The sequence below is a fragment of the Streptomyces sp. TRM68367 genome (genome assembly GCF_014495685.1).
Taxonomy (GTDB): Bacteria; Actinomycetota; Actinomycetes; order Streptomycetales; family Streptomycetaceae; genus Streptomyces.
The window spans coordinates 1-57671 of sequence record NZ_JACTVI010000041.1; the positions used below are offsets into that span (position 1 = coordinate 1).

Genomic DNA, 57671 nt, shown 5'->3' on the forward strand with positions numbered 1-57671 from the left:
TTCGGTGTTTCCGACTCTATCAGATCTTTTCTCGACCCGATCCCCAGTCAGCGGGGGTTGTCTTCGCGGCCGTTGGGCCGTTCCGACGTCTCAAACCTTAGCGGATCCTCTCGGCGTTTCCCAAATCGGGCCGTCGAGCCCCTATACGAATTGAATTCGGGCACGCCGAAATCAACCCCGTCGGGATATCGTACTGGTGGTTTGAGTGCCGCTTGTGCGGCGGGAGGTGTTGTCGAAGAACCGTTACGGCTCCGCGGCAACCCGAAGAACTTTACGTATCCGGCGACGGGCTGTCAAGCGGCCCTGTCAAGATCTTTTGTGCTCGGCATCAGTCCAGGTCGATGAGGCGTCCGCCCGCGTCCGGCTGGGCGTGCTCCACCCTGCGCAGGAGGCGGGTGAGGACCTCGCCGAGTGCCGTCCGCTCCTCTGGGGAGAGGTCCTGGAGCAGGTCCTCCTCGAAGACCGATGCCAGTCGCATCGCCTCCAGCCACTTCTCACGCCCCTCGGGTGTCAACTCCACGATGACCCGTACGCGATTGGTCTCATCGCGTTCCCGGGTAACCAGCCCTTCGGCGACCATGCGGTCGATCCGGTGAGTCATCGCGGCCGGCGTGAGACCGAGACGCTTGGCGAGGTCGCTGGGGCCAAGCTGATAGGGGGCGCCGGAGAGGACGAGGGCCTTGAGGACCTCCCACTCGGCGTTGCTGATGCCGAGCTCGGCGGTCTGGCGGCCGTAGGCGACGTTCATCCGGCGGTTCAGCCGGGACAGCGCCGAGACGATCTTCTCGACCTGGGGGTCGAGGTCCTGGAACTCGCGCTGATATGCGGCGATCTGCTCTTCGAGTGTCGGCTCGCCCAGGCCGGTCGTGTCGCCCATGGCGGCAGTATCGCACGCCCCCACTTTGCCTTGAAGTCCTTCGCTATGTACTCTTTATCTTTGAACTTTATCTTCGAAGTCTTCAGGACTAACCACTGAGGCTCCCTAGCTAACCGAGAGAGGTGAACGTGACCAGGCCGATGGGCGCAGCGACGCGCCGGATCCACGTGGGCAACGCACTCAGCGCATTCGGGCTCGGCTTCACCGTCCCCTACCTGTACGTCTATGTGGCGCAGGTGCGGGGGCTTGGTGCCGTGACGGCGGGGCTCGTGCTCGCGGCCTTCGCCGTGGCCGCGCTGGTCGTGCTGCCGTTCGCCGGGCGGGCCATCGTCCGGCGGGGCCCGCTGCCGGTGCTGCTCGCCGCCCTGGTCGCCGCCGCTGCCGGTGCGCTGGGTCTGGGGCTGTCGGGCAGTGCGGCGGCCGTGCTGCTGTCGGCGGCCGTCCTGGGAGCCGGGCAGGCCGTGATGCAGCCGGCGCTGGCGACGATGATCGTCCACTGCTCGTCGGCCGGGACGCGCTCGCGCGCCTTCGCCCTGCAGTTCTTCCTGCAGAACCTCGGGCTCGGGGTCGGCGGCCTCATCGGCGGCCATCTGGTGGACACGACCAGCGCGAGCTCGTTCACGCTGCTGTTCGCGATCGAGGCGGCGGTGTTCCTGCTGCTGGTCGTGGTGATGTCGACGGTGCGGATGCCGCACTCGCCGCGGGTCGAGGGTGCGCCGGGGCGGTCGGGCCCGGGCGGCTGGCGGCAGCTGCTGGGCAACCGGGCGATGGTGCAGCTGTGCGTGTTGGGCTTCGTGCTGTTCTTCGCCTGCTACGGGCAGTTCGAGTCGGGGCTCAGTGCCTACGGCGTGGAGGCAGCCGGGATATCGACGTCCGCGCTCGGTACGGCGCTGGCCGCGAACACGGCGGTGATCGTGGTCGCGCAGTTCGCCGTGCTCCGGTTCGTCGAGCGGCGCAGGAGGTCGCGGGTCATCGCCGCCGTGGGGCTGATCTGGGCCGTGGCGTGGGCGGTGGCCGGGTACGCGGGGCTTGGGCACGGGAGCCAGGCCATGGCGACGGCCGCGTTCGTCTCGACGTACGCGCTGTTCGGGCTGGGTGAGTCGATGCTGTCGCCGACGGTGGCTCCGCTGGTGGCCGATCTGGCGCCGACGGGGCTTGCCGGGCAGTACAACTCCGCCTTCGCCCTGGTGAAGCAGCTCGCGCTGGCGGTTGGGCCGGCGGTGGGCGGGCCGCTGGGGGCGTCGCTGCATGCCCCGTACATCGTGATGTTCCTGCTGTTCTCGCTGGCGATCAGTGTGCTGGCGGTGCGGTTGGGGCGGCAGCTCACGGAGGTGCAGGACCGGCCGTGGCTGGCGAATAGCCGGGTCGTTGCGCGGGGTGGGGCGCCTACGGAGTCGGTGTCCGCGGGGGCGTGAGGTACCTGCGGCTGGCCGGGGGTGGGTGCGCCGGGCGCGTGGTGGGGTGCCTCCCAGGCCCTTAAGGCACCGGGAGAGGCACGACTGCCCGCAGGTACGACGACTGCGCGGGCCCGCGGCTAAGCACCTACGTACGCGGTAGTGCGAACTCGCACCACACTGCCTTGCCGCTCCCCGGTGTCCGTCGGCTCCCCCAGTTGGACGCGATCGTGGCCACGATCGCGATGCCTCTTCCCGACTCGTCCGCCGGTTCCGCGCGGCGGCGCCGCGGCAGATGGTCGTCGCCGTCGGTGACCTCGACGATCAGGCGGCGGTCGGTGCGGCGCAGGCGCAGGCGCATCGGCGGAGTGCCGTGCTGGAGGGAGTTGGCGACCAGTTCGCTGGCGGCCAGGACACCCAGGTCGTGCAGGTCCGAGGGGAACCGCCAGCTGGTGAGCACGCCGGAGGCGAAGGCACGCGCGCGTGGGGCCGCTTCCACGCCGCCCAGCAACTCCAGCGCCGCGTTGCGGAAGAGTTCGGCCTCGGGGCCGGTGCGGGCAGGGTGCTGGAGGACCAGGACGGCCACGTCGTCGTCGTGGTCGGCGGTCACGCCCGCCGAGCGGACCAGGCGGTCGCAGACGACCTGGGGGGTGCCGGTGGCGCCGGCCAGGGCGCTTTCCAGGGCCGCGATGCCCTCGTCCAGGTCCTTGTCACGGCGCTCGACCAGGCCGTCCGTGTACAGGACGGCCGTGGAGCCGGGGCCCAGGGGGATGGAGCCCGAGGCGTGCATCCAGCCGCCCGTGCCGAGCGGCGGGCCGGTGGGTTCGTCGGCGCGCAGCACGTCGCCGTTCTCGTCTCGGACGAGGACCGGCAGGTGGCCCGCGGACGCGTACACCAGCTTGCCCTCGTTGGGGTCGTGGACGGCGTACACGCACGTGGCGATCTGGTTGGCGTCGATCTCGGCGGCCAGGCCGTCGAGGAGTTGCAGCACCTCGTGCGGCGGGAGGTCCAGGCGGGCGTACGCCCTGACCGCCGTACGGAGCTGGCCCATGACCGCTGCCGCGCGGACGCCTCTGCCCATGACGTCGCCGATGACCAGGGCCGTGCGGCCGCCGCCGAGGGTGATCACGTCGTACCAGTCGCCGCCGACCGCGGTCTCCGTGCCGCCGGGGTGGTAGGTGGCGGCGATGCGCAGGTCGTCGGGCTCCTCCAGTTCCTGCGGGAGGAGGGAGCGCTGGAGGGTGACGGCCGTTTCGCGCTGGCGGCGTTCGCTGGCGCGCAGCCGCTCGGCGGCCTCGGCGTGGTCGGTGACGTCGGTGGCGAATACGAGCACACCGGGGCCGGCCCGGCAGGCCTTGTCGTCCTCGGTGGCCGGGGTGCAGGTGAAGGTGTAGGAGCGGCCGTCGGGGGCCTTGCGGGACTTGACCGTGCGGGGCTTGCCGCTGCGCAGGACCTGGTCGAGGAGGGGCAGCAGCCCCAGTTCGTCGAGTTCCGGGAGGGCTTCGCGCGCGGGTGCGCCGATCGGGCGTACGCCGAAGGCCGTCGTGTAGGCGTCGTTGACGTAGGCGAGGCGGTGGTCGGGGCCGTGGACGAGGGCGACCAGGGACGGGACGCGGTCGAGGACCTCGCGCACCGACAGGTCGTCGACGGCGGGTACGGCGGGTGGGTCGTCGGTCAGTTGTTCGGCACGGGCGGCGGGCACGGAGCCGTCTCCCCGCCGGTCCGGGGAGACCGTGTGCTCGGTCCGCGCTGCGGCGCGGCGCTGTGTTCCGGGGAGCCGGGCGCTCCAGCGCGTGAAGTTCACGAATCCTTGCCTCGTGTAGTCGTCGGCGGCCGGTACCGGAACCGGCCGGGACCCGGGGGCCGCGCGGGCGAGCGGCGGCATGCCCGGTGGTGGACCAGTCTGGCAGTGTGCCGACCGAGCCGACATCCGTCAGACGCCGGGCCGACCGGTGGAGTTCCTGGGTCCGGTCAGGACGACCCCTTCGGGTTGTCCGGGGGGTCTTGAGAAGGCTTTCCACCGGCAGCGAGTTCGAACTCCGCTCGGGGATGTTCGAGTGAACCCAGGGAGACGATCTCGCGTTTGAAGAGCCCGGACAGGGTCCATTCGGCGAGCACGCGCGCCTTGCGGTTGAAGGTCGGCACGCGGCTGAGGTGGTAGGCGCGGTGCATGAACCAGGCCGGGTAGCCCTTCAGCTTGCGGCCGTAGACGTGGGCGACGCCCTTGTGCAGGCCGAGGGAGGCGACGGAGCCGGCGTACTTGTGTGCGTACGTCTCAATGGGTTCGTCGCGCAGGGCGTGCGCGATGTTGTCGCCGAGGAGCCTCGCCTGGCGGAGCGCGTGCTGGGCGTTGGGGGCGCATTCCGCGCCGGGTTCTTCGGCGGTGACGTCGGGGATCGCGGCGGCGTCTCCGGCCGCCCACGCGTGTGTGGTGCCCTCGACGGTCAGCTGCGGGGTGCAGGTCAGCCGGCCCCGGCCGTTGCGGGGGAGGTCGGTGGCGGCGAGGACGGGGTGGGGTTTGACGCCGGCGGTCCACACGACCGTACGGGTGGGGAAGCGGGCGCCGTCGCTGAGCACGGCGACGCGGTCCGCGCAGGATTCGAGGCGGGTCTGAAGACGTACGTCGATGTTGCGGCGGCGCAGTTCGGTGACGGTGTAGCGGCCGAGTTCCTCGCCGACCTCGGGCAGGATGCGGCCGGTGGCCTCGACGAGGATCCACTTCATGTCCTCGGGCCGGATGTTGTGGTAGTAGCGCGCGGCGTAGCGGGCCATGTCCTCCAGTTCGCCGAGCGCCTCGACTCCGGCGTAGCCGCCGCCGACGAAGACGAAGGTGAGGGCGGCGTCGCGGATCCCCGGGTCGCGGGTGGAGGAGGCGATGTCCATCTGCTCGATGACGTGGTTGCGCAGGCCGATGGCCTCCTCGACGGTCTTGAAGCCGATGCCGTGGTCGGCGAGGCCGGGGATGGGCAGGGTGCGGGAGACGGATCCGGGTGCGAGGACGAGCTCGTCGTACGTCAGTTGCCGTGCGCCGGTGCCCTCCTCCTCGGTGGCGAGGGTGCGGACGGTGGCGGTGCGCTTGGCGTGGTCGACGGACTCGGCCTCGCCGATGACGACGTGGCAGTGGTCGAGGACGCGGCGCAGCGGTACGACGACGTGCCGGGGCGAGATGGAGCCGGCCGCCGCCTCGGGGAGGAACGGCTGGTACGTCATGTACGGGTCGGGGGTGACGACCGTGATCTCGGCCTCGCCCCGTTTCAGTTCCTGTTTGAGCTTCTTCTGGAGGCGCAGGGCCGTGTACATCCCGACGTAGCCGCCGCCGACAACGAGAATGCGCGCACGTTCCTTCACCATCCCATGACGCACCCGGCGCCTGCGTTTGTCCACAGGCTCGGCAATTTGTGTGACCGGGGGCCCGGTGGCCGAAGAGTTGGCCGAATTGTCGGAGTGTGCGGAAGGATCGCAGGTCAGCGGGCATGATCCAGGGGCGTGAGGGGGCACATTCGGGGCGTATGCGCCCCGTACTCCGATCGGGGGGCGCTCTGTGCGGAACCTGCCCCTTCTGAATTGACCCTCGCTCAACTATGTTGTGTCGACGGGGTGTGGGGGATGCGCTCATCGGGTCCGCAAGGTCCTGACTCAGGGCCTTTGAGCGGGTTCGTGATCCGGGCTTGTTCCGCCGGCTCCGGCTTCCACATGGCGGGGAGAGTCTCCGGGGGGAGACGTCATTACCGGGGGAATACGTATGCATGTTCAGGACTCTCATTGGTCGTCCGCGTCAGCTGTCGCTTCCGGCGGCGCGACGATGAGCGCGGCGGCGGGAAACGGACGCGGGGACAGTGCGCGGACGACGCCGCTGCGGGTGGACGCACAGCGCAATCTGGAGCACGTGCTGCGTGCGGCGCGCGAGGTCTTCGGCGAGCTGGGGTACGGCGCGCCGATGGAGGACGTGGCGCGCCGCGCGCGGGTCGGTGTGGGCACGGTGTACCGGCGCTTCCCGAGCAAGGACGTCCTGGTGCGGCGGATAGCCGAGGAGGAGACCTCCCGGCTGACCGACCAGGCGCGGGCGGCGCTCGGCCAGGAGGACGAGCCGTGGTCGGCGCTGTCGCGCTTCCTGCGGACGTCGGTGGCCTCCGGTGCCGGGCGGCTGCTGCCGCCGCAGGTGCTGAGGGTCGGCGTCGCGGAGGACGGGACCGACGGCGCCGGTGAGGCGCGGGTGCCGCAGCAGCGGGTGCAGCCGGGCTCGGGTGGGCTGCGGCTGGTGCCGGAGCAGTCGACGGTGTCCGCGGTGGATGATGCCGGGGCGGCGGCGCTGCTGGAGGTCGTGGGGCAGCTTGTGGAGCGGGCGCGGGCGGCGGGTGAGCTGCGGCCGGATGTGTCCGTGTCGGACGTGCTGCTGGTGATCGCCACGGCGGCGCCCTCGCTGCCGGATGCGGAGCAGCAGGCGGCGGCGTCGGAGCGGTTGCTGGACATCCTGCTGGAGGGGTTGCGGTCGCGGCCGGCGGGGTGACTGCGTCGGCTGGGCCACGTTTTGCCGGTTGCCCGGCGTTGCGGCTGGCCGGGGGCTGGGTGCGCAGCCCGGCGTGAGCGGGGTGCCGCCGCGCCCACCCGTGCCGCCCTGGGGGTACCTCCCAGGCCCTTAGGGGTCCTTGCTCTGTGCCCGCGGTTACGGACGGGGGTGCCCGCCGACGTCGGGTTCGGGTGTTTTGGGCGACTGCCGTTCGGGGGAGGAGCGTTGAGCCTTCCCTGAACGGGTGATGGGTAGTACTGGCGTGCGGTAAAACCCCACGGATGAGTGGATGTCCGTCCCAGGGGGTCCTGAACAAGAGCCAATATGGCACTCTGACCCGTGTTCGGGACTGGTGGGGCGGCTGGCGGGGGCTTTCCGCGATGAGTGTGGACGGGCGGGACGGGTCACACGGTGACGGTGACGCCGATGCGGGGGGCACGCCCCAGGTGCCGGGTCAGGACGGACGCGCGGGCACCCCGCCGGGCAGCGGCGCCGCGGACGGCGGCGTACCGGCACAGCGCGGCCGGCACGAGGACAGCGTCCCGCCGCTACCGGAGCTGCTGCCCTCCGACGCCGATCTGATCGGCTGGATGCGCGCGGGCCACGACACGGCGTACGAGGAGCTGCACCGGCGCCACGCCGAGGCGGTACGCCGGTACGCCCGTACCTGCTGCCGGGACGCCCACACCGCGGACGACCTGACCGCCGAGGTCTTCGCCCGCATGCTCCAGGCGGTGCGCGGCGGCTCCGGCCCCGAGCACGCCGTACGCGTGTATCTGCTCACTTCCGTCCGGCGGGTGGCCGCCGGCTGGACGCAGTCGGCGAGGCGGGAGGTGCTCGTCGACGACTTCGCGGTGTTCGCCACGCAGGCCACGCGGGCCTCGGAGGTGTCCGACGACACTGCATCCGTCAGCTCCTACGGAGCGGGCCTCGACCTGAACGCCGGCGTACGGGCGATGCACGAGGCCGAACAGTCCATGGCGATGCGGGCCTTCCGGTCCCTGCCGGAGCGCTGGCAGGCGGTGCTGTGGCACACCGAGGTCGAGGACGAGTCGCCCAGCGAGGTGGCCACGTTCTTCGGCCTGGACGCCAACGGCACGCGCGTGCTCGCCGGCCGCGCCCGCGAGGGCCTGAAGCAGGCCTACCTCCAGGCCCATGTCAGCGCCACCCTCGCCAGCGACCAGGAGTGCGCCCGCTACGCCGACCGGCTCGGCGCCTGTGCCCGCGGCAGCCTGCGCACCCGCGCCGCACGGGGCCTGCGCAGGCACCTGGAGGAGTGCGCCAAGTGCCGGCTGGCCGCCGGCCAGATCGAGGAAGTCGCCAGCGGTATCCCCGCGGTCGTGCCGGTCGCGGTCATCGGCTGGTTCGGTGCCGCCGGGTACGCCAAGGCAGCCGGGCTCATCGCCGGGGGCGCCGGAGCGGCCGCGGCCGGGACCGCGGGCGCGGCCGCGGCGGCGGGCGGCTCGTCCGGCGGGGCGGGCACCGGTGGCGGCAGGGCTGCCTCCGAGGGGCTGGGCATACCGGCGAAGGCGGGCGCGGCGGCCGGTGTGGTCGCCGTGGCCGTCGCCGCGGCGCTGGCGCTCGCGCTGGCCGGCAACGACACCGAGGACAAGAAGCCGCCCGAGGCACAGCCGCCCGCGTCCTCGCCGGTGGGCCTGCCCGCGGAGAACACCCCGGCGCCGCCGGCCGAGCGGGAACCCGCGCCGCAGGTCCCGGTCGCCGTCTCCCGGCCCACCCCGCCCCCGATGCCCACGCCGTCCGCCACGCCCAGCCCGGCCCCCACGCCCAGCCCGACGCCGACGCCCACACCCACACCGACCTCGAAACCGACCCCGCCGCGCACGCCGCCACCGACGCGCACTCCGCCGCCACCGCCGCCCGCCCCGGCCGTCTACCAGTGGAGCCGGCTGCCGTACAACGTCACCGGCGACGGCACCGGGCCCGAGATGCGGCTCGGTGAGAGCAGTTGGGTCTGGCAGCGCTCCAGCGTGTCGATCGCGGACCGGACGTACGCGCACGGAGTGACCGTGCACGGCCGGTCCTCCGTCACCATCGACCTGAACCGGAGCTGCTCCGCCTACGACGCGCTGGTAGGCGTCGACGACCTGACGCTGAAGCTCGGCAACGTCTCCTTCTCCGTCCGCGCCGACGGCGTCCAGCTGTGGAGGTCCGGGGTGATCAAGGGCGGTGACCCGGCGGTGCCGGTCCATGTGAACCTCACGGGTCGCAGGACCGTGCAGCTGGTGGTCGAGCCGCACAGCACCTTCGACACCGTGGCGCTGGCGGACTGGGCCGAGGCGAAGTTCACCTGTTCCTAGGACTCCCGGAAGTGGCCGCGCCGGGTCCGGCTCACGGCGCCGTCCGCCCCGTCAGGCGGTCGCGCGAGGCGTCGTCGAGATCGTGTGCGACGTCGTCGGCGGTCAGGGCCGTACCCCTGGCGTGCTCCGCGGCGTACCGCTCGGCGCCCAGGGCGGCGCGGGCGGCGGCCTCGGCCCGCTCGGGCTGAGCACGCTCCGGCATGGGGCGCGGATGGCCGCCGCGCGCCCGGTCGCCCGCGGCGAGCAGGCGTGCCGCGCGCGGGTAGTCGCCGAGGTCGGCCAGCAGCCCTGCCGCGCTGTCCACGAGCGTCGCCCTGACCAGGTCGGAGCACCGGGTCTCCACGGCCATGCAGAGCGTGCCGGCCAGCTTCGGCAGCGCGGGCCCCGGGCCCGACTCGTCCGCCGACAGCAGGGCGTCGAGCAGGTTCAGCATCGCCAGGAACTGAGGCGGCGGCGTGCCCCGCGCGGTCTCGGCGCGGGCCGCCTCCCACAGCTCGCGCGCCCGGCCGGTGTCCTCGTCCTCCAGGGCGATCTGGGCCCGCAGCAGCAGGACGAACGCCTTTGAGTCCACCACGCCGTGCCGGTCGGCGGCGGCGCCCGCCTCGTCCAGCGCGGCCAGCGCGGCCGAGCGGTCCCCCGCCCGGCGACTCGGTGTACGCGCCCACCTCGAAGGCGAGCCGCAGCGCCTCCTCGTACTCGCCCTTGGCCTCCTCGAATCGGCAGCGCGCCATGGCGACCTCGCCCGCCGCGCTGCACACCTGGGCCCGCACCCAGCGGTCGCCGACGCGGCGGCTGAGCACCCGCAGCTCGGCCAGGTCGTCGTCGATGCCCTCCATGCCACCCGGGGAGTCGACGACCATGTGCGTACGGAACATCAAGGTGACGGCGAGCTCCCAGTCCCCGCCGTGGACACGGCAGTTGGCGACGGCGGCGTCCAGGCCGGCCCGGGCTTCGCCCCGGTCACCGAGGAAGAAGGAGGTCAGCGGCCAGACCATCCCCGGCAGCCGGGCCGATTCCGGGCCGCCCCGCTCGAAGAAGGCCCCCACCCGGTCGGCATACGGCCGCAGCCGGTCGTCCAGCGGCTCGGCCTCGGACCTGAGGAAGAGGTGCAGTATCCGGAGGTCCATCCACAGGGTGTGCAGCGGATGCCCCGCCTCCGCGTCCGGGGCAGCGAGGAAGGTGTCGACCGGGTCGGGGAGGGTGGCCGGGTCGGAGGCCGGGACGCGCCTGCCGGCGTCCAGGGCCGCGCCGAGGCGCAGGACGCGGTCGAGCCACTCGATACCCTCGTGGCGGTAGTTGCGCAGCCACCAGAACCAGCCCATGGCCAGGGCGAGCGCGCCGGCCTCGCCCGGTATCGCACCGGGTCATTGTGTCGGGGGTGACTTCGGCCGGCACGGGATTTGGAGTGCCGTTGGCCGGGGCTGTGTGGTCCGGCGTTTGCGGCTCGCCCCGCGTTGGTGTGGTCCGGGGTGGGTTTCGCTCGCCCGCGCTGACGGGGTGCCGCTGCGCCCACCCGTGCCGCCCTGGGGGTACCTCCCAGGCCCTTGAGGCACTGGGGGAGGCACGACTGCCCGCAGCTACGGGGACATCGCCGGAGCGAGGACGGACACCCCCAAGCGCGGCCCCGACCCAAACCCCACCACAGGCGCTACGCGCACCCCCACCCCACCCGCACAGGCCGCCGCAGGCATACAACACAAACCCGCACCCGCCCACCGGCTGCCCCGAGAAGCTCAGCCCCGCGTCAACCCAGCCGCCCCCGCCCCCAGCGCCCCCCTCTGCGGTGCGATCCCCGCAGGGACCGCGCGTTGGCGGGCGGGGGTGCCGGTCCAGCAGGTGCCTCGGCGGGACAGGAGGCGGCGGAGCCAGAGTTCGAGGGAGATGAGGTCCGCGAGGCCGTCCAGGGGGAGCGGTTCGCCGGCGGCCGCTTCGCGCAGGGCCTTGCGGACCACGCGGGCCTCGACCAGGCCCGCCTCGGCGAGCAGCGGTGTGTCGAAGAGGGTCACCAGGGTGTCGGCGGCCACTCGGAGGCCGGTTCGCGCGGCTGCCGCCGCCGATGCCGTGGTCGGTTCACCCCAGCCCGACGGCAGGTCCCGCACACCGGCCCCCTCCAGCACCGTCCGCAGTATCGCCGCCCGCGCCCCCGGCCGCACCCGCAACGCCTCCGGCAACGCCCGGCACGCCCGCACCACCTGGTTGTCCAGGAACGGCGCATGCAGCCGCTGCGAGCGGATCTCCGCCGCCTGCTCCAGCACCCGCAGATCCGCCGCCTGCCGCGCCAGCGCCGCACGCGCGCGGAAGGCCCCCGGCCGCTGCCCCGGCCCCACATCCGACCGATGCGTCGACGCCTGCAGACGAACCGATACCTCAGCCAGCGCCTCGCCGGTCAGCCAGCGCGCCGCCGGCCCGGGTCTGCCCCAGGTCAGCGCGGCGAGCGAGGCCTCCACCGCACCCCCGTCCCCGTCCGGTCCGTCGAACCGGTGGTGCAGCAGCTGCTCGGCCAGCGTCTGCAGCCCCGTCCGGTACGGCGTCCGCGCCAGCCGCCGCGCCGCCGCGTACACGCGCGCGGGGACCATCACCGAACCGTCCGCCTTCGCCAGCGCCGCGACGGGACGCACGAGATGCCTGCGCTTGCGGTCCATCAGCAGGTCCGCCAGGCGCGCGGGGTGCGCGTCCAGGACCTGGCGTGCGCCGTACCCGGTGAAGTGGTCGGCGCTGCCGGACGCCAGTCGCGCCCGGTGCCGGGCCGCCACCACCAGGGTCGATCCCGGTTCGTCCGTCAGCGGGCCGTCCAGGTCGGCGTACGGCAGGGTCTCCTCGCCGCCTGCCACCACTACGTGGTGCAGGCGGGGATTCGCCGCCAGCGCCCCCGCCCGCTCCAGTTCCGCCTCCCGCCCGCCGACCGCCAGGTCGTTGAACGTCACGGCCAGCAGCCGCTCCCCCGCACCCGTGCCGTGCCCCAGCACCGTGCCCGGCATCCCCGGCAGCCCCGCCGCCAGCAGCGCCAGCGTCCCGGAGGCCGGCCCGCCGGACAGGTCGGCCCCGATCCCCGGCACCGGCATCCCGCGCGCGGCACGCCGTTCGGCGGGCCCCATGCCGGGCACGGGACCGGGGTCGATGCCGTCGCCGGGGACGTGCCGCGGCGCGGCCAGCCGGGTCCGTACCGCCTCCACGAGCGCGTCACGCACGGCGTCGACCGAGCTGTCCGGGTCGGCCGTGGGTGCCGCCACGGCGAGCGAGGCCACGGGCTCGTACGCGGCAATCTCGCGTGCCCCGGCGCGCAGGATCAGCGCATGCCCCGGCGGAACGCGTTTCACGCCGTCGTACGGCGTGGACTCGTGCAGCGCGGCCGGCACGTCGGGGGCGGCGAGCAGCGCGGCGAGGTGACCGAAGTCGAGGTTGGCCCCGATGAGGTCGGCCAGTGGCAGCGCGGCGGTCGCGTACGCCGTACCGCCGGCCCACGGGGTGTGGAACACCGGCCGGGCGCCCGCGAGATCGCCGCAGACCGTGATCCTCCGGCCGACCTGGACGACCGCCGTGTAACTGCCCGGCCAGGCCGTCAGATGCCGAAGTGCCCCGCCGCGCGCGGCGAACAGCCCGACCCGCAACTGCTCGTCGGACGCGCCGCAGAGGCCGAGGACCGCGACCCGGGTCTGCGCGTCGGCCGACACGACCCGCACCTCGTCGGGCCGCCAGTCGCCGACCGCCCACAGCGGATCGGGGTCGCCCCACAGGAGTTGGGAGCCCACGGGGTGCACGGTCTCCCCGTCGGGTCCGGTGGCCCCCGCCTGGCCCGCCCCGGCCGGTCCCGCGGCGGTGCTGCTCCATCCCACCAACCACCGCATCGACGCCTCCACAGGCTGTGGACAACCAGTGCACCGTACGAACGGTTCACCATGCTGCCACGAAGGAGGCGCTACGGAGGGCCGGTGGAGCCGCTTGTGCTCCGTCAAATGCGCCCCCGGCGCACACACCGGCACCGGCAGCGGCCCCGATCAGCGCCGTCCCGACAGGGCCGCGCGCCGCCCCGGACGCGACACACGACCACGCCGACACCGGTCCATGGAAAGCAGATTGCGTACCCTGCACGGCCAGGCCACGGCACCGCAGCGACGAGAAACGCGCCCCAAAACGCGCCCCTGAAAACGCCCAACGCGCCCTCAAGTTCCATGGTCGGAGCGCTGATACGCCGCCCACAGTGGGGGCGATTTTCAGCCAAATCGGCGCGGCGAGGGCGAAGCCGCACACGCTCCGTACAGGCTCTGCGCACCGCTCGGCGGTCGCGCCGGTCCGGGAGACGCAGCACGCCTCCCGGACCGTTCCGCCACCCGCGGGGATGGAGGTGACGGTGTCCCCCAGCCCACTGGATCCAGTACAGCGGGCCGACCCACGCAGGCCCCATGGAACCGCTCCCCCGGTGGCCGGAGAAGAGCGCACACACGGGCGCACGGCCACACACCGGGGGCACGCCGCAACAGACCGTACATAGGCCGCACTTGAGTACGGACCACAATCCCGCCATCCGGAACAATGCCTCTTAACGCTTGGGATGCGGCGAACTACGCTGGGTTTACGAATGCCGAATGGTTATGCCAGCGCGGCAGCCGTCTGTGTCGAGGGGTGGCGCATGTCCAGGGAGCAACGCGGGCCGAACGAAAAACTCGGCACCGTTCTCGCCCTCGCGGGAATCTCCAACGCAGGCCTCGCGCGGCGCGTCAACGATCTTGGCGCCCAGCGCGGGTTGACACTTCGCTACGACAAGACCTCGGTGGCGCGCTGGGTGTCGAAGGGGATGGTGCCGCAGGGTGCGGCGCCGCATCTCATCGCGGCCGCCATCGGGCAGAAGCTCGGCCGCCCGGTGCCGCTCCACGAGATCGGCCTGGCGGACGCGGACCCCGCGCCGGAGGTGGGCCTCGCCTTCCCCCGGGACGTCGGACAGGCGGTGCGCTCCGCGACGGAGCTGTACCGGCTCGACCTCGCCGGCCGGCGCGCCGGCACCGGCGGCATCTGGCAGTCGCTGGCCGGATCGTTCGCAGTGAGCGCATACGCAACGCCTGCCTCGCGGTGGCTGATAACCCCGGCCGACAGCTCGGTGGCGCGCGAGGCGAGCCCGTCAGACGGCTCCGGCGCACCGCTCAAAGTCGGCCACAGCGATGTGCAGAAACTCCGGGAGGCCGCCGAGGACGCGCGGCGCTGGGATTCCAAGTACGGCGGCGGCGACTGGCGTTCGTCGATGGTTCCCGAGTGCTTAAGGGTCGAGGCGGCACCGCTGCTGCTCGGCTCGTACTCCGACGAGGTCGGCCGGGCCCTGTTCGGCGCGGCGGCCGAACTCACCCGCCTCGCGGGCTGGATGGCCTTCGACACGGGCCAGCAGGAAGCGGCCCAGCGCTACTACATCCAGGCCCTGCGCCTCGCGCGCGCGGCGGCGGACGTCCCCCTCGGGGGCTACGTACTGGCCTCGATGTCCCTCCAGGCCACCTACCGCGGCTTCGGTGACGAGGGCGTCGACCTCGCCCAGGCGGCCCTGGAACGCAACCGCGGTCTGGCGACGGCCCGCACCATGAGCTTCTTCCGCCTCGTCGAGGCCCGCGCCCACGCGCGCGCGGGTGACGCCCAGGCGGCGGGCGCGGCCCTGAAGGCGGCCGAGGGCTGGCTGGAGCGCTCCCGCCCCGGCGACCACGACCCGACCTGGCTCGGCTTCTACTCCTACGACCGCTTCGCCGCCGACGCCGCCGAGTGCTACCGCGATCTGAAGGCACCCCGCCAGGTCCGCCGCTTCACCGAACAGGCGCTCTCGAAGCCGACGGAGGAGTTCGTCCGCTCCCACGGCCTGCGCCTGGTCGTCTCGGCGGTCGCCGAACTGGAGTCGGGCAACCTGGACGCGGCGTGCGAGCAGGGCGTACGGGCGGTCGAAGTGGCCGGCCGCATCTCCTCGGTCCGCACCACCGAGTACGTCAAGGACCTCCTCCACAGGCTGGAGCCGTACGGCGACGAACCGCGCGTGGTGGAGCTGCGGGAGCGCGCACGGCCCCTGCTGATGACTCCGGCCTGATCCGGTCACCGGACCGACACCTTCCGTGTTTGAGCGCATTGTCAGTGGCGCAGTGCACTATCGAAGGCGGGAGGTGGAGCGAGTGCGGCCGGAGATCGCAAACGACTGTGACGTGCTGGTGATCGGCGGCGGGATCGTCGGCCTGTCGACGGCGTACGCGATCACACGCGCCGCACCAGGCACACACGTCACCGTGCTGGAGAAGGAAACGGGCCCGGCCCGGCACCAGACCGGGCGCAACAGCGGCGTCATCCACAGCGGCATCTACTACCGCCCCGGCTCCCTCAAGGCCCGCTTCGCGGTGCGGGGCGCGGCCGAGATGGTCAAGTTCTGCGCGGAGTACGGCATCGCGCACGCGGTCACCGGCAAGCTGATCGTGGCCACGGACCGGGCGGAGCTGCCGCGGCTGCACGCGCTGGTGCAGCGGGGCCGGGAGAACGGGATTCCGGTACGGGAGCTGGGCGTCGCGCAGATCGCCGAGTACGAGCCGGAGGTGCGGGGCCTGGCCGCGATACACGTCGGCACGACCGGGGTGTGCGACTTCGCGGACGTCGCGCGCCAGCTGGCGGAGGCGTCCGGGGCGGAGATCCGGTACGGCGCGCAGGTCGTCCGCGTCGACCGGCGGCCCGGTGTGGGGGTCGCCGTGCTCACCGGGGCCGGGGATGTCGTACGGGGGCGGGTGCTGGTGAACTGTGCCGGCCTGCACTGCGACGAGATAGCCCACCTGACCGGAGACGCCCCGGACGTCCGTATCGTCCCCTTCCGTGGCGAGTACTACGAGCTGGCCCGCCCCTCCCTGGTCCGAGGCCTGGTCTACCCGGTACCGGATCCGGCGTTCCCCTTCCTCGGCGTGCACCTGACCCGTGGCATCGACGGCGGCGTCCACATCGGGCCCAATGCGGTGCCGGCGCTGGCCAGGGAGGGGTACGACTGGGGCACGATCCGCCCGCGCGAGCTGGGGGCGACGCTGGCCTGGCCGGGTTCGTGGCGGATAGCCCGTCGCCACTGGCGCTACGGCGCGGGCGAGCTGCGGCGGTCCCTGTCCAAGGCCGCGTTCGCCGAGGCCGTACGGCGTCTGCTCCCCCCGGTGACGGAGGAGGACCTGATCCCGACGGCAGCGGGAGTACGAGCCCAGGCCGTCCTACGCGACGGAACCCTCGCCGACGACTTCCTGATCAAGGAGGGCCCCCGCGCGGTCCACGTCCTGAACGCGCCGTCCCCCGCGGCGACCGCGTCCCTGCCGATCGGAAGGGAGATCGCGAGGCGAGCCTTGACTGCGCTGGAGGATTGACGCCGGGGGAGGTTGGCCGGTGGGTGACTGTCGGTTGGTGCGGGCCGGGGGTGGGTACGCTCATCGCGCCGGCGGGGTGCCTCACCCACGCTCGAACGGGCACCCATGCCCGCAGCGGCACAAACCCACACCCGACGGCCCACCGCACCCGGCCCCGTAAAATCGACGTACTGTGACTGACTCCGTGAACACGCCCGACGTTTCTCAGCCCGCCGACGGTGAGCGGCGGCGGCATGGTCCTGGTGTGCCGGTTCGGTATACGCGGGCCAAGGGGGAGCCTCGGTTTCCGGATGGGCCGAAGGCTGATCCCGCCGGGTCGCACTTCGAGAGGCGGATTCGGAGCTTCCAGCCTCGGCGGAGCCGGGTGACCGCTGGGCAGGCGGACGCGTTGCAGCGGCTGTGGCCCAAGTGGGGGTTCGATATTGACGGGGGGCGGCGGCTCGATCTCGCTGAGCTGTTCGGGAATGACAATCCCGTCGTGCTGGAGATCGGGTTCGGGATGGGTGAGGCCACCGCGCAGATGGCCGCCGAGGACCCCGCCACCAACATCCTCGCCGTCGACGTACACACCCCTGGCCAGGGCAACCTGCTCAACCTCGCCGACCGGAGCGGGCTCTCCAACGTCCGTGTCGGCAACGGCGACGCCATCATCCTGCTGCGCGAGATGCTCGGCCCCGACTCCCTGGACGGCCTGCGCGTCTACTTCCCCGACCCCTGGCCCAAGAAGCGGCACCACAAGCGCCGGCTGATCCAGCCCGGCTTCCTGACCCTTGCCGCGACCCGCCTCAGGCCGGGCGCGATCGTGCACTGCGCGACCGACTGGGAGCCGTACGCCGAGCAGATGCTCGAGGTCCTCACGGCGCACCCCGCCTTCGAGAACACCCGCGCCGACGGCGGTTTCGCGTCACACCCGTCCTTCCGCCCGCGCACCCGTTTCGAGGGCCAGGGACTGGACAAGGGTCATGTCGTGAACGACCTGCTCTACCGCCGCGTACAGCACGACGTAGAGCACAACCCAGAGCACGACGCAGAGCTGCATCAGGACCAACCCCCCACCGAGCGCCCCTCCGACGCCTGACGCACGAGGCACAGTCGCGGGGCGGCTCCCTCCCTCGTTAGGGTCAATGCCGTGGCCACCTGTCCCCCGTACCCGACGCACCCCAACGGGCCCACCGGTGGCGCCGAGCGGCACGCGCACTGGTGGCAGCGCAGGTGGGTGCGTTACGGCGCGCTGATCACGCTGCTCACCCTCTCCGGCCTCGTCATCCTCGCCCTGGTCCGGGAGCAGACCGGCACCGAGGGTTTCCTGGTCGGGCTCGGCCTCTCCGTCCTGCCCGTGCCGCTGCTGATCGCCGCCTTCCGGTGGCTGGACCGGGTCGAGCCGGGCCCCTGGCGGAACCTGCTGTTCTCCTTCGCCTGGGGCGCCTGCGCGGCGGCGCTGATAGCGATCGTCGCCAACAGCTTCGCCACCAAGTGGATAGCCACCGCGACGGCGGATCCCTCCAGCGCCGACACCCTCGGCGCGACCGTCATCGCGCCGGTCGTCGAGGAGTTGGCGAAGGCCGCCGCCGTGCTGCTGGTCTTCCTCTTCCGCAGACGGGACTTCACCGGGATCGTCGACGGCGTGGTGATAGCCGGGGTCACCGCCACCGGCTTCGCGTTCACCGAGAACGTCCTCTACCTCGGCACCGCCTTCGGCACCGACCAGCTCAGCGGTGGCCGCGGCATCGCCTCCGTCACCGCGGCGACGTTCTTCGTCCGCGTCATCATGTCGCCGTTCGCGCATCCGCTGTTCACCGTGCTCACCGGCATCGGCTTCGGCATCGCCGCGCTGTCCGGGGAACGCCAGCGCCTGCGCCGCGTCCTGCTGCCCCTGTCCGGGCTGCTGCTCGCGATGGGCATGCACGCGATCTGGAACGGCTCGTCGAACTTCGGCGAGTACGCCTTCTTCGCCGTGTACGCGGCGTTCATGCTGCCGGCGTTCGGGTTGCTGACCTGGCTGGTGATCTGGACGCGGCAGCGCGAGCTGCGGACCGTGCGGGCGGAGCTGCCCGCGTACGCCGGGGCGGGGTGGCTGACGCCGGCCGAGCCGTTCGTGCTCGGTTCGATGCGGGCGCGGCGGATCGCCCGGCAGTACGCCCTCCGGCACGCCGGGCGGGGCGCCGCGCGGGCGGTGGCGCAGTACGAGGCGTACGCGACGTCGCTGGCGTTCCTGCGGCATCGGGGGCGGCTGGGGCGGGCGGGCGCCGACTTCACCGTACGGGAGCGGGAGCTGTTGCAGGAGCTGTGGAGCCGACGGGAGTGGGCGCGGCCGGCGCTGGATCATGCGGCGCGGGTTACAGCGCCCCCCGTGCCGCTGGCTGCGCCTCCGTGGACGACGTACGGAGGGTACGGGTACTCGGCGGTGCCGTATCCCGCGTACAACCCGTACCGGTCGTAGGGGTTGCGGAGGGTTCGGCGCCGCCGGATCAGTACCGGAAGCCCAGCCCGACGTCGGGCTCAGGTGCTCAGGTGCTCAGGCCGACGCCTGCGTCAATCGCGCCAGTAAGAGACGTCATGTTTCGCGTCAACGGCCGTACTGGGAGGGCGAATTCCTCACCAGCAGCAAAGACCCCGTAAATCGCAGCACCCACTCCCGCACTCCCGGGCGCACGCCCTCGCATCTCGCACACCACGAACCGGCAGCCCTGACGTCGGGGGTCGCCGCCAGGACCGCCGGGGTTCAGGAGGTCTCAGGGAGAAGGCGCGTCAGGGGTTCAGTCCCTTGCCCTGGAGCCACGCCAGCGGGTCGATGCCGTTGGTGGAGCCGCCCGGGTGAACCTCCAAGTGGAGGTGGGCCCCCGTGACGTTGCCGGTGGCGCCCACGCGGCCGATGACGTCCCCGGTGCTGACCTTCTGGCCGACGCTCACGCCGATCGACGACTGGTGGGCGTACCAGATCTCCGTACCGTCATCGAGGGTGAGCACGGTCTTGTAGCCGTACGAGCCGCTCCAGCCCGCCTCGGTGATCGTGCCGCTGTGCACCGCCTTGATCGGGGTACCCGTGGGCGCGGCGAAGTCGAGGCCGGTGTGGTAGCCGGAGGACCAGTAGGCGCCGGCCTGGCCGAAGGAGGAGGTCAGGGTGTACGAGGAGGTCGGCAGCGTGAACTGCTTGGCCAGCTTGGCGAGCCGCTCGGCCTCGGCCTTCTTGCGGGCCTCCTCCTCCGCCTTCTTCTTCGCGGCGGCGGCCTTGTCCTCGGCCTCCTCCGCCGCGTTCTTGGCGGCCTCGGCGGCCTGCTTCTCGGCGGCCTCCGCGACGGCCGCCTCGTTCTTGGCCTCGATCTGGGCCTGCTGCCGCTCGGCCTGGGCCAGGATCCGGCTGCGCAGCGCCTCGCCCGCGCCGGAGGACGTGTCCTGCTCGGTGGTGGCGGCGGAGGCCACGGCGATGTCGCTGAGCGGGGTGGACGAACCCTGGGAGGCCTCGTCGTCCGAGATGAGCGAACCGACGGAGGGCAGGTCCGGTATGGAGATGGGCACCGGCGACTTGCCGGTCTGCGCGCTGGCCATGCCGCCCGCGCCGACGGCGGCGATGACACCCACGCCGAGGACCGTGGAGCTGCGGGCGAATCCACCGCGCTGCTTGCTGACGCGATGCCGGCCGCGTACCGGGCGGATGGACTCCGCGGTGGGGTTCCAATCCTCGAAGGGGCCCTCGTCGGTGCGGCTGCCGTGGCCGAAGACTTCGGGGTCGTGTTGGCTCGGCACGAACGGGGCCTCGGGGGCAGGCCGGTTGGACGCCACGTAGGCGTACTCCTTTCCTTCCTTCTCGCCTACCGGGTTAGCTGACGGGTTCGGAGCAGGAAGGTCTCCTACGCGCGTATACCGACCGTGCCTTCTCGGCGGTATACGCCCGATTCACCCCAGAGTGGTGGTTCCCCGGTTCCCTTGCGGGATTCGGCGCGTGAGCACGGAGCCGCCTCCTGTGACGGCTGGGACGACCGTGCTGCGTTATCGAACGTTAATGGAGGCGAGGTGAGGATTCCAAGCGGTTCCGCTTGATCGTTAATGTTTTTCGCCAGGACTTACCCGCTACCACCGGTGCAAATCGGGCGAGTTGACCACGCCCTGAACGGCTGGTGAGTTTTGACGGAGTGTCAGTTGTTATGCGGAGCGGTGCGGTTCACTCACTCCGGTTGGCGGCGATCAAGGGCGGCGCACGGCGAGCGGGCAGTGCCATGACGTCGTGGCACTGCCCGACGGTGTGACACGGATTGTCCTCCGGGAGGACGGCGGCGGTGAACCGTTCCTCAGCAGCGCGCGGGGGTGACGAACTCCGTGACCGCGTCGGCGTGGAAGACGATGCCCAACCTGATGTGGACGGCGAGTACGACGGTGACGGCCGCTGCGCCGGTGAGCACGGTGGCCCGCCGGGAGTAGAGCGGGGCGGCGACGAGGGCGGCGGCCGTGAAGAACGGGGCGGCAGTGTAGTCGGACGGGGTGCAGTAGTCGTGGACACCGCCGGTGACGATCAGCAGGGCGGGGAGCAGGCGCAGGAAGGTGCGGGCGTACGAGATGCGGGGGCCTTCGCCGCCGGCGGACGGCGGGGCGGGCTCGTCGCCGAGGCCCGGGCCGGGCAGGGGGCGCCGGGCAGCCGCTCGCCGGCCCGGGCGTACGGCTCCTCGGCCTCGCCGGTCATGTCACGAGGCCGCACCCTGTCTCCCACCACATACGTCCGCGCCGGTCGCCGTCCCGTTCGTCCAGGTTTCCGGCTGTGGGGGCGGGGATCGAGCGGTGTGGGCCGACCGGATGGCCACGGGGCCTACGGGGTCCGCGGGGGCGCGGGGGCGGTACACACGCGCCGAGGGCCGGAACCCTTTCGGATTCCGGCCCTCGGCGTTCAGTAGCGGGGACAGGATTTGAACCTGCGACCTCTGGGTTATGAGCCCAGCGAGCTACCGAGCTGCTCCACCCCGCGGCGATGACTCCACTGTACGCCATGCGCGGGACACAACGCACACGGGTTCTCAGTCGGCCGGGTTGCCCGCGCTGGGGCGGTGCTGGTGTGGGCCGGGGGTTGAGGGTCCCGCTGCGCGGGCCCGCGGCTACGTCAGTAGGTGGTGGTTCGGGGTTTTGGCCTGGGGCTCGTATTCCGGGAGTACGAGCACCGTCGTGCCGGCGGTCTCCAGGAGGCTCGTGCCGTTGGCGTCCGGGACGAAGGTGTCGGGTTCTTGCCAGGCCGTCACTACTCGGTGGATGCCTGCGTCGAGGATGAGGCGGGCGCAGGGGGTGGGGCGGGAGGCTCGGTGGGCGCAGGGTTCGAGGCTGGTGTAGATCGTGGCCGAGGGGAGCCTCGGGTCCGTTGGGGCGAGTTTCGCCAGGGCCGCCTCCTCGGCGTGGACGACCGGGTCGTCGCCCTCCCGTGAGTACCCGCGGGCTAGTTCCGTGCCGTCGGCGGCGACCACCACCGCGCCCACGCTGAACGCGGTGCGCGAGGGCGGGCAGTGGGCGGCCAGCTCGCAGGTGAGGGCCAGCCAGTGCCGGTCGGCGGCCGAGGGGACGCGGCCGGTGCCGGGGGCGGTGGGTTCGTAGCGCATGAGGACGACGTCCTCGATGCGGCGGGTTTCCATCAGGCGCAGGCGGCCGGACTGGTAAGCGCCGGGTCCGAAGAGGCGGGGTGCGTCCGGGTCGCCGACGAACAGCGGGGCGAGGACGAGATGGAGTTCGTCGGCCAGGCCCTGGGTGAGGAGCTGGGTGTGGACGGTGCCGCCACCCTCGACCATGAGGCGCCGTACGCCGCGTACGTCGTGCAGGTGCTCGAGGAGTGTGCGCCAGTCGAGGTCGGGGCCCAGGGGGACGACGTCGGCGGCGATGCCCAGGGCCCGTGCGCGCTCGGCGCCCTCGTCGGTCGTATAGACGATCTTCTCGCCGCCGGTGTGCCAGAAGTTCGCCGTGGGGTCGAGGTCGCCGGAGCCGCTGACGGTGACCTTGACGGGGTACTCGGGCCGGCTGTCGGCGACCCGGGCGGCGCGGCGCTCGGGCGCGTTGACCAGCAGGCGGGGGTTGTCGGCGCGGATGGTGCCGGCGCCGATGAGGATGGCGTCGACGGAGGCCCGTACCTCGTCGACCCGCTCGAAGTCGGCGGGGCTGGACAGCAGGAGGCGCTCGGGGCCGGTGTCGTCCAGGTAGCCGTCGAGGGAGACGGCGGCGGACAGGAGGACGTACGGGAGGGGCATCGGCGCACTCCATGGTGGAGACGAGGTGAGACCAGGGCTTGGTTCAAGTTTTAAGCAAACCTACACTGGCGACATGACGACCCGCTGGCTCACCCCCGAGGAGCAACGCGCCTGGCGCGCGTACATCGCCGCCACCCTGCTGCTGGAGGACGCGCTCGACCGGCAGCTACAGCAGGAGGCCGGCATGCCGCACATGTACTACTCCATCCTGGCCGCCCTCTCCGAGGCACCGGAACGCAGGCTGCGCATGACCGACCTAGCGGAGCGACTGAAGATCACCCGCAGCCGGCTGACGTACGCCGTCGCGCGGCTGGAGAAGGACGGGCTGGTGGGGCGCGAGAACTGCCGCTGGGACAAGCGGGGCAGCCTCGCGGTGCTCACCGACGAGGGGGTTAAGGTCCTGGAGCGGGCGGCTCCGGGCCATGTCGAGGCCGTCCGGACGACGCTCTTCGACCGGCTGACGCCTGAGCAGGTGGGGCAGCTGGAGGAGATCTTCACGGGGGTCGCGCGGGGGTTCCAGGAGGAGGCGACGCAGACCGCTTCCGACGCCGTGCCCTGGCTGCGCCGCTCGTCCAAGCCCTGCCAGTGAGCCGGACCGGCCCTCCGCGTGACTCTCGCTACAAAACAGTTGCTTCAAAATTCAAGCATGGGGTAGTGTTCCGGCCGAGGAATCTGCTTCAAATCTGAAGCAGAGGCCAACGGAACGGAAACCGGAGACCCGCATGCCCGACTTCCCCGCCGCCACGCAGCGCGCCCGCGTCCGGGTACCGCTGCGCTTCCACGACGGCTACAGCGTCGACGCCGACGTCGTCACCTTCCACGGCCTGGCCGACGGCGAGGAGCACGTGGCCGTCGTCCTCGGCGACCCAGGCCCCCGCCCCCTGGTCCGGTTGCACTCGGAGTGCCTGACCGGCGACGTCTTCGGCTCGGCCCGCTGCGACTGCGGACCGCAGCTGCGGGAGGCGGTGGAGCGCATCGCCGACCGCGGCGGCGTCCTGCTGTACCTGCGCCAGGAGGGCCGCGGCATCGGCCTCTACAACAAGCTCGACGCGTACGCCCTCCAGGACCAGGGCCTGGACACCTACGAGGCCAACGCCGCCCTGGGACTCCCGGAGGACGCCCGCGACTACACGGCCGCCGCCCAGATGCTGCGCGCCCTGGGCATCCGGCAGCTCGACCTGCTGTCCAACAACCCCGACAAGGCCGGCCAGCTCCGGACCCTGGGCATCGACGTCCACGACCGTGTACCGACGGGCGTGTTCACCACCGCCCACAACGTCCGCTATCTGCGCGCGAAGGTCCTGCAGACCCACCACACCCTGCCGCTCACCGCGCTGACGGAGCGGACCGCGGGTTGAGGGCCGAGCTCCTTTCTGCCCGGCCAGGCTGCGCAGCAGGCGGGTGGTGATCTGCGGGCTGATCCACCACAGCCCGCTCCACCCCGAGCCGGCCAAGCAGTTCCGCGAGGTCCCGCGCGAAGTCCGGCAGCAGCCTCGTACGGGTACGACCGTGCTCTCGCCGTACCCTCGCAGGGCCGGGCGATCACCCGGTACCGCGCGTCCACGAGCGCCGCCACCTGAGCCCCGAGGCCAACGAGCCCCAGGCCCCCGAGAACGTCATGAGCCCCAGCCCAGATCGCTCTGAACTGGGGCTGCTGCGTAGGCCGTGTGGGACTCGAACCCACAACCAATGGATTAAAAGGCCATTCACGATCGTCCCGCTCGGTGCCGGGTCGTGCACCCAAGTCCCGTTGCAGCAGATCAGAGCCCCGAGCGGTCGATCCACGTGCCCCCAAGTCCAACCTGTCCCGTGCCATCCGCTCACGCATCACTCACGCATCCGCCACCCGCCAAGTCCTGCTGTCGCTAGACGGGTGCCGTGGCGCATTGGTGCCCGCTCGCGCGGCGCCCGGACGCCAGTGAGTTGGCCGCCAAACCCCTGACGACATGCCTCAGGTGCGTCCAGGTGGGACCGGAATGACGGAGCTGCCGGTCCCTGAGTGGATCGGCGGGTTCAGAAGGAGGCGGCGCTGTCCCCGGTGCCCTCGAACGCGGGGGCAGCGCCGCTCTCTGCCACTCGGAGCTGTCAAGCGGGTCGCGCACCGCGTGAGGCCGAGGAGCCCTGTCCGGATGTTCCGCGTGCCGCAGGGGCCTCAGGACCAACCGTGACACCGTCGGCCCGGTATTGCGCCGGCACGACCGAACCGGGCAGCTCAGCTGAGGCGCCGGACTGCCGTGAATCGAGGGCCGATCGCCCGGTGCGCCCCCAGAGACCTGCCAGGAAGGTGAAGAAGCCGTCGGAGAGAAAGACCGCATCGGCGACGATCATCGCGCCCGAGAAGAACGGCAGCCCCAGCAGTACGGCGATCATCAGGTGCATGCCGAGCAGCATCGGCAGAACGACGTACTTGGCTTTGCTGAACAGGACGAATGGAAAGCCCACTTGGATCAGCACGGCCATGTATCCGGCGCTCGCGATGAACATCGTCTGCTGGTCCATCATGTGCGACAGCGCGGGCCAGGGCCGGAACAGGTCGAGGTTGAGCACGTAGTGCAGGGCGGTCCCGTCGTTCCAGAAGCTGCCCTGCACCTTGTACAGCCCCGCTGATCCGTAGAGGAAAGCGACCTGAACCGCGATGACGAACATCGCACAGTTGTGCAGCACTGTCGTCGCCTGCCTGCGGACGATGCCGAGTTGAGCGGGCACACGGAGTGGCTTCGTCCTGACTGAGTCGGCTCGGAGCCGGGTCCTGCGCGCGTCGAGTGACCAGCGCCGCCCACAGGCGGTGAAACACAGGTAGAGGGCCATCAGCAGGAGGAGGTTGTCTCCGCCGTCAGTCATGAAGATGGCCCGTGAGTGGAACGACGCGACGATCACGGCGAAGGCGACGGACGTGGCCCTGGTCCGCCAACCGAGCATGAAGAGCACAGTGACGACGACGGCCAGCCCGTAGCAGGCCTCGAAGTACAAGGGACTGTCGGACACGGCGAGGATGCTGCGAAAGCCCGTCTCGTCTGACAGCTCGGCGGAAAGGGCCGGCGTCCACGCCGAGCCCGGACCCCACATCTCGTCGCGATGCGGGAACTCCCGCAGCAGCAGGGCCAGAAAGAGGAACCCATATCCCCCGCGCAGTACCGCCGCGGCGTACAGCGAGACCGGTGACTCCGTCACGGCGGCACGCATGGAGCCCACGCCGTCGAGTAGGCGCTGCCTACCTGCACGCAGTCTGGACGCAGCAGCGCCCTGGCGTGACTGGTACGGCACGCGCGATCTCTGTTCACCGGGCATGAGAAGCCACCTTCCACCACGGCAGGTACCTGGTCTCGTGGGAAACGCGACCAGTGGGCCGAGAGTCACTGCCCTTTGGCGCCTGCGGGGGGATCCGCTTTGTGACCACGCGCAATTGAATGGTGTCGAAGGTGCCGGGCCGCTCGGCGGCGATCCGATTCACCGCGATGTTGCGGAGATACTCCTTCATCATTCGAGCCCGCTCCGAGCGAGACCGGTCGTCGCCGCCGTGCTCCTGCACGTAGGAGGTCCAAGCCCTGCGCAGCATGTTCTGAGCGGTATGACTCGGGAAGACACTGTGGCGAACGGCTGAGGTGTCCATGGCGGACAGATCGACCCAGCGGCTCACCTCGGACGTACCATCCTTCGAAGTCCGCCCGGTCCTCGCCGAGATCTGCTGATTCACCGACTCGGGGTTCGGGGCGAAGAGTTGCCAATTCTGTTCGAACAAGGGAAGAACCCACGCGTCGATTTTCTCTGTGTAACGCTTCGAAATGCTGTTGGGAGGCGCCACATGCATGAACACAAGAAGTACGTGGGCGAGAGATGCAGCGATACACAGGACCGCTACCCAGCCAACCAAGGTCCGCCAGGGGGCGCTGAGTGCTGAACCCTCCAGGGGAGCCTCGAGTTCTGTACCCGGGATCCGCTCAGCCGATCCAGCACAGGTGGCCGCTTCATCAACCACTCCGCTTTTCAATTTCTCTCACATCCAGTTGTTCATTGCCGGGTCTGCCCTCTCCCCGGCCGCTCTCGGGCTGCAGTTCGCGACGGACCCTCCCTGAATCAGCCGCGTGCTTCCCTTCTTTGCAGATGAACCGCCACCCGGCGGTCGGGGAACACATGTCCCGTCCGCCGGGTGGCTCGGTGCATCAGTTGGGATTGGGCCGACTCGCCTCAGTGGCAGTGCGGCGGCCTACCGTCCCCCTCCGGGGGCCCGTCACCCTTGTGGCCCTCGGGCGGACCGTCACTCTTGTGGCCCTCGGGCGGACCGTCACCCTTGTGGGCCTTGGGCGGACCGTCACTCTTGTGGGCCTTGGGCGGACCGTCCTTGTGGCCGTGGGGACCTTCGCCCTCGTGGCCCTCGGGCGGGGCTTCACCCTTGTGGCACTCTCCCCCGTGGTCACCCTTGTCCCCGTGGTGCTTGTGTGGGGCCTTGCCGCCACCGGTAGTGGTGGCGCCTGTCGAGCCACCGGTGTTGGCACCGGTTGTGCCGCCGGTCGTAGTCGTGGCACCGGTGGTGTTGCCGCCAGTGATGATGCCGCCTGTGGTGACGCCGCTTACGAGGCCACCTGAGGTGGTGGTCCCGCCGGTGGTCGTCCCGCCGTCGGTCGTCCCACCGACTGTCGTGCCACCATTGGTGGCCGCAGCGCAGTTGCGGGCGTTGACGTCGTTGGTGTCCATCGTCACGGAACCGTTCCGCGCAAGCGCCCGCCCGTTGATGTCCGCGCCGGTGTTAAGCGTGATCGAAGTCAGGGCCATGATCGTGCCGACGAAATCGGTGTCGGTGCCGAGAGTGGCGGAGCTTCCGACCTGCCAAAAGACGTTGCACGGTGAAGCACCGTTGATGAGGTTGACGTTGCTGGCGGATGCCGTCGTCAGTGTCGAACCGATCTGGAACACCCACACAGCATTGGGGTCGCCCTCGGCGTCCAGCGTGAGGTCGCCCGTGAGTTGGGCGGAGCTGTCGAAGCAGTAGACCCCAGGAACCAGCGTGAGACCACCGAGGTCCTGCCCGGTGAGGTTATCGTCGCAGGCCTGGCCCGCAGCATTGTTGTACGCAGTTGTCAGATCAGCCTGTGCTCCGGCGGCGTGGGCGTCATTTTGATGGATCGTGCCCAGCACCGTACCGGGCGGGAACCCGCTGATAGCCGAACCGGGACTGACTCCCAGCTCTCCCGAGACCACAGACGGCCCGGTGTTGGTGACCGACTGCCCTCCCAGTACGCCGTAGCTGTCAGCGGTACCGAGGTTAACTGCAGCAACGGCGTTCGCGCTCGACGGCGTCAACGCCACGGCACCGACGGCAATCAGCAGGACCGCCACGCACCAGCTGACAATAGCGTGCCACTGCAGCACGCCATGGACTCTGAGTCTCATGGAGAATGCCCATTCCTGTGGGGTTTCCGTGGCCCCTTTTTCTTTGCGATCTCTCGGCAGAGCGAAATGACCGCCGACCACCGACCCTGCAAGTTTTGCACTTGAGATAGGCGAATACACCTGCCATACGAGTGATCGACCCATGAATAGCGGGTAAGAGAGAAGAGATACTCATTAAAGAGTACACACCCGGGCCCCCGATACGACATCCCGACACAGCAATAGGCATATTATCGAGAAATTACCCCGATCATGAACCATCGAAGCTAGCAAGAGATCGCGCTTAGGATTCCTGTGACGCCATAGCCCAGCGCTGCAGACGGGAATCGCGAACCGGTAACGTCCTTCGGCTCACTGCTGTGGCCCCGCAGGTTCCTTGTTCGAGGCTTGAGCTGTGGGAGGAGTGATATGGGTGATGCTCACCTCCTGCCCCCGGTTGGCTTCACCTAATGCATGTCACTCCGGTCCCTCGGGCAGAGGGCGAGAGCGAACTGGTGGCTCTGGCTGTCGCCCATCACTGTCTTCGGCCTGTTCGTCGTTGCATTCGCGGTCCCCTTTGCACCGCACGGTTGAGGAGAGTTCACCGTGGTCGACATTGTCGAGATCTACGTGCACTGGTACGCGGGCCGGTCCAAGAGCCAGGTGTCCGCCTCGTTGGGGGTGGACCGCAAGACAATCAGGAAGTACCTGGCGCCGGCGGAGGCGGCCGGGATCACCCCGGGCGGGCCGCCCATGAGCGAGGCGGACTGGGCCAAGCTACTCAAGAGCTGGTTCCCGGAGCTGGCCGGCCGGAGGCTGAACCAGGTGTGATGGGCAAAGATCGAGCCGCACCGCGACTACGTCAAGAGCCTGCTGGAGACCACGACGGTCACCACGATCCACCAACGGCTGCGGGACGAGGGCAACTTGGCACGAGAACCTCCCCGACGAAGCGGCCCGTTCCAAGGTCACGGTGCTGCGGGAGAACGTCGAGCCCGGCTCGCAGGCCCAGATCGACTACGGCTTCCTGGGACAGTGGATCAACCCGGCCACCGGGAAAAGGCACCGGATCTGGGCGTTCGTGATGGTGCTGCCCGCCTCGCGGCACATGTTCGTCCGCCCAGTGGCGCACATGGACCAGCACGCCTGGACGCTCGCGCACGCGGAAGCGTTCCGCTTCTTCGGCGGTGTCCCACGGCGTCTGGTGCCGGACAACCTGAAGACCTGGGTGGACAAGCCGGACCTCTACGACCCGCAGATCAACAAGTCGTACGCCGAACTCGCCACCCACTAACACACCTGTCGTCCTCGTCGGCGACACCCCCGAGACGTCGAGGCAGCGCTCGCCTCCGATGCCCACGTCATCGCTGTCGCCACCGGCGTCCACGGGCAGCCTGAACTAACCGCGGCTGGCGCCGCCACCGTCCTTCCCGACCTGACGGACAGCATCGGTCTGCTCAACCTTCTGGAGGACCTCACCTGCCGCTGAAGCGTCCCGGGACGTCCTGCGTCCGTCCGCGTACGCGGTGACGCGGTCCGTACAGGGCCAGCACGATCAGGGCTCCCATCAGGCAACTGCCCAGGAGGTCCATGTGATCGGCGAAGTGACCGGGATCCACAGGATCCGGATGCTGTATCTGCAGCTGCTGTACCGCTGCAACTTCGAGTGCCCGCACTGTTTCCACGGCGAACGGCTGCAGCACGCCGACGCGTTCACACTGGACGAGGCGATCAGCCTCATGACCCTCATGCGAGACGACTACGGCACCGAGGCCGTCACCCTGCTCGGCGGCGAGCCGTTCGTCTACAAGCACCTCGGCGAGGTCGTCCGTTACGCCAAGCAGGCCAGCAGGTCGAGATCTGCACCAACGGCTACCGAATCGAGCGGCGGCTGTCCGCGTCTCAGGCGGGGGTGTTCGCGCGGGGGCGCAGGCGGATCTCGGCATCTCCCGCAGTGACGGTGTGAAGGTCATCGCCGACTTTGCACCACTCGCTGCTGGTGCCGAACCCTTCCGCGGTGGAAAACCGGAGTTCTTCCAAGTCGCCGCCGTGAGCGTGGAGGAGTTCGCTCGACATCAGCCGCGCCTCCTTCGCCGAGCCAGGCGCCTCGCCGTCGGTCACCTGCCGGATCTACCGCACCCCGGGCGGGCTGGCCGGTGCCCCCGAGGTCGATCAGATCCGGCAGACCCAGCGGGCAGCAGCCGACACGGACTACGAGCGTCAGGCCACAGGATGGCGCTCTGGCGTCGCTGCACGCTTCTTCCTACGGGGGACGCTGATCGTTTGATCAAGCCCCTTGCCGCTGGGCGGCTCGGGGTGCCTGGGCGGGTACCCAAGTGCGGACCTGGGAGGGGTGAACGTAGAGCACGTTGGGATTGTGGCTGTGTGGCCCATAGCCACTGGTGGCGGAGACCAGTAGGTACGCACCCTGCGGGACATGCCACTCCCAGAACCATGCGTCTTGTCGCAGCCCGGTGTCGCACCAGGTGATCACGGCCTTCGAGCCTCGGCGGGCCCGTTGGTAGACCTGGATTACCTGGAGGAGGTGTCCGTTGCCGGCCGCGCGTTGCTGCTGGAGGCTGTTCCACTGGGCAGCCAGGCGGGCGTCACGCTTGCGACGCGAGCGCAGGCGGACCGCGACGATAGCCGCAATCGCGACAGCAGCGGCGAGCAGGAGGCCGGGGCTCGTGTGCATGGCACCCATTTTGCCTCCGCACCTGTGGGTGGTGGCGGTCAGTCCATGTGCAAGAGGATGTCCGCCACCGAGTCAGCGGCGTGGTCGTACTTGCTGCCGACGGACTCGTACTGCTCGACTCGCCGGAGGAGGACCTGCCGCTCCGCCGGTGCCGCGGAGATAGCGGTCAAAGTGTCGTGCAGACACGCTTCGGCGAGGCTGGCGGCCTCGTCCGGGATGAAGGACGGTGTCAGCCGGGTCTTGACCCGGCTGACGACGGGTGCCTTGACGTGGACCAGCAGTGTGGTCACAGGACCTGGGCTGTCTCCGTTCAGCGGCGTTGGTCGCATGCGGCGAACAGACGGCGTGACATGCCCAGGTACAATTCGGTGCCGGGGATGCGGTAGGTGAGGAAGTCGTCCAGGCCGGCCGCGCGGGTGATGTTACGGCGGGCCTGTTCGTCGTCCGATGGGTATTCGGTGCGAACGGCTGCGCGCATGGCACGGGTTATCGAGTCGCGTTCCAGCGGGGTCGTCAGCCCGTCAGCAGACCGGCGGCGGGAGGAGCGGTCCGCGGTCAGGGCGACAGTCCGCAGCCGGGAAGGAGGCGCGGAGCGCAGGGGCGAGGTAGAGCAACATCTGTGCGCGAGCAGTCGCCAAAAGCGCGTCGTCGCTCTCATCGAGGTGGTCCTCTGGGCTGCTGGGCGCCGGAGCGGACTTCCCATTGACCAGGAGAGCCGACTGTCCGGGGTGGTGGTCGTGATCGATAGTCACGAACAGGTCGCCCTGGGGCTGGACGGAGGCACCGCACAGGACGCGGCGGTGAGCATACGCGTGGAGGACCTTGGTCCCTTCCTCGAGCTGCTCCCACCCTTCGGTGAGCCGGTTCTTGCGGACGTTTCCGCCCTTGGCTTCGATCAGCCAGTACGTGTTCTCCGCCTCGTGCAGTCCCCACAGGTCCGGAAGTGCGCGGACAGGGTCCTTGAAGTCGTTCTCCAGGGAGGGTACGGGACCGCCGTCCTCGATGTGCCAGGTCTGGCCCAGCCCCATCAACGAGCGGCATGCCCACTCTGCCATCGTCATGCCCAGCCGGTAGCCGAGCATGCTCTTGGCGGAGCGCTCGGTGTCGTGCTTCGTAGACGGCGTTGACCGTCAGGCGCCGACCCGACGTGTGCGGGAGCGGATGCTTGGGGGTGACGTCGTGGATGCCGAGAAAGGCATACAGCGGGGAGACGCGGGCGACCAGCTCGCCCCGCGCCAGCTGCGGGGCTTGGTGCAGCCAGGGCGTGACGTCTCGGCCTACCTCGGTGGCGGCCTTGACGATCTCCCGCCACGTCGTCGTCGGCGCGTACCAGCCGTCCTTGTGGCCATCCGTGCGCCCCCAACTTGAGTCGCCTCGTATCAATCCTGCGCGTCCCTGAACGCTGGGGACGTCAGTCGCGCCGGGTAGGACAAGTGCCCGGCACTCGGAGGGCGCCTCGCGATCGGCTACGACGAACAGGGCGGGCTGCATCCCCTGGCCTGGGTTCGCACGGACATCCTCAATGGGCTGCGGGCGGACTTGTGGGGGTACTGCGCCGCCCTGTCCGCCAGCCTCGACCGCGTGGACGCCGAGCCCGACGAGAACGGGATCTTCTACGTGGGAAGGAACGCTCGCCGGTGAGCGGCCCGGGTGTGGCACTGCTCGCGGCAGTGATCGTGCAGCGGCTGGGCCGACGCCCCGAGGACTGCGCTTTCCCCCTCCTCGAGCCCTATGCCCAGGCGGAGGAAACGCCACTGTTGGCTGCATGACCGCGAAGCACGCCACCGGATAGCCGGAGAGCCAGTCGCCTGAGTCCAGGCAGCCGTCTCTCCCGCCAGACACCAAAGCCCCCTGGATCCGGTCCCAATGACCGGGTACAGGGGGCCCACCTGTAGGCCGCGTGGGACTCGAACCCACAACCAACAGATTAAAAGTCTGCTGCTCTGACCAATTGAGCTAGCGGCCCGCGCGGCCCCCAGCATAGCTGTACGGTCGGGCCCCTCTCACAGCGATATCCACGATGCCGCGAGCGGAGTCCCGCTCCCCGCCCCGATCGGCTGTTGTCGGGGCTCCACAACGGAGACGTGGACGGACAATTCGAGCGGCTGCCGGAGGTGATGGCACTCGGTCGATCTGGCCGCGCGCCCCTTCTGCACGATCCCTGTCCGAATGCGCTCCCCTGGCGTTCGGGCGCTTGGAGCAGTGATCGGACAGCGACCGGAAGTTCCTGCTAAGCGGCAGGTCAGAGAGGGTTTCTGTGCAACTCGGCGACATCTCGACGGTACGGCCACCCGATCCACCCAATGGATCAAAAGTCCTGGTGGGGGTGTGATGGGTGGTACCGGGCGGTGCCTGGGGTCCGGTAGCACCTGGTCAGGGCACATGCAGGAGGGCATCTGGTCTTCTCCGTGATGACCTGTGTGATTCCGTCCGCTCATGCATCGCTCACGCACGCTGGTCGGGTCACTGGCGTGTGACCAGCGGGTCTGCGTCAAACACCTGTGCGAGTGAACCTCTCCGTACCTGATGCTCGGTGCCTGGGTGCTGCGCCGGTCCGGCAGCCACACCGAGGTGAGCCGGCCGAGCGCGTCCAAGGCCAGGGCGGTGCGCTTGCCGTTGGGGTCCGTCTGGCCGGTGGACTGGCCACGCAGCCGGTCGTAGGACGTGGTGGCGACGTGGCCCAGGTCGCTGGTGACCCTCGTCGACGAGGGTCAGGCGATCGGCGTCCGTGTACTCCGTCTTCGTCGACGCACCGGCCATGCCCTCCTGTCCGCCTCGGCGCGCCGGCCCCGCGGTCGGCCTTCGCGGGCAGCAGCACACCCGTCCGCGACTTCCCCTCACCTCGGCTCCGTGCGGGCAACCCGCCATGCCCGGGACCGCGCGGTCAACACCATCAGGCCTGGTCGGAACCGACCTCGGCCGCACGACCCCGAGCGCAGCAGGGACCGGGATCTGATTCTGCTCAAGTCATTGACTCTCACCCACCTGCGCTATTAGCGTCCGCAAGCGCTTACTACTCACCGCTCACCGGTTGCATGTCCCGTTCATCGGTATGACAGGGGATGGAAATGAGCGAGAAGTACCACCAGCTGGGAACCGATGTGATTGACCGCCGCGCCGGGACACTCGAACGCGGGCTCGCGATCCTGGAACTGCTCGCCACTGAGCGGCGGTTGAGTGCTGTTCAGGTTGCCGACCGGCTGGACCTCTCACGCAGCGCCACGTACCGCATCCTCGGCACGCTCCGGCAGCGAGGCTATGTGGACTGGAACAGCAACGCGGACGACATCGTGCTGGGGCAGCGCACGGTCACGCTCGGGATGGCCGCGCTGAGCGGCTACGACCCGTTCCTCGCGGCACAGGCGCATCTGCGGGATCTGTCCCGGGAACTGTCCGAGGCCGCGCTGATGGCGGTGCGCGACGGCGACCAGATGGTCTACATCGCACACGAGGACGTCACGGAGCACTCCATCGCGGTCCGCCGACTGCTCGGCTTACACCGCCCGCTGCACAGCACGTCCCTGGGCAAGGCCTATCTGGCGGCCCTGCCGGTCGACGAGTCGGACGCCCTCGTCGACCGTCTTGAGCTGCGGGCGTTCACCCCCACCACCATCACCGACCCGGCCCGGCTGCGTGCGGAACTGGACGAGACCCGCGCGCGCGGCTACTCGATCGACGACAGCGAGAACGAGCCCGACGTGCTGTGCTTCGGCGCGCCGATCCGGGACGAGCGCGGGATGCCGCTCTGCGCCATCAGTCTCGCGGGGCCGCGCGAGCGGATGCTCGGCAAGAAGGACGCGGCAGCCCGGCGTATCTCCGAGGTGGCGCTTGCGATCTCCCGCAGGCTCGGCTTCCTGGGGCCCGTCAGTGATGTGAAATTCGAAAGGTAGTACGTAATGAGAGCTGTCCGTGAGTTCCTTGTGGCCGCCGCGGCGATAGCGCTGGTCGCGTCCTGCGCGCCCGGCAGCGGTTCGGACGACGAAGGGAAGCAGCAGACCGACGTCAAGAAGCTGACGTATCTGTACTTCACCGACGGCCCCGACGAGCAGGCGACCCGCAACCTGCTGGCCGAGTACAAGAAGAAGACCGGCGTCACGGTCGACCTTCAGATCGTTCCCTTCGACAATCTTGAGCAGCGCCTGCAGGCCCGGCTCTCCGGCGGCAACGCGCCGGACGTGGCCCGGCTGACCGACATCGAGCCGTTCCGCACCGATCTGCTGGATCTCAACAAGTTCCAGAAGTCCGCCCTGGACGGGAAGTTCATCAAGGGCGCCGATGACTATGTCTCGGGCAAAGGCGGCGAATTGCTCGCCGTGCCCAGCGATCTGACCATGAACGGACCGCTGATCAACGTGGACCAGTTCAAGAAGGCCAAGGTGCCGCTGCCCGATCCGAAGCACCCCTGGACCTGGGACGAGATGGTCACGGCCGCCAAGAAGGTGCAGGCCGTCAACAAGACGCAGAACGCGATCGCGATGGACGTCTCGGGGCACCGGTTCTCCACCATGCTCAGCCAGTACGGGACCAGCTTCTTCGACGCGAGCGGCAAGAAGGTCGCCTTCGACGAGGCGAAGGCCACCGCCGCCGTGAAGCGGTTCGCTGAGCTGAACGCCTCCGGTGTCATGCCGAAGGACCTGTGGCTGCAGGCGGGCACCAAGTACAAGGGCGCCAACGAGATCTTCCTCGCCCAGCAGGCGCCGGTCTACATCAGCGGAAACTGGCAGGTCAGCGCATTCGCCAAGGAGGCGAAGTTCAACTGGGCCGCGGCGCCCAACCCGTGTCAGGAGAAGTGCGGCGGCTTCCCGGGCGGCAAGTTCATGGTGTCGTTCAAGGAGAGCAAGCGGCAGAAGCAGGCCGCCGACTTCATCGCCTTCATGAACTCCAAGGAATCCCAGGAGCAGATGGCCAAGGAGGCCAACTTCCTGCCCACCCGGCAGGACCTGATCTCCTCCGGACTCACGTATCCGAAGCGCAACGCCGACATGCAGGTGTATCTCGCCGACGTGGCGCGCACCCCGGAGGCGGCCTACGGCACCGCCTACAGCCCCGCGTTCCAGGCCACCGCCGACGCGACCGTCAAGGAGCTGGCCAAGGTGCTGGCGGGCCAGGCCACGCCGGAGCAGGCCGTCGCGGCCATCAAGGCGGCGGCGCAGAAGGCGCTCGGAGACATCGCGTGACCGCTTTGACCGGCGCGCCGGCCCAGCGGACGGCCGACCGGGCCCCCAAGCGGCCCGGTCGCCGCCGCTCGGTCAAGCCGTGGAACCAGCGGATCGCGCCGTATCTGTTCATCCTGCCCAACATGCTGATCTTCGGTGTGTTCGTCATCTATCCGGCGATCAACAACTTCAACATCAGCCTGTACGACAGCAGCAACGGCCGCGACTTCACGTATGCGGGCGGCAAGAACTACCAGGAGCTGTTCAGCTCGGACGAGTTCTGGGCGGCGGCGCGGCACACCGTGGTGTTCGCCGTCTGCTTCGTGGCGCTCACCACGGTCGTCTCGATCGGTCTGGCGCTGCTGCTCAACCAGAAGATCAAGGGCCGGGCCTTCTTCCGCACGGTGTTCTTCCTGCCCGTGGTGCTTTCTCCCGTGGTCGTGGGGCTGGTCTGGGGCTGGATCTTCGAGCGGAACAACGGGCTGCTCAACACGCTGCTCGACGCGGCCGGACTGGGCAAACCGGGCTGGCTGGTGGACGACACCCTGGCCATGGGCGTGGTGATCTTCGTCGGGCTGTGGATGCACGTCGGCTTCTACATCCTGATCATCCTGGCCGGGCTGCAGGGCATCGATCCCAACTACTACGAGGCCGCGCGGATGGACGGCGCCTCCTCCTGGCAGCAGCTGCGGCACATCACCCTGCCGCTGCTGCGGCCGACCACCATGGTCGTGGTCATCCTCAGCATGATCGCCGGGTTCCAGGCGTTCGACTACATCTGGACGCTCACCGGCGGCGGCCCCGTCGGCGGCACCACCCTGATGATCCAGTACATCTACCAGAACGCCTTCCAGTCCCCGATCCAGTACGGCCTGGCCTCGGCGGCCGCGGTGGTGCTCTTCTGCTCGGTCTTCGCGCTGACCGTACTCAACTACCTGTACAACCAACGGAAGGAGTCGGCATGAGCCTGACGGCCGTACGCGACTCCAAGGGGTCACGGCAGTGGACCTCGATCAGCGGGGCCGCCACTCCGACCGTGGGGCGGATCCTCACCTACGCGGTGCTGATCGGCCTGTCCATCGTGGTCCTCGCGCCCGTGGTGTGGGCGGTGCTCAGCTCGTTCAAGTCGCAGACCGAACTGGCACAGGTCCCGCCCTCGCCCCTGCCCGGCGCGCTGCGCACGGAGAACTACAGCGAGGCGCTGGGTTCGTTCGACTTCGCCACCTATCTGAAGAACAGCACCATCGTGACGGTAGGGGCGACGCTCCTCACCGTGGTCATCAACACGATGTGCGCCTACGGCCTGGCCAAGTACAACTTCCGCGGCCGCAACGTGTTGTTCCTCATTGTGCTCGGGACCATCATGATCCCGCTGCAGCTGATCTTCATTCCGGTCTACCAGATGGCAGCCCAGCTCGGCTTGGTGAACTCCTTGTGGGGGCTGATCATCCCGCCCGCCGCGACCCCGACCGGGGTGTTCCTGCTGCGGCAGTACATGCTGACCATTCCCGACGATCTGATCGACGCGGCCCGGATCGACGGGGCGGGCGAGTTCCGGATCTTCGCCCGGATCGTGGTGCCGCTGTGCGGCGCCGCCATCGCCGTGGTGACGATCTTCTCGGTGATGTGGCGGTGGAACGACTTCCTGTGGCCGCTGATCATCAGCCAGGACCAGTCGAAGTACACGCTGCCGGTGGCTCTGGCGCAGTTCAACAGCCAGCTGGTGGCCCCGTTCAACTACATCCTGGCCATGTCCGTGGTCAGCATGATCCCGGTCGTGGTGATCTTCCTGGTGCTGCAGCGCCATATCGTCCGCGGCGTCGCCAACACCGGCCTGAAGTGAGGAGCACAGTGGAGAGCAGCGTGGAGAGCGGCAAGGGCCGCACCGTGCATGCCCTGGACGAGCGTGGGACCGTACGGGACTGGCTGATCAGCCCGGCCTGGAGCGAACCCGCCGACGATCTGGGCAAGCATCTCGCCGCGGAAGGAGATCCCTGGGGCGAGCGGGGCCGGTGGCGGCTGACCAACGGGCCCGATGTCACCCCGCTCAAGGAGGAGCTCCACCGGAACCGGCCGCTGCGCCGCGATCCGGTACCGGGCCCCGTCGTCGAGGGCGGCGACATCCGGTACACCGGCCCCGGCGGCACCCGGCACTCCGGGCGGTGGCAGCGGGTGCACACCGCGGCCGACGGTCTGGTCGACTGGAGCGAGTTCTGCTTCACCCCCGAGTACCGGGTCGCCCTCGCGACCTGCGTGCTGGAGGTCGACCAGGCGGAGTGGCGAACCCTGCGGCTGGCCACCACCGGCCCGTTCCTGCTGTTCGTGGGCGGTGAACTGCGCGGCGAGTCCGGCACGGTCACCTACATGGAACCCGCCGAGCACGAGATCCGTCTCTGGCTGCCGTCCGGCACCACGACCGTCGTGGTCGCCTCCTGGCAGGTGGCGTTCCGCGAGGTCCGGCAGATCGTACGGCTGCGCGTCGACGGACTGCCGGTCCGGGTGGTGGTGCCCAGCGAGGGCGCCTGCGAGTACACCTCCGCCGTCGCCGAGCACGTACTCGACGCGGTGGGCACCACCCGCTGGGGCACGACCGACGGCGAGATCCCGCTCACCGGACCCGACGGCGCCGCGCTGCGGGTTCAGTGGGCGGGCCGGACCCGGCGGATCCGGCTCACCGGCGGCCGGGCGGTGCTACGGCTGGACGAGGCGGTGGAGGGGGACGAGACGGAGGAGGCGGAAGCCGGGAACGACGTGGGCAGCGCCTCGATGCTGTCCACCGGCGCCTCCATGCTGCGCGTCTCGGTGGACGACGACCGGGCCCCGGTGTTCCGGGAGTTCCCGGTCGCCGTACTGCCCGGCGCGTACCGGGCGGCCCCCGAAGGCGATCTGTCCGACCGGCGCGCCGAGTTCCTGCGGCACGCCGCGCGGGCCGACGGAACCGGGGGCGAGCTCGTGCGCGCCCTCACCGACCCGCACCACACGGTCAGCGGGTCCGCGCTGACCCGCGCCCTGTGGATGATCGACAACCGCGCCGACTGCGCCGACTTCGAAGCCGTCGGCCTGTTCCATCTGTGGCGGCGGATACCCGCCGACCGCTGGGAACCCGGCCTGCGCGACCGGGTGCGCACCGCGCTCCTCGGCTTCAAGTACTGGATCGACCAGCCCGGCCTCGACGCCATGTGCTACTTCACCGAGAACCACCAGTTCGTCTGGCACACCGCCGAACTGCTGTGGGGCACCGAACTGGCCGACGGCACCTTCGGCAACACCGGCTGGACCGGCGCCACGCACGCCACGCACGCCCGCGGCCTGGCGATCGAGTGGATGCGCCGCAAACTGGCCGGCGGGTTCAGCGAGTTCGACTCCAACGCCTACCTCGCCATCGACCTGCTCGCACTCGTGTCGCTGGTGGAGTTCACCGAGGACCGCGAGGTGGCAGAGCTGGCGGCCGGCGTCGCCGACCGGGTGCTGTTCAGCCTGGCGGCCAACTCCTGGCGCGGCATCCACGGCTGCGCCCACGGCCGCAGTTACGTGTCGACACTGCGCTCGTCCCGGCTCGAGGAGACCGCCCCGATCATGTGGGTGTGCTTCGGTACCGGCGCCCTCAACGACGCGGTGCTGCCGGCCGCGGTGGTCGCCACGGCGGACCGCTACCGGATGCCGGAGGTCGTCCGCGAGGCCGCGCAGGACCTGCCGGAGCGCTGGTGGGGCCGGCAGAACTACCGCGGCGACTACCGCCTCGCCCATGACCTCCTGTCCCGTCCGTACGGATCCGACCTCACCGTCTACAAGACCCCCGACGCGATGCTCTCCTGCGTGAACGACTACCGCCCGGGCCTGCCGGGCCTTCAGGAGCACATCTGGGGCGCCACCCTGGGCCCCGAGACACAGGTCTTCGTCACCCACGCGCCCAACGCCTCCGTCTCCCCGTCGGCGCGGCCCAACTCCTGGGCGGGCAACCGGATCCTGCCCCGGGCCCGGCAGCACGAGGGCACGGTCCTGGCGCTGTACCGGATCCCCGCCGACGACGTCATGACGTACACGCACGCCTGGTTCCCGCTGGCCGAGTTCGACGAGTGGCTGCGGCACGGCGTGTGGATCGCCGGGCGCAAGGGGGACGGCTATGTCGCCCTGGCGACCGAAGGCGGTGCCGAGCCGGTGACCGCGGGCCCGGACGCGTGGCAGGAGCTGCGGCCGGCCGGACCCGGTACCGCCTGGGTGTGCACAGTGGGGCGACGCACCGTGCACGGGGAGCTCGGCGACTTCGTCCGTACGCTCGACGCCCCCGACTTCGGACCGGACCGCGTCGCGTTCCGTACGGCCGAAGGCACCGAGCTGTCCCTGGACTGGGCCGGGCCGTTCACCGTCGACGGGCGGCCCGCCGATCTCGCCGCCGACGGCAGCGTCGCGACCCCGCCGCAGCTCGCCAACCCGTACGCGCAGCTGGAGTCCGGAGCGACCTCGCTGGCGATCGGCCCGCATGTCATCGACCTCCGGAAGGGGCGCCCCCTCTAACCAGCGGAACAACCGGTATAAACGGCGGAATGAAAGGTGGACGCGGTCTCGACGTGAGCCAGGCGGCCCTGGCCGAACCGCCCTTGATGCCTGCCTACCGGTCCGACCTGACGCCCGGCCTGCTCGCGGCGACCGCCGAGCGGATCGCCGCGCGGGCGGTGGGAATGGGGCTGCGCCAGTGGTTCTGGGGCGAGGGCGTGGTGCTCCAGGGCATGCTGCGCCTCGCCGAGGCCATCGGCCGGCCGCCGCATCCCTTCGCGGCCGAGTTCATCGACGGCCATCTGCAGGGCGGCATCGAGCTCGGCCACGTCAACGATCTGGCGCCGGGCGCGGCCTGCGCCGATCTGTACGCGATGACGGGCGAGCAGCGCTACAAGGACGGCTGCGAGCGGCTGCTGCGGTGGCTGCGCCGTGACGGCGCCCTCACCCGCCACCCGGGCGGCGCGATCGAGCACTGGCCCGGCGGGGTCCGGGCGGACACGGTGTTCATGGCCGGAACGTTCCTGATCCACTGCGGCGTGCACACCGGCCGCTCCGAGCTGATCGCCGAGGCGGGCGAGCAGATCCTCGCCCACGCCGGGATCCTGCAGCACCCGCAGACCGGGCTGTACGCCCACGGCTCGCACCAGGGCAGCACCATCTGGTGCCACTGGGGCCGGGCCAACGCCTGGGCGGCCCTGGCCTCCGTGGAGTACCTCGAGGCCGACCGGCGTCACGGCGGGACGAACGAGCGGGTCCGCGGCATCCTGCGCCGCCAGCTCCTCGCACTCGCCGCCCACCAGCCCGCGCACGGCGTCTGGGACGTCCTGGTCGACGGCCAGCCGGAGAACAGGGGCATCCTCGAGACCTCGGCCACGGCCGGCATCGCCGCCGCCATGTTCCGCGCCGCCGCACTCGGCATCGAGCCCGGCCGGCTGCGGGCCGCGGCCTGGCGCGCCCTCGCCGGCCTGCACGCGTACGTGGCGCCCGACGGCACCCTCACCCGCACCAGCGCCGGCACCATCCTGCAGCTCATTCCCTTCGGCTATTCGGTCATCCGCAACGACATGATCCAGCCCTGGGGACAGGGCCTGGCTCTGCACGCCTACGCAGCCGCGCTCAACGACCGGGCGCGGCCCGGGCAATCGGCGTAATCCGCATCACGGAGGTTTCCCATGGCGATCGGGCACCCCACGGAAAGAACCCGCCCACGAGGCCTCGTTCTGCCGGACCGTTGCTGGTCGATCATCCGACGAACGTGCTACGGGGGGCTTATAGCGGTGAGCATGCGGGCGAGCTTCCATGGCCGACGGCCCCAGGCTGCGAGCTTCCCTCCAAGAAGCGGTTTCCCTGTTCCCTGTCGTCCGATGAACACCAGCATGAGAGCGGCGGGATCGGCAGAGATGCGGGCGTCAACGTCACGTGCGCACCCCGCGTCGAGCCTCAACAAACCACGGTCGAAGACAAACAAACGGCCCTGGCGCCGCCGGGTGCCCGTACGAATCGGGCACCCGGCGGCGGGGTTCAGAGGGCGGCGTCAGCCGTTGCGCTTCCAGCGGGGCTTGTCGTCGCGGCGGCCGAAGGAGCCGCCGGTGCCGCGGTGGTCGTCGCGGCGGCCGTACGGGCGGTCGTGGGCGCCGGCGCGGTAGCCGGGGCGGTCGCCCTGACGGTCGCGGTTGAAGGGGCGGTCGCTGCCCCGGTGGCCGGTGCGGTCGTCGCGGCGGAAGCCGCCACGGTCACGGCGGTCGCGGTCACGGTTGACGCCGGTCCGGTCGTCGCGGCGCTCGAAGGAACGGCCGCCACGGTCACGGTCGTACGAAGAACGGTCCCGGTCACGGTCGAACGAGCGGCCGCCGCGGTCGTCGCGACGGAACCCGCCACGGTCGCCTCGGTCACCGCGGTCGTCCCGGCGGAAGCCACGGTCGCCGCGGTCGCTTCGGTCGCCTCGGTCGTCGCGGTCGTCGCGGCGGAAGCCGCCACGGTCACGGTCACGGTCGCGGTTGACGCCGCCCCGGTCGTCGCGACGCTCGAAGGAACGGCCGCCACGGTCACGGTCGTACGGGCGGCCGCCGCGGTCGTCGCGGTCGGCGGGCGCGTCCTGGCGCTCCGGTGCCGACGGCTGGGCGTCGGTCTGTGCTGCCTGCTCCTTTGCCGTCTCGGCCTGCGGCTCCGGCTGGGACTCGGCCGCCCGGGCCAGGGCCTCCGCCGGGTCCTCGCCGCGCTCGCGGGCGGCGCGGGCGAGGAGGCGGTCGGCCTCGTCGCGCAGTTCGGCCGCGCGGCGCTGCGCACGCTCCAGCTGCTTGGTGAGCTGGGTGACCTCGCGCTCGGCCTGCTGGGCGGAGTTGCCCACCGACTCGGCCTGGACCTCGGTCATCGAGCGGGCGCCGGTGATCTCGGCGACCTCGGGGTCGAAGGCCGCGCCGCCCTGGATGATGTGGCGCGAGGCGTCGACGCCGGCGTCCTCCATCAGGCGGAAGATCTGGCGGCGCTGGTGCGGGAGGGACAGGGATACTACGGTGCCGGTGCGCCCGGCGCGTGCCGTACGGCCCGCCCGGTGCAGGTAGTCCTTGTGGTCGCCGGCCGGGTCGACGTTCAGGACCAGGTCGATGCCGTCGACATGGATGCCGCGGGCGGCGACGTCGGTGGCGACCAGGACGTTCACGTACCCGTCCTTGAAGTCGGCCAGCGTGCGGGTGCGCGCGCCCTGGGTCATGCCGCCGTGCAGCGCCTCGGCCTTCGCCCCGGCGTCGCGCAGCTGCTCGGCGACGCGGTCGGCGCCGAGCTGGGTGCGGACGAAGATGATGGTGCGGCCCTTGCGGGAGGCGATGGCCGCGGTGACCGGCGCCTTGTCCTTGGGCTTCACGATGAGGACGTGGTGCGACATGGTCGTCACCGCGCCCTGGGCGGCGTCCACCTCGTGGCTGACCGGGTCGTTCAGGTACCGGTCGACGAGGGTCTTGATCTCGTTCTCCATCGTCGCGGAGAAGAGCATGCGCTGGCCGCCGGCGGGCACCTGGTCGAGCAGTTCCGTCACCTCGGGCATGAAGCCCAGGTCGGACATCTGGTCGGCCTCGTCGAGGACGGCGATCCGCACGTCCTCCAGGGAGCAGGCGCCGCGGTTGATGACGTCGCGCAGGCGGCCGGGCGTGGCGACGAGGATATCGACGCCGCGCTCCAGGGCGTAGATCTGGTTACCCATCGACGTGCCGCCGCAGACGACCTTCATCTTCAGGCCGAGGACGTCGCCGTACGGCTGTAGCGCGTCGGCGACCTGCATGGCGAGCTCACGGGTCGGGGTGAGAATGACGGCCCGGGGCCGCTTCTTCTGCGTGTGGCCCCCGGCCAGCGTGGCCAGTGCCGGCAGGCCGAAGGAGAGGGTCTTGCCGGAGCCGGTGCGGCCGCGGCCGAGGATGTCCTTGCCGGCCAGGGCGTCCGGGATGGTCGCGGCCTGGATCGGGAAGGGGACCGTCACGCCGTTCTGCGCGAGCTTGCGGACGACGCTCTCGGGCAGGCCGAGGTCCGAGAAGGTGACCTCGGGGGCCTGGGGGGTCTCGTCGGCGCCCTCGGACACGACGGCGTGATCAGTACTGGTGATGGACATGCGAATGCGAAACCTTCCGGAGTCTCAAGTCGGCACGCGCCCGTCAACTCCGTGATTCGCGATTCGCAATACGACCGCCTCTATGCGGTCCACCACGGCAAAGGAGAGTACGCGCCACACGGCGCGCTCTGCGATGGCGCCGGGCAAGATGGGATCAAACGATCTGCCACCATACGCACCCAGGCCCCCCATGAGCAAACCGAGCCGCGTCTTCGCAGGCCGCGCAGCTCTCCCGCCGCCCGGTAGGGACTCGCACACCCCCCGTCGCCCTCCCTACGCCCGCTCCCCAGCCTCCGGTACCGGCGCCCGTTGGGCCAGTTGGGGTTGCGGGGGTTCGTGGGCCGAGGAGGACGGCTCGGGGGTCGGGGTGGGGGTCGGGGAGGCCGGTGGTTCCTTCGTGGGGATCGGGTCTGGGTCGGGGGTGCGGGTGGGCGCCGGTGGGGTCGTGCGCGGGGGAGCCGGGCGGTCGGGCCTGTCCGGTCCGGGGTCGGCCGGTGCCGGGCCGGTCTCCGCGGCGGACGGCTGCGCCGAGGGCACCCCGGACTCCGTCGGTCCGCCCTTGTCCTTGCCCTTCTTCCCCTTGCCGTCCTCGTCCCCGTCCTTGCCCTTGCCGTGCCGGTGCTCGCCGCCGGCCCCGGCCGCCCCGTACCCGGAACCGCCGCCGGACACCGCCGACCCGCCGTCGGGCGCCTTGCCGCCCTCGGATCCGGCGGAGTGCGACGGCCTGGCACGCCCGCCTCCGTCGTCGTCACCCACGCTCATGCAGCCGGCGGCAGCGGCGACGGCCATGACCGTGGCGGCCAGACGGACGGGTACGTACAAGGGACGCACGGGAGCCACCTCCGAGGGCGGATGGAGAAGTCAACCTGCCCAACTCCCTTCGCCCACAAGAAGACACGCGCGCCCCGCACGGTCCGGCAAGCGGGCTGCCCAAATAGGAGACATTCACCATGTTCGGCGACGACAGGGTCCACGTGGAACTGCTGACAGCCAAGGTCACTGTGACGCACCAAGATGGCCGCGTACGGCAGCGAGGCACGGGCCTTGATCACTGCGGCGATCAACTCTCGGGTAATCCGCGTGCAACGGGGTGCGGGCTCTCCTCCGGCCCGCAGAGCAACCCGGACGACGCCCAGAACTGGGCACTCAAGCACACCGGACGCAACCCCGGTCATGATCTGTTCCGACGCGAGTACACCGACCACGCCCGCGTGACCCGAGCCGAGTAGAGCCCCGGTTCGCGACGGTGAGCGACAGGGCTCAGCCGCACCGGCCCCGTCCGTGCCGTCCCGCGGCACATGGGCGGGGCCACTGCGTACACGCATTCACCGCCCTTCCCCGACAATGGCCGTGTGCTGGAGATGACCCGCGAAGCATTCGAAGAGCTCGTGAGCGAAGCCCTTGACCAGATCCCCGCGGAGCTGACACGGGTAATGGACAACGTGGCCGTCTTCGTCGAGGACGAGCCACCCGCCGATGACCCGGAGCTACTGGGCCTCTACGAAGGGACACCGCTCACGGAGCGTGGCGAGTGGTACGCCGGAGTGCTCCCGGACCGGATCACGATCTACAGGGGCCCCACGTTGCGCTTTTGCGAGACACCGGAGGATGTGGTGCACGAGGTGGCCACGACCGTCATCCATGAGGTTGCTCACCACTTCGGCATCGAGGACGAACGGCTCCACGAACTGGGCTGGGGCTGAGGCTCCCGCCTCCCTGAACGTCCTCCCTACTGGCCACCGGGACACGCCCCTGTCACCCCGCCCGGCGGCGTACGGGAGGTGCGGGCGCAGGACGACCGCGCGGCGCATTCCCCGCCTGTCACCCCGTCCGCCCGGCATACCACCCCGGGACTTGGGCATACGGGACCAATGGCCCGCGTCCCCATCGCTGTCATGAAGGTCCTGAGTGCCCTGAGCGTCCGAGGAGGACTGAGCCGGCTTCGCGGAGCACCGCGTGCCCTCGCCCGCCAGTACCGCTCGCGGCAGGCCCCGACAACCGTCGAACTCGTCCCCCAAGCGCACCCCTGGGGCCGCACCCTCGGCCTGGTCGCCGTGGTGCTGCTGGGCGCCTGGTTGGGACTGCTGATCGTGGGCAACGTACGGGTCCCGGTCGGCCCTATGGACACGACGATGACGCTGCGCCCCTCGATCTCCGGCGGCACGAAGATCAACGTCTCTCCGCTGGGCGCCCTCCAGCTGGACAGCCACAACGCCCCGGTCCGCCTGGACGTGAACGTCGACCAGCTCGACCCGGTCCGCTCCCAGGCCCTCGTCGACCACCCCGAGCGCTTCTCCGGCCTGCAGGACGAGGTCACCCAGGACATCGGGCACGGCGCCCTCGACCTGGCCGTACGCTCCTGCGTCGCCGTCGTCGCGGGCGCCACCGCCCTCGGTCTCGCGGTCTACCGCCGCCCCCGCCGCGCCCTCGCCGCCGGCGGCCTCGCCCTGTCCCTGCTGGCCGCCTCGGGCGGGACGGCGTACGCCACCTGGAACCCCGACTCTGTCCTGGAGCCGAAGTTCTCCGGACTGCTCAGCTCCGCGCCCTCCCTGGTCGGCAACGCGCGCAGCATCGTCACCGAATTCAACGTTTATCAGGAGGAGTTGGCGCGACTGGTGACGAATGTGACCAAGCTGTACGACGCCACCTCCACGCTTCCCGCGTACGCCCCGGACCCGTCCACGATCCGCGTCCTGCACGTCTCCGACATCCACCTCAACCCGGCGAGCTGGAAGATCATCGCCTCGCTCGTCGACCAGTACGACGTCAATGTGATCGTCGACTCCGGCGACACGATGGACCACGGCACGGCCGCCGAGAACGGCTTCCTGGACCCGATCGAGGATCTGGGCGCCCCGTACGTGTGGGTGCGCGGCAACCATGACTCGATGATCACCCAGCGCTATCTGGAGGGCCTGAAGAACGTGCACGTCCTGGACGACGGCCGGGCCCAGACGATCGCGGGACTGCGCTTCGCGGGCATCGGCGACCCGCAGTTCACCCCGGACCGCTCGAAGACGGTCGGCGCCGAGCAGTCGCAGGAGCTGGCCGGCGCCCGCCTGGCCTCGGCCCTGCGCGACCAGCGCACCGCCGGCCGGCCGGTGGACGTGGCCATCGCGCACGAGCCGCCGGCGGCGCGCGAGGTGGACGGCGAGGTGCCGCTGGTACTCGCCGGGCATGTGCACCACGAGAAGACGGAGGTCATGAAGTTCGGCACCCGGCTGCGCATCGAGGGCTCCACGGGCGGCAGCGGGCTGCGTGCGGTCGAGGGCAAGTACCCGGACCCGATCGAGGCGTCGGTCCTCTACTTCGACCGGGACACCCGCCGCCTCCAGGCCTGGGACGCGATCGAACTGGGCGGCCTGGGCAAGTCGACGGCCGAGGTGAGCCGCCATCTGCCCGAGGAGAACCAGCCGGGGGCGTCACCGTCGCCGAGTCCGACGCCCAGCCCGTCCCCCAGCCCGGCGACGAGCGCTCCCTGAGCGAGCCGGCCGGACGCTGCCCGGCCAAACCGTTTTGGCGATCCTTCCCGCCATCACCTATGCTTCTCACGTCCCCGACGCGCTGAGCAGCGCCCCGGTGGGCCGATAGCCCTCATCGTCTAGCGGCCTAGGACGCCGCCCTTTCAAGGCGGTAGCACGGGTTCGAATCCCGTTGGGGGCACCATCCCTTCTGCTTTGTTGCAGGTCAGCGCACCAGCCAGGCGGCCTCACAGAAGGTCGCGGTAGCGCGAGAGGAACTCGGCTCGCTGCTCGGGGGACAGCCGCATCAGCGCGTCGCGTATGGACGACGGCAGATGAGACAGCTCATAGTCCTCGACCCGGGACGACGGACTGAGCGGATTCGACGACCTGAGTCCGGACGAGAATGACAGTCGGTCGTTCCCGTAGATGCTTTCCGCGTAGCGGAACCCGGTGAGGTTCTTCGTGATGAGCTTGCGCGTCTTCCCCTTCCTGGCCACGGTCAAGGCGGATTCGAGCAGCCGGATGCTCCGCCGTTTGGGCGCCGCGACATCGGGGACGAGGGCCACGGCGCAGTTGTTGAGCAGCACTGCGGTCTGATCGCTGAGCCGGGACGCGGCGAACCGGATCTTCCACGCCTTGCACTCGCGCAGCTCCCTGACCCGCCGCAGCACGCGGTCCTCGATCTCCGCGGCGGCGCGGTCCGGCTTGTTCGTGCGCAGTAGTTCCTGCGCCCGCTTGAGGCCGGTCAGGGTGGCATCGAGCGCCGCGGTGTACGGCCCGAGGCGGGTGTGGTCGTTGAGCCGGCGGCGGTTCTTCCTGATGAGCTTGCGCGCCTGCCTGGTCTCCGCCAGCTTCGCGGCCTCGTCGAGCAGCTCGAAGCTCTCCTGCGCGGGCGAGGGCGCGGTGCCGGGAGACAGTGCGATGGCGCAGTTGTTGAGCAGGACCGCCGTCGCGTCGGCGAGCTTGGCCGCGTTCTCCCGCTTTTCCCTGTCCTCGCTGCCCCGCAGCTCGGTGAGCCTCGGCAGTACGTGACTCTTCAGCTCGGCGACGGCTCGCTCGGCCTTGTTGTCGTCCAGGAGCGTGCGGACCTTCTCCATCGACTTCACGACCGAGCCGAGCACCAGGTACTTCCGGTTGCCGGTGACGATCCTGCGGGTCTCGTCCGTCTCGGCCAGCGCCAGTGCCAGTTCGAGCAGCCGGGCGTCCTCCCCCGCGGGGAGCGAGGTGCCGGAGCCGGTGGACATGGCGCAGTTGTTGAGCAGCAGCGCCGTGCGGTCGCTCAGCTTGTTGACGGTGCGCCGTACGCCGACGGCGTCGAAGGCGCGCAGCCTGGTCAGCTGCGGCACGATCTCCTTCTCCACGGTCGACACCGCCTGGACGGTGTGCTCGGTGTGCTGCTCGCGGGCGCGGTCCAGGGCGAGCTGCACGGAGTCCAGCTCCGGTCGCAGCTGCTGCTCGACGGCCTCGCCCAGCAGCGGCTCGCCGGCCCACGACCAGACGCCGAAGAGTCCGATCATCCGCTGCGGCGCCGCCGCCTTGGCGGCGAGCACCGCGATGGGCGCGACCAGGGTGCGGCGGACCTCGCCTTCGAGCACGGGCAGCGCCGAGGGGTCCAGGCGGCGGTCGTCGAGTGCGGTGATGCGGTGCCGAAGGTGGCCCCAGAAGCCGGGGTGGTCGAGTGCTCCCCGCCAGCCTTCGGCGGCCGCGCCCCAGCTGTTCTCCCCCTCGGCGGGTGCCGCGCGGCCGGACAGTTCCTCGTCCAGGGCCCGGGCGTGGGCCCGTACGGCCGCGTCGTGCGCCCGGTGCAGCACGGGGTCGCAGCCGCAGGCCCCGTCCGGGGTGTCCCAGAGCCAGAACAGCTCGTCGACGATCCGGCGCTGCGGATGGTCGATGATGTCGAACGCGGCACCGTACTGCTCCACGCTCCGCCGGCCGGGCACGGGAAGCTCACCCGCGGCGGGGACGTCCGCCCCGGCGCGGGCGGCGGTGGTGATGTGCTGCTTCTGCTGACGGATCGTCCGGCGCGGCGCCATGGTGGAGATCCCGGTCACTCTGAAGGCGTTGCGCTGATAGAGCTCGGGGACGGTGAGCTCGCGAAGGCGCTCCATGGCCACCGGTGCGGTGCCGTTCGACAAGGCGTCCTCCCAGGTTCTGCGAGGTCAACGGCGCGTGCGCCGTGTCACGAGGCGGTGTGCGGAGTCAGGATCACCGTGACGGTCCGGTTCGCCGCGTCGGTGCCGTGCGGGGCGTCCCGCTGCTCGGCGCTGGCGACCGAGAAGCCGGCGAGCGGCCGGCCACTGGCGTCGCTGAGCGCGCGGGCAGCGGCCATGGCCCGCCACAGGGAGGTGACCGATCCTCCGCTGGCGGGGGCGCCGGGCACCTGGGCGATGTGCCCGAGGACCCCGACGCGCAGGTTCCGCTGCCCGGCGAGGCGCTCGCCCACCCGGGCCAGCTGCGCCGCGCCGGTGCGGGTCAGCTCGGCCGCCTCGGAGAACAGGCCCTGCTCGAAGACCACTTGCACGGAGTCCTCGTGCCGCTCCACCCGGGTCCCCGGCGTGCGGACCGCCTTCGCGAGGGCGTCGAGCGCCTTCGTGCGCCGGGCCTCGGCCGCGGCCGCGGCGCGCTCGCGCTGTTCCGTCAGCTCCTGCCGTACGTCCCGTTCGTCGCGTGCCACCGCCGCGGAGCCGGACTGTGGCTCGCGGGCGTCGGACGGCGGCTGGGGGGCGAGGGCCCAGGTCGCCGCCGTGACCGCTCCGGCGCACAGGACGACGGCCACGGCGGGCCGGAACCGGTGGCGGGCTCGGCCGACGGCGGCCGCAGGGCCGCGGCCGCGGAAGCGCCGGAGGCGGTCCAGGCCGGCCGCGGCGGACTCGTCCTGCGGGTGCTCGTCGAGCAGTTGCTGCCAGCACCGTTCGGCCGCCGCCAGTTCGCCGCGCTGGGCGTGCACGCGGGCCCGCAGATCGGTCACGTCGTGGTGCCGGGTGACGGCGGGGTCGTCGCAGCGGTTCAGTTCCCGCAGCGCCGCGTCCAGGTCGCCGGCGCGCGCCGCCGCGGAGGCCCGGGCCACGACCAGCTCGGCCCGCAGGTCGGTGCCGGGGTCGCGGTCCATGCGGGGCTCGGGCACCGTCTGCGGTACGGATTCCGTCGCTGTCACCGGACCCCGCCGTCCTCACTGAGCGGGCTGTCGTTCCCGATGACGCCAGGCGGCAGCATCTCGTAGAGCCGCTGGATGACGTCGCCGAGAGCGGCCCGGTCGCGGGCTGCGACGGCACGCTTGCCCTGTGCGATCGCGGCATCCGCCTCGTCCCGCGGTGTCATCACGCGGCGGAACCGGGACAGCTCCTTGAACAGGTCGTACTCCAGCTCGCCGGTGGCGCGCTTCAGCTCGGCACAGAGCTCCCATGCCTGCTTCACCAGCCGCTCCAGCTCGGCGATGTCTGCGCTCTGCATGGCCTTGTTCGCCAGGCCGCGCAGGCGCTCCAGTTCCTGCCGCTCGACAGCTCCGCCGCCGCGGCGGAGCAGGCCCTCGCACTTCTTGAGCGCGTCCCCGAGTTCCAGCATCAGCCGCGGTGCCTCGACTGCCTCGCGCTCGATGCGGTCGAGCTGCGCCTGCAGGTCACGGAGGCGCTGGGCGCATTCCAGGCCGGCGTTCCTGTCGGTGGCCGCATGGTCGATCTTCGTGCGGAGCCGCGCCATGTCGTCGGACAGCTTACGCAGGACGGCCTGCGCGTCGGTGGCCCGGGACTCCCGCACGCGTTCGGTGACCGCGGCGGCCCGCTGTTCCAGGCCGCGCAGACCGGTCACGAGCTCGCCGTGTTCCGGCTGGGCGCCCTCGAGCCGCACCTCGGCCTCGAACTCCACCCCCATCGTCTCCACGATGGCCCTGGCCTGCCCGATCTTGCGGACCTCGTAGGTCACTTCGACCTCGCTGCCCTCCGGAAGGTCGTAGCGCAGGTCGCTGCGGCGGAAGGTGACCTCCCCGACTTCCTTGTTGTTCTTGGCCTCCGCCTCCTCGCCCTCGAGGAGGGGAATCCGGATGACCGCGTCAGGATTGTCGCGGGTCAGGGCGATGGTCGTGCGGTACGTGTTGCTGTCCTGGACCGGCAGAGCCGCCCCCCGGTTGAGGATCCGGCCGAAGCTGCCGTCGTACTTGCCGATGCCGAGCGAGTGCGTCAGAACCGGCCCCGGCGCCAGGGTGTTCGTGTGGGTGATGGACAGCGTGTCGGGCGTGAGCTTCTGCCGGACTCCGCAGGCGTCGGTCAGCTCCACCGTGAACCGGGATTTGGTGTCCGGGGTGATGGTGACGGTGGTGTAGAAGGAGCCGTTCGCGTTGACGGCGACCTGCGGTCCGTGGAAGGCCGGCTCCCCGTCCGGGTTGTGCAGGGAAACGGTGTAGCCGGTCCAGTCCACCTGGCCGCTGCTGTGCAGTGTTCCGGCCACGGGGATCCCGGTGGTGTCCAGCGACTGCGGTTCGTAAACCAGGTCGGCGGTGAACTCGCCGACGCGGGGGCGCGGCCGCGTCGCGGGGGCGCGTACGGTGCCGGCGTAGATGGCGGCGCCGCGGGCGACGACCGTGGAGGGGTCCTGGCTGTGGTCGATCTGGATGCCCAGCCCCTCCCGCGGGTCGACGAGCAGTTCGCGCAGGCTGGGAGAGAGCGTGGCGCCGCCGACGAGCAGCAGCCGGTCGATGTGGTCGGGGCGGAGCGAGCTGTCGGCCAGCGCCTTCCGGCAGAGGCCGATCGCCCGGGTGTAGAAGGGAAGGGCAAGGTCGTCCAGAGCGCCGCGGGTCAGCGTGTACGTGAACATCTGCTCGTCGCCGCTGTCGTCCTTGAGATCGACGAAGAGCTCCGCCGTCCCGGCCCGGGACAGTTCGATCTTGGCGGCTTCGGCGGCCGCCTTGAGCTTGGCGAAGTTCGTCCGCCACCGCGGGTTGCCGCGGACGAAGTCCCGCAGCCCGAGGTCGCGTCCGGCCGCGGGCGCCAGCACCTCGTCGACGATGGCCCAGTCGATGTCCTTCCCGCCCAGGTGCGGGTCGCCGGCGTGCTGAAGCAGTTGCAGCTCCCCGTCCCGCTTGCTCATCACGGCCGCGTCGAACGTGCCGCCGCCCAGGTCGAAGACCATCCAGTGCACGGAATCGGAGGCGTTGTCCACTCCGTAGGCGAGCGCGGCCGCGTTCGGCTCGTGCAGCAGCGGGCAGTCCTCCCCGAGCCCGGCCAGCACCGCGGCCTTGCCGGTGGCGCTGGACTGGTTCAGCGCGAACGCCGCGGGCACCGTGATGACGGCCACGGCCGGCGGCTCCCCCAGCTCGTGAGCGACGTCCTGGCGCAGCGACTTCAGCACCTCGGCGGACAGTTGCTCGGGGATCAGGGAGACACCCGCCCGGCGGAAGCGGTACTCGGCGCCGGCCACGCCCATCTGGAGCTTGAACTCGGCGTGCGCGTCGTCCGGATCGGACTCCACCCGCTGGCGGGCCTTGTAGCCGACGTGGGTCATTCCCTCCCGCGGCATCCATACCGCGGACGGGGTGTAGTCCCAGCCGTCGTTGTTCTTGATGATCCGGGATCCGCTGTTCTCCGCCACCGCGATGGCGCTGTTGGTGGTCCCGAGGTCGATCCCGAAATCGATGGTCTCACGCATCTGAACTCCCCTGCCGACTCCGCGTTCGGCTGCGTGTGCGAGTCATTGAAGAGGCGGCCTGCCGACGACGACCTCGCCCATCTGGATGAGGCGTCCACGGAAATAGATCGAGGGCAGGAAGGTCTCCAGGACGACCTCACGGGTGAGGGCCGGGTCGTCCTCGACCGACAGGACCCTCAGTGACAGGCCGGGGTCGTAGTCGTCCCCGTCGTGGTCCTGGATCTTGAGTTCGATGCCCTCCTGGAGCGCCTGGCGCGCCATCCGCACGCTGCGGCTGATCTGCCGGGAGGTCTTCCCCACCCCGTCGTCCTGCCGCTCCAGCTTCCGCTCCGCCTTCCACACGCCGGTGGCCGCTTCGGCGAGCCGGGCGGTGTCGACCTGCTCCGCCGGGGTCGTCGCGGACGCGGCGGACCGGCGGGCGGCCGCCTGGGCGGAGGAAAGTTCCGCGTGGGCGGAGGCGAGGTCCGCGAGGGCGGTGTCGAGTACGGCGAGGTGGCCGGCGATCCGCTCGCGCTGGCCGGCGTTCAGCCGCTCCGGGGCGATGCGGAACTCCGGGGGGTGCTTCCACTGCCGGTACCAGCCGGCAAGGCGGTCCTGCGAGTGTCTCGGGTTCACATCCCCACCCCCTGGCGCCCGCTGAAAGGCACCCGTAGATCGTGTCGGGCCCGTCCCGCACGACTATGGCAGCGCCGCTTCGGGAGGGGTCCCGAACGTATCGGTCCCGGATGTTTCACCGCCCGGGATCCCGGGTCAGAGCCCCCTCGAACTGCCGTACCCGCTCAAGAAGTTGACGCATCAGGACCGGGCCACGCGTGCCGCCGCCGGGCCCGTGGACGTCCTCGAACCGGTCGACCGTCACCCGCAGCCGACCCAGCAGGGTCCGGAACCTGCCGGCCTCCTCCCGCCCGGCCCGGTCGAGGTGGCTCTCGCAGCTGCCGAGCGCGGCCCGGAGCTCACGCAGCAAGTCCACGGCCGGCACCAGCACCTCGTCGACGATGGCCCAATCGGGTGATGCGGTGGGGCATCGGACCGTCCAGGCCCGACCGGGCGTTGCTGGGTGTGAGGGACCCCGCCCCCGCATTCCCGGACCACGGACACGATCCGTGCGCGCCGGATGCGGAGCGAACGCGGGGAACCAGGACGCCCCACACCGTTCGGGGCGTTCGGCTGAGCCTGGGTCCTGGCACCAGGACTCACTCCCGCTCAGTCTCTACGAACGGCATCGGGCCCGCTTCGGGACCGGTCCCAAGGACGCGCCGCTATAACCGGTATGGCACCCCGGCAGGGGTGACGGACGCAAGGTGCGCTTCGGTGAAGTGCCTTCGGGGGAGGCCTGACGTTGCAGAACCTGGGGATCGACCGGCTGGACCCGGCGCTGCTGGCGGCGACCGACCGTCTCTCCGGCGCCGTCGCCGCGGCCGTCGAGACCGGTTCCGCCCGCGTCGGGCCGTCCCACCCTGCTGATCGCGCTCGGCCGGGTGCCGGGCAGCGTGGCCGCGGGGCTCTTCGGGCGGAGCCGGATCCCCGTGGAGGCGTTCGTGGAAGCGCTGCGCGCCCAGAGTCCGCCGTGCGATGGGGTGCCGCCGACGGAGCTGACCGACCGCACCGCCGCCACCGGGACGCGGGAGGCGCTCGGGGCGCTGCCGGCCGGAGCCGGGGAGCGGGAACTGCTGGCCGCGGTCCTGCCCCGGCTGGAACCGCCCGCCGCCCTGCTGCTGTGTGAGTACGGCCGGGCCGACCTCGACCAGTGGGTCCGCGAGTGCCGCGCCGAGCCGGCCCGGGCGCGTGCGGTGTTCGGCGACGACGGGCGGTTGCTGCTCGGCTGCTTCAGCCCCGGCGCGCGGCGGGTGATGTCCGCGCTGGCCGCGCGGGAGGGCGGCCCCGGGTCCGCTCCCCTGACCACCGTGCTGCTGCTGTGGGCCATGGCCGCGGTGCCCAACGGCCTGATCGAGCAGGGGTGTCACTTCCTGAGCCAGGACGTGCGCGTCCTGCGCCTGCGGGTGACGTCGCTCACCGGCGGCGGCTCAGAGCCGGGTGGCCCTGCCAGCCAGTCCAGCCCGTCCGATCCATCCGGTCCGTCTGGTCCATCCGGTCCGCCCGGTCCATCCGGTCCGCCGGGTCCGTCCGGGGTGCTCTCCCGCGACGGCGTTCAGGAATCGCTCGCGCGCACTCTGGAGAAGGCGGCCGCGGTCGCGGCGCAGCGCGACGGCGACCTGGTCGCCGAGCGCGATCTGCTCGCCGCGCTGCTCGACACTCCGGCCGGCCTGGCCGCGGGGTTCCTCCGCGACGCCCGTATCGACGTCACCCGGCTGCGCCGCTATGCCGAGGAGTACTACAGCGAGCCCCCCGCCCAGGAACCGGACGCGGCGGTCGACATGCCGCCGCTGGAGGTGTCGCTCGACCGGCTGCGCGAGCGCCTCATCGGGCGCGAGGCGGTCATCGACCGCCTGGCGCCCTCCCTGGAGAGGATCAGCCGCTCGCTCAGGCGCGGCCTGCGCCTGCAGGACCAGCCGCTGGGCAGGTTCCTGTTCTGCGGGCCCAGCGGCACCGGCAAGACCCTGGCCGCCCGCGCGCTCGCCGAGGTCGTGTACGGCTCCGAGCGGGACGTGCTCTTCTTCGAGATGGGACAGTTCAACACCAAGGAGTCGATGAACAACTTCATCGGCGCCGCGCCCGGCTACGTCGGCTACGGCGAGGGCAAGCTCACCAACGGACTGCGCGACAACCCCCGGCGGGTGCTGCTCTTCGACGAGGTCGAGAAGGCCGAGGGCAGGGTGCTCGACGCCCTTCTGCGGCTGCTGGACGAGGGGCGGATCAGCGACCCCGCGGGACCGGTGCGCGACGCCCGGGACTCGGTGATCGTACTCACCTCGAACCTCGGCGCCGCCGAGTTCGCCGGCCTGACGCAGCCGGGCGCCGACGACATGCCGGAGGCCGCCGCGCGCCTGCGGCGGATCTTGGAGGGGTTCTTCCGGCCCGAGTTCCTCAACCGGATCGACGAGATGGTCCTCTTCGAGACGTTCCGGCCGGACGAGCTCGAAGCCATCGCACTCGGCGAGCTGCGGCGGCAGGCCGCCCACATGGCCGCGCGGCTCCGTGTGGAGCTGTGCTGGAAGCAGGAGATGCCGGCGCGGATCGCGGAACTGGCGATGACGCGGCGCCCGGAGAAGGCCGCCCGCGGCGTCAAGGACTACGTCGACGGCGTCTTCGCCCCGCTGCTTCGGCTACTGGACGAGGCCGACGCCCGCGGGGAGTCCGTCGAGCGGGCGCAGATCGTGCTGGACGGCGAGCGGCTGTCGGTGGTGGGCATCGGTGGCTGAACTGCTCGATGGTCGCTATCTGCTGCACGAGACGCTCGGCCGGGGCGCGTTCGGCACGGTCCACCGGGCCGAGCACCGCGTGCTCGGCCACACGCTCCGGCAGGTGGCCGTCAAGCTCTTCGACGCCGACCCCGCCGTGCCGGCGGCCGAACTGCTCGGTGAGGCACTGCAGTTGATCCGGGTGGTGGACGAGAGCCCGGATCCGGTGATCCGCGACCGCTTCCTCGCCTGCTACGACGCCGGCGTCGACGGCGGTACGGGACGGCCGTACATGGTGACGGAACTGGCCCGCGGCGACCTGGCCCGGCGGCTGCACGGCGGCCAGCTCCCGGCCTCGACCGTGCGCGACCACGCGCTTCAGCTCTGCCAGGGCCTCGCCTTCCTGCACGAGCGGGGCGTCGTCCACCTGGACCTGAAACCGGGCAACGTCCTTGTCTCGGCGTCGGGTTCGCTCAAGATCGGCGACTTCGGGCTGGCCCGCCGCGTCAGCACGCTGCTGCGCCGCGCCCCCACTGCCGGCGGCACGGTGTGGTACCTGCCGGCCGAGGTGCTCCAGCTGCGGGAGGCGGGCCCCGAGGCCGACGTCTACGCCCTCGGCCTGACCTGCTACGAGATGCTCACCGGCCGCCTCCCGGGCCAGGACCAGCTGCGGGCGGCGGCGCCGGGGGACGGGGGACGGGCCGACATCGACACGCTCGTACGGCTGAAGCTGCGCGACGTGGAACCGCCCGGCACCCGCAACCCGGAGCTGCGCGGCCACCCGCTCGAGGCGGTGGTCATGCGGGCGCTCAGCCCCCTGGCCACTGACCGGTACCCGGACGCCGGCGCGTTCCTGCGCGCCCTGGACGAGACCGCCCCAGCAGCGTCCCCGGCACGTGCCCCGACACCGCGGCAGCGGGCCGAGGAACTGGTGGCGCACATCCGCGCGGCGATGCGGCGCGGCGACCTCGGCCTCGCGCACGAGCTGCGGTGCGAGGCGCTCGACCTCAACCGGGCGCTGCCGGACACCGCGATGGTCGCCGAGGTCTACCTCCTCGCGACCGAGCTGGCCCTGCTCCGCAAGGACCCCGGCGAGGCCCGGGCGATGGCGACGGAAGGCCTGGGCAGGCGCCGCTGCCGGGTCACGTACCAGGCGATGGCGACGGCCTTCGCGGGCACGGAACTGGGCCGCGGTTTCGCCCGCCGCAGCCGGGAGGAGACGAGCCGATGACCGCCCGGAGCGAGCCGAATACTACGGGGACCGAGCCGATGACGGCCGGGCCCGAGACCATGACCGCCGGGAACGA

General features: G+C 70.8%; 45 protein-coding genes, 3 tRNA genes, 2 pseudogenes and 1 riboswitch (1 of these 51 running past the window's edge). Of the genes and pseudogenes, 27 read left to right on the forward strand and 23 right to left on the reverse strand.

Going from position 1 to position 57671, the window contains the following annotated elements; translation table 11 throughout:
• Window positions 1-328: 328 nt before the first annotated feature.
• Window positions 329-877, reverse strand: a complete 549-nt coding sequence (locus H8R17_RS24480; RefSeq protein WP_187825366.1) for a MarR family winged helix-turn-helix transcriptional regulator — start codon at window positions 875-877, stop codon at window positions 329-331.
• Window positions 878-1017: 140 nt separating this feature from the next.
• Between H8R17_RS24480 and H8R17_RS24485 the strand changes: the two genes are divergently transcribed.
• Window positions 1018-2292, forward strand: a complete 1275-nt coding sequence (locus H8R17_RS24485) for an MFS transporter (RefSeq protein WP_187825409.1) — start codon at window positions 1018-1020, stop codon at window positions 2290-2292.
• Window positions 2293-2419: 127 nt separating this feature from the next.
• Here the strand turns inward: H8R17_RS24485 and H8R17_RS24490 are convergent, their stop codons facing one another.
• Complete coding sequence (locus H8R17_RS24490) at window positions 2420-4075, reverse strand: SpoIIE family protein phosphatase (protein WP_187825367.1); 1656 nt, start codon at window positions 4073-4075, stop codon at window positions 2420-2422.
• 167 nt (window positions 4076-4242) lie between these two features.
• Window positions 4243-5622: an NAD(P)/FAD-dependent oxidoreductase gene (locus H8R17_RS24495; RefSeq protein ID WP_187825368.1), complete on the reverse strand. Its 1380-nt coding sequence runs from the start codon at window positions 5620-5622 to the stop codon at window positions 4243-4245.
• Window positions 5623-6013: 391 nt separating this feature from the next.
• Between H8R17_RS24495 and H8R17_RS24500 the strand changes: the two genes are divergently transcribed.
• Both H8R17_RS24500 and H8R17_RS24505 read left to right on the forward strand, forming a co-directional pair.
• Window positions 6014-6778, forward strand: a complete 765-nt coding sequence (locus H8R17_RS24500) for a TetR/AcrR family transcriptional regulator (protein ID WP_187825369.1) — start codon at window positions 6014-6016, stop codon at window positions 6776-6778.
• A 380-nt stretch (window positions 6779-7158) separates the two neighbouring features.
• Entirely contained in the window at window positions 7159-9096 is a 1938-nt protein-coding gene (locus H8R17_RS24505; RefSeq protein ID WP_187825370.1) for an NPCBM/NEW2 domain-containing protein, read from the forward strand.
• A 31-nt stretch (window positions 9097-9127) separates the two neighbouring features.
• On the opposite strand, the pseudogene H8R17_RS47315 reads toward H8R17_RS24505, so the two are convergent.
• Together H8R17_RS47315 and H8R17_RS24520 are read right to left on the reverse strand one after the other, a co-directional pair.
• Window positions 9128-10442, reverse strand: a pseudogene (locus H8R17_RS47315) (AfsR/SARP family transcriptional regulator); the annotation flags it as partial.
• 387 nt (window positions 10443-10829) lie between these two features.
• Window positions 10830-12941 (reverse strand): asparagine synthase-related protein, encoded by a 2112-nt coding sequence (locus H8R17_RS24520; RefSeq protein WP_187825373.1) that lies wholly within the window; start codon window positions 12939-12941, stop codon window positions 10830-10832.
• 782 nt (window positions 12942-13723) lie between these two features.
• Between H8R17_RS24520 and H8R17_RS24525 the strand changes: the two genes are divergently transcribed.
• The 4 genes from H8R17_RS24525 to H8R17_RS24540 all read left to right on the forward strand — a co-directional run bounded on the left by H8R17_RS24525 (window position 13724) and on the right by H8R17_RS24540 (window position 18879).
• A complete protein-coding gene (locus H8R17_RS24525) occupies window positions 13724-15148 on the forward strand; it encodes an MFS transporter (RefSeq protein ID WP_187825374.1) in 1425 nt (474 codons plus the stop codon).
• Window positions 15149-15221: 73 nt separating this feature from the next.
• Window positions 15222-16439 carry an L-2-hydroxyglutarate oxidase gene (lhgO, locus tag H8R17_RS24530; protein ID WP_316959524.1) on the forward strand — a complete coding sequence of 406 codons (1218 nt, stop codon included), beginning with the start codon at window positions 15222-15224 and terminating at the stop codon, window positions 16437-16439.
• Between the two features lie 172 nt (window positions 16440-16611).
• On the forward strand, window positions 16612-17517 hold the full coding sequence (gene trmB / locus H8R17_RS24535) for a tRNA (guanosine(46)-N7)-methyltransferase TrmB (RefSeq protein WP_316959525.1): 906 nt from the start codon (window positions 16612-16614) through the stop codon (window positions 17515-17517).
• 51 nt (window positions 17518-17568) lie between these two features.
• The gene (locus tag H8R17_RS24540; RefSeq protein WP_187825376.1) at window positions 17569-18879 is read left to right on the forward strand and encodes a PrsW family intramembrane metalloprotease; all 1311 of its coding nucleotides are present in this window, start codon (window positions 17569-17571) and stop codon (window positions 18877-18879) included.
• Between the two features lie 308 nt (window positions 18880-19187).
• On the opposite strand, the gene H8R17_RS24545 is transcribed toward H8R17_RS24540, so the two are convergent.
• From H8R17_RS24545 to H8R17_RS24555, 3 genes are all read right to left on the reverse strand, one after another.
• Entirely contained in the window at window positions 19188-20219 is a 1032-nt protein-coding gene (locus tag H8R17_RS24545) for a M23 family metallopeptidase (RefSeq protein WP_187825377.1), read from the reverse strand.
• A gap of 11 nt (window positions 20220-20230) precedes the next feature.
• Window positions 20231-20388: riboswitch (cyclic di-AMP (ydaO/yuaA leader) on the reverse strand.
• A gap of 931 nt (window positions 20389-21319) precedes the next feature.
• Window positions 21320-21393: transfer RNA gene (locus tag H8R17_RS24550), tRNA-Met, on the reverse strand.
• Between the two features lie 127 nt (window positions 21394-21520).
• Complete coding sequence (locus tag H8R17_RS24555) at window positions 21521-22651, reverse strand: dihydrofolate reductase family protein (RefSeq protein ID WP_187825378.1); 1131 nt, start codon at window positions 22649-22651, stop codon at window positions 21521-21523.
• A 73-nt stretch (window positions 22652-22724) separates the two neighbouring features.
• Between H8R17_RS24555 and H8R17_RS24560 the strand changes: the two genes are divergently transcribed.
• On the forward strand, window positions 22725-23240 hold the full coding sequence (locus H8R17_RS24560; RefSeq protein WP_187825379.1) for a MarR family winged helix-turn-helix transcriptional regulator: 516 nt from the start codon (window positions 22725-22727) through the stop codon (window positions 23238-23240).
• Between the two features lie 133 nt (window positions 23241-23373).
• On the forward strand, window positions 23374-24009 hold the full coding sequence (gene ribA / locus H8R17_RS24565) for a GTP cyclohydrolase II (RefSeq protein ID WP_187825380.1): 636 nt from the start codon (window positions 23374-23376) through the stop codon (window positions 24007-24009).
• Between the two features lie 727 nt (window positions 24010-24736).
• Here ribA and H8R17_RS24570 read toward each other — a convergent pair.
• The 3 genes from H8R17_RS24570 to H8R17_RS24580 all read right to left on the reverse strand — a co-directional run bounded on the left by H8R17_RS24570 (window position 24737) and on the right by H8R17_RS24580 (window position 28018).
• Window positions 24737-25822, reverse strand: coding sequence for an HTTM domain-containing protein (locus H8R17_RS24570; protein ID WP_399477201.1), 1086 nt, complete (start codon window positions 25820-25822; stop codon window positions 24737-24739).
• A 106-nt stretch (window positions 25823-25928) separates the two neighbouring features.
• A complete protein-coding gene (locus tag H8R17_RS24575; RefSeq protein WP_223125430.1) occupies window positions 25929-26459 on the reverse strand; it encodes a DUF5819 family protein in 531 nt (176 codons plus the stop codon).
• Window positions 26460-26836: 377 nt separating this feature from the next.
• Window positions 26837-28018 carry an ice-binding family protein gene (locus tag H8R17_RS24580; RefSeq protein WP_316959526.1) on the reverse strand — a complete coding sequence of 394 codons (1182 nt, stop codon included), beginning with the start codon at window positions 28016-28018 and terminating at the stop codon, window positions 26837-26839.
• Between the two features lie 606 nt (window positions 28019-28624).
• On the opposite strand from H8R17_RS24580, the gene H8R17_RS47320 reads away from it, so the two are divergent.
• The 4 genes from H8R17_RS47320 (at window position 28625) to H8R17_RS24595 (ending at window position 29976) form a co-directional block, all read left to right on the forward strand.
• Window positions 28625-28849, forward strand: coding sequence for a hypothetical protein (locus H8R17_RS47320; RefSeq protein ID WP_262505473.1), 225 nt, complete (start codon window positions 28625-28627; stop codon window positions 28847-28849).
• A 142-nt stretch (window positions 28850-28991) separates the two neighbouring features.
• Complete coding sequence (locus H8R17_RS47325) at window positions 28992-29312, forward strand: DDE-type integrase/transposase/recombinase (protein ID WP_316959527.1); 321 nt, start codon at window positions 28992-28994, stop codon at window positions 29310-29312.
• 69 nt (window positions 29313-29381) lie between these two features.
• Complete coding sequence (locus tag H8R17_RS49400; RefSeq protein ID WP_399477211.1) at window positions 29382-29507, forward strand: hypothetical protein; 126 nt, start codon at window positions 29382-29384, stop codon at window positions 29505-29507.
• Between the two features lie 103 nt (window positions 29508-29610).
• On the forward strand, window positions 29611-29976 hold the full coding sequence (locus tag H8R17_RS24595; RefSeq protein ID WP_316959528.1) for a radical SAM protein: 366 nt from the start codon (window positions 29611-29613) through the stop codon (window positions 29974-29976).
• A 775-nt stretch (window positions 29977-30751) separates the two neighbouring features.
• Here H8R17_RS24595 and H8R17_RS24600 read toward each other — a convergent pair.
• From H8R17_RS24600 to H8R17_RS49405, 5 genes are all read right to left on the reverse strand, one after another.
• On the reverse strand, window positions 30752-31003 hold the full coding sequence (locus tag H8R17_RS24600; RefSeq protein ID WP_187825383.1) for a hypothetical protein: 252 nt from the start codon (window positions 31001-31003) through the stop codon (window positions 30752-30754).
• A gap of 20 nt (window positions 31004-31023) precedes the next feature.
• Window positions 31024-31191, reverse strand: coding sequence for a hypothetical protein (locus tag H8R17_RS24605; protein ID WP_187825384.1), 168 nt, complete (start codon window positions 31189-31191; stop codon window positions 31024-31026).
• 43 nt (window positions 31192-31234) lie between these two features.
• Window positions 31235-31795 (reverse strand): hypothetical protein, encoded by a 561-nt coding sequence (locus tag H8R17_RS24610; protein ID WP_187825385.1) that lies wholly within the window; start codon window positions 31793-31795, stop codon window positions 31235-31237.
• A gap of 810 nt (window positions 31796-32605) precedes the next feature.
• Window positions 32606-32679, reverse strand: a tRNA-Lys gene (locus tag H8R17_RS24615).
• Window positions 32680-32716: 37 nt separating this feature from the next.
• Entirely contained in the window at window positions 32717-33397 is a 681-nt protein-coding gene (locus H8R17_RS49405; protein WP_187825411.1) for an RHS repeat domain-containing protein, read from the reverse strand.
• Window positions 33398-33781: 384 nt separating this feature from the next.
• Here H8R17_RS49405 and H8R17_RS24625 point away from each other — a divergent pair, with 384 nt between their 5' ends.
• Genes H8R17_RS24625 through H8R17_RS24650 form a run of 6 tightly spaced genes read left to right on the forward strand, consistent with a single transcriptional unit; the run spans window position 33782 to window position 41517 of the window.
• A complete protein-coding gene (locus tag H8R17_RS24625; protein ID WP_187825386.1) occupies window positions 33782-34603 on the forward strand; it encodes an IclR family transcriptional regulator in 822 nt (273 codons plus the stop codon).
• Window positions 34604-34609: 6 nt separating this feature from the next.
• Window positions 34610-35890 carry a sugar ABC transporter substrate-binding protein gene (locus tag H8R17_RS24630; protein ID WP_187825387.1) on the forward strand — a complete coding sequence of 427 codons (1281 nt, stop codon included), beginning with the start codon at window positions 34610-34612 and terminating at the stop codon, window positions 35888-35890.
• Window positions 35887-36834: a carbohydrate ABC transporter permease gene (locus H8R17_RS24635; RefSeq protein WP_223125426.1), complete on the forward strand. Its 948-nt coding sequence runs from the start codon at window positions 35887-35889 to the stop codon at window positions 36832-36834. Before H8R17_RS24630 ends, H8R17_RS24635 begins: the two co-directional genes overlap by 4 nt.
• Entirely contained in the window at window positions 36831-37712 is an 882-nt protein-coding gene (locus H8R17_RS24640) for a carbohydrate ABC transporter permease (RefSeq protein WP_187825388.1), read from the forward strand. Before H8R17_RS24635 ends, H8R17_RS24640 begins: the two co-directional genes overlap by 4 nt.
• Window positions 37713-37720: 8 nt before the next feature.
• Window positions 37721-40384: a hypothetical protein gene (locus H8R17_RS24645; RefSeq protein WP_223125427.1), complete on the forward strand. Its 2664-nt coding sequence runs from the start codon at window positions 37721-37723 to the stop codon at window positions 40382-40384.
• A 53-nt stretch (window positions 40385-40437) separates the two neighbouring features.
• Window positions 40438-41517, forward strand: coding sequence for a glycoside hydrolase family 88 protein (locus H8R17_RS24650; RefSeq protein ID WP_187825389.1), 1080 nt, complete (start codon window positions 40438-40440; stop codon window positions 41515-41517).
• A 383-nt stretch (window positions 41518-41900) separates the two neighbouring features.
• Here H8R17_RS24650 and H8R17_RS24655 read toward each other — a convergent pair whose 3' ends face one another.
• Both H8R17_RS24655 and H8R17_RS24660 read right to left on the reverse strand, forming a co-directional pair.
• Window positions 41901-43964 (reverse strand): DEAD/DEAH box helicase, encoded by a 2064-nt coding sequence (locus H8R17_RS24655; protein ID WP_187825390.1) that lies wholly within the window; start codon window positions 43962-43964, stop codon window positions 41901-41903.
• A 273-nt stretch (window positions 43965-44237) separates the two neighbouring features.
• Window positions 44238-44795 (reverse strand): hypothetical protein, encoded by a 558-nt coding sequence (locus H8R17_RS24660; RefSeq protein WP_187825391.1) that lies wholly within the window; start codon window positions 44793-44795, stop codon window positions 44238-44240.
• 119 nt (window positions 44796-44914) lie between these two features.
• Between H8R17_RS24660 and H8R17_RS24665 the strand changes: the two genes are divergently transcribed.
• The 4 genes from H8R17_RS24665 (at window position 44915) to H8R17_RS24680 (ending at window position 47630) form a co-directional block, all read left to right on the forward strand.
• Window positions 44915-45193 (forward strand): hypothetical protein, encoded by a 279-nt coding sequence (locus H8R17_RS24665; protein ID WP_187825392.1) that lies wholly within the window; start codon window positions 44915-44917, stop codon window positions 45191-45193.
• Between the two features lie 123 nt (window positions 45194-45316).
• On the forward strand, window positions 45317-45667 hold the full coding sequence (locus H8R17_RS24670) for a metallopeptidase family protein (RefSeq protein WP_187825393.1): 351 nt from the start codon (window positions 45317-45319) through the stop codon (window positions 45665-45667).
• Window positions 45668-45835: 168 nt separating this feature from the next.
• Window positions 45836-47446 (forward strand): metallophosphoesterase, encoded by a 1611-nt coding sequence (locus H8R17_RS24675; RefSeq protein WP_187825394.1) that lies wholly within the window; start codon window positions 45836-45838, stop codon window positions 47444-47446.
• Between the two features lie 108 nt (window positions 47447-47554).
• Window positions 47555-47630 (forward strand) — tRNA-Glu (locus H8R17_RS24680).
• Between the two features lie 43 nt (window positions 47631-47673).
• Here H8R17_RS24680 and H8R17_RS24685 read toward each other — a convergent pair.
• The 5 genes from H8R17_RS24685 to H8R17_RS24705 all read right to left on the reverse strand — a co-directional run bounded on the left by H8R17_RS24685 (window position 47674) and on the right by H8R17_RS24705 (window position 54050).
• On the reverse strand, window positions 47674-49563 hold the full coding sequence (locus tag H8R17_RS24685) for a hypothetical protein (protein WP_187825395.1): 1890 nt from the start codon (window positions 49561-49563) through the stop codon (window positions 47674-47676).
• Window positions 49564-49607: 44 nt separating this feature from the next.
• Window positions 49608-50582 carry a hypothetical protein gene (locus H8R17_RS24690; RefSeq protein ID WP_187825396.1) on the reverse strand — a complete coding sequence of 325 codons (975 nt, stop codon included), beginning with the start codon at window positions 50580-50582 and terminating at the stop codon, window positions 49608-49610.
• On the reverse strand, window positions 50579-53065 hold the full coding sequence (locus H8R17_RS24695) for an Hsp70 family protein (RefSeq protein WP_187825397.1): 2487 nt from the start codon (window positions 53063-53065) through the stop codon (window positions 50579-50581). Before H8R17_RS24695 ends, H8R17_RS24690 begins: the two co-directional genes overlap by 4 nt.
• A gap of 42 nt (window positions 53066-53107) precedes the next feature.
• Window positions 53108-53680 carry a hypothetical protein gene (locus H8R17_RS24700; RefSeq protein ID WP_187825398.1) on the reverse strand — a complete coding sequence of 191 codons (573 nt, stop codon included), beginning with the start codon at window positions 53678-53680 and terminating at the stop codon, window positions 53108-53110.
• A 115-nt stretch (window positions 53681-53795) separates the two neighbouring features.
• Entirely contained in the window at window positions 53796-54050 is a 255-nt protein-coding gene (locus tag H8R17_RS24705; RefSeq protein WP_187825399.1) for a hypothetical protein, read from the reverse strand.
• Window positions 54051-54075: 25 nt separating this feature from the next.
• On the opposite strand from H8R17_RS24705, the pseudogene H8R17_RS47330 reads away from it, so the two are divergent.
• From H8R17_RS47330 to H8R17_RS24720, 4 genes and pseudogenes are all read left to right on the forward strand, one after another.
• Window positions 54076-54330: pseudogene (locus H8R17_RS47330) on the forward strand (hypothetical protein); the annotation flags it as partial.
• A gap of 225 nt (window positions 54331-54555) precedes the next feature.
• On the forward strand, window positions 54556-56385 hold the full coding sequence (locus H8R17_RS48800; protein WP_187825400.1) for an AAA family ATPase: 1830 nt from the start codon (window positions 54556-54558) through the stop codon (window positions 56383-56385).
• On the forward strand, window positions 56378-57595 hold the full coding sequence (locus H8R17_RS24715; RefSeq protein WP_187825401.1) for a serine/threonine-protein kinase: 1218 nt from the start codon (window positions 56378-56380) through the stop codon (window positions 57593-57595). Before H8R17_RS48800 ends, H8R17_RS24715 begins: the two co-directional genes overlap by 8 nt.
• Before the next feature lie 38 nt (window positions 57596-57633).
• On the forward strand, window positions 57634-57671 hold the 5' end (the start) of the coding sequence (locus tag H8R17_RS24720; protein WP_187825402.1) for a hypothetical protein. It continues 1342 nt past the right edge of the window; only the first 38 of its 1380 coding nucleotides appear in the window; its start codon is at window positions 57634-57636; its stop codon lies off the right edge, out of view.

What these genes read in the sequence shown, in the direction of transcription:
- H8R17_RS24640 (WP_187825388.1), top strand. Translation starts at nt 36,831, where the DNA reads ATGAGCCTGACGGCCGTACGCGACTCCAAGGGGTCACGGCAGTGGACC.
- H8R17_RS24630 (WP_187825387.1), top strand. Translation starts at nt 34,610, where the DNA reads ATGAGAGCTGTCCGTGAGTTCCTTGTGGCCGCCGCGGCGATAGCGCTG.
- H8R17_RS24655 (WP_187825390.1), bottom strand. Translation starts at nt 43,964, where the DNA reads ATGTCCATCACCAGTACTGATCACGCCGTCGTGTCCGAGGGCGCCGAC.
- H8R17_RS24495 (WP_187825368.1), bottom strand. Translation starts at nt 5,622, where the DNA reads ATGGTGAAGGAACGTGCGCGCATTCTCGTTGTCGGCGGCGGCTACGTC.
- H8R17_RS24560 (WP_187825379.1), top strand. Translation starts at nt 22,725, where the DNA reads ATGACGACCCGCTGGCTCACCCCCGAGGAGCAACGCGCCTGGCGCGCG.
- ribA (WP_187825380.1), top strand. Translation starts at nt 23,374, where the DNA reads ATGCCCGACTTCCCCGCCGCCACGCAGCGCGCCCGCGTCCGGGTACCG.
- H8R17_RS24575 (WP_223125430.1), bottom strand. Translation starts at nt 26,459, where the DNA reads ATGCATGTGGCGCCTCCCAACAGCATTTCGAAGCGTTACACAGAGAAA.
- H8R17_RS24695 (WP_187825397.1), bottom strand. Translation starts at nt 53,065, where the DNA reads ATGCGTGAGACCATCGATTTCGGGATCGACCTCGGGACCACCAACAGC.
- H8R17_RS24505 (WP_187825370.1), top strand. Translation starts at nt 7,159, where the DNA reads ATGAGTGTGGACGGGCGGGACGGGTCACACGGTGACGGTGACGCCGAT.
- H8R17_RS24485 (WP_187825409.1), top strand. Translation starts at nt 1,018, where the DNA reads ATGGGCGCAGCGACGCGCCGGATCCACGTGGGCAACGCACTCAGCGCA.
- H8R17_RS24675 (WP_187825394.1), top strand. Translation starts at nt 45,836, where the DNA reads ATGGCCCGCGTCCCCATCGCTGTCATGAAGGTCCTGAGTGCCCTGAGC.
- H8R17_RS24555 (WP_187825378.1), bottom strand. Translation starts at nt 22,651, where the DNA reads ATGCCCCTCCCGTACGTCCTCCTGTCCGCCGCCGTCTCCCTCGACGGC.
- H8R17_RS24500 (WP_187825369.1), top strand. Translation starts at nt 6,014, where the DNA reads ATGCATGTTCAGGACTCTCATTGGTCGTCCGCGTCAGCTGTCGCTTCC.
- H8R17_RS24605 (WP_187825384.1), bottom strand. Translation starts at nt 31,191, where the DNA reads ATGCGCGCAGCCGTTCGCACCGAATACCCATCGGACGACGAACAGGCC.
- H8R17_RS24520 (WP_187825373.1), bottom strand. Translation starts at nt 12,941, where the DNA reads ATGCGGTGGTTGGTGGGATGGAGCAGCACCGCCGCGGGACCGGCCGGG.
- H8R17_RS24665 (WP_187825392.1), top strand. Translation starts at nt 44,915, where the DNA reads ATGTTCGGCGACGACAGGGTCCACGTGGAACTGCTGACAGCCAAGGTC.
- H8R17_RS24610 (WP_187825385.1), bottom strand. Translation starts at nt 31,795, where the DNA reads ATGCTCGGCTACCGGCTGGGCATGACGATGGCAGAGTGGGCATGCCGC.
- H8R17_RS24480 (WP_187825366.1), bottom strand. Translation starts at nt 877, where the DNA reads ATGGGCGACACGACCGGCCTGGGCGAGCCGACACTCGAAGAGCAGATC.
- H8R17_RS24625 (WP_187825386.1), top strand. Translation starts at nt 33,782, where the DNA reads ATGAGCGAGAAGTACCACCAGCTGGGAACCGATGTGATTGACCGCCGC.
- H8R17_RS24525 (WP_187825374.1), top strand. Translation starts at nt 13,724, where the DNA reads ATGTCCAGGGAGCAACGCGGGCCGAACGAAAAACTCGGCACCGTTCTC.